This is a genomic window from Lysobacter sp. CFH 32150 (genome assembly GCF_022758295.1).
GTDB lineage: Bacteria > Pseudomonadota > Gammaproteobacteria > Xanthomonadales > Xanthomonadaceae > CFH-32150.
The window spans coordinates 570,040-627,710 of the sequence record NZ_JALDWJ010000001.1 but is presented as its reverse complement, the minus strand read 5'-3'; the positions used below and the strand labels follow the sequence as shown (position 1 = coordinate 627,710).

Genomic DNA, 57,671 nt, shown 5'->3' with positions numbered 1-57,671 from the left:
ACGTCGCTGCGGTCGGACAGCACTTCGGCGATCTTGCCGTCGCGCACCACCACCGTGCGGGCATCGAGCAGCTTGCCGCTGCGCGCGTCGAACAACCAGCCGCAATGCAGTGCGATGGGTTCTGCCGCGAATGTCGGCGAGGCGGCGAGGACAGCGAGCAGGGCGAAGGGCAGGCGCGTCATTGGCGGGCTCCGGCGAGGACGCCCGATCATAACGGTGGGCCGGGACGCGTGTTGCCATTGCTTTGCGACCGCGGCGCAGGACCGCGGTCGCCGCCGCTCAGACGGTTTCGCGACGCAGGAAGTCCCACAGTGCAAATGCGGTCACGACGAGGCAACCGCAGGTGCCAGCCACCAGCACGAAGTCCACGTGTTGGCCTTCGCGGGCGAGCACCTGCACCGGCATCGTCCATGGATAGTACGGACCGAAGCGTGCCGATTGGCCGATCAGGAATCCCATCACGGTCGCCGTCATTCCGGTGGCCACCGCAATGGTGAAGCTGTGCCAGCGAATCGCCACCCAGGTCTGCAGCGCGATCATGAGCAGCGCGGTGGCGAAGATCATCGCGATGCGCGGTAACAGGAACGACCAGGGCGGCGCGCCACCAATGCCGAATCGCGGCTGCAAGTGGCCCAGTACCCAACCACCCAGCGGGATCAGCAGGCACAGCAAGCCCATCGCCAGCGCCACCATCGCGATCACGGCGACCAGTTTGGCCAGGTAATGCACGCTGCGTGGCACTGGCAGTGCCATCAAGTGCTTCCATTGCTGGTTACCGTGTTCGAGCCCGGCCACCAAGGCCGATTCCAGCGTCACGAACAGTGGCAGCATCAACAGCGTCCACAGCGCCAGCACGCTCTGCGCGAACATCATCCAGGCCTCGGCCGGAGGCAACGGTGGGCGCTTGCCGTAGTCGGTGAAGGTCAACTGCAGCACGTACAGCACCACGACCGTCAGCGGTGTGACCAGGCACATCCACAGCGCGAGCGTGCCACGGAGTTTCAGCGACTCGGCCGAGAGCGCACGCAACAGGACATTCATGCGATGGCCTCCCGCTCGCCGCGGGTAACATCGAAGAACAGCGCTTCGAGCGATGGTTGCTCGCGCACCAGGTGTGAAACCGCGACGCCGGATTCGACCAGCAGGCGGTTGAGTTCGGCTTCGGCGCGGCCACGCCGTTGCACGACCAATGTTTCGGCATCGATCTGGTGCGCATCCTCGCCGGCTTCGGAAAGCAGTGCGGCGGCGCGCGATGGATCGTCGCAACGCAGTTGTACCCGGGGCAGGAAGCGCGCGCGCAGTTCGTCGATCGTCCCCTGGAAGCGGAGGCGGCCGTCATGCAGCACGCCGACGTGGCTGGCGACGTGCTCGACTTCGCTCAACTGGTGACTGGAGACGAACACGCTGATGCTGTGTTCCTTGGCAAGACGGCGCAGCAGGCCGCGCATGTCGAGGATGCCGGCGGGATCCAGGCCGTTCCCGGGCTCATCGAGGATCAGCAACTTCGGCTGGCCGAGCAGGGCGAGTGCGATCGCAAGCCGTTGGCGCATGCCGAGCGAGTAGTCACGCACACGCCGGTCGGCGGCATCGACCATGGTGGTAATCGCAAGCACATCGTCGATACGCCATTTCGGGACGGCGAGCAGGCGACGCGTCACTTCGAGGTTTTGGCGACCGCTGAGGTGCGGATACAGCGCGGGCGATTCGACCAGTGCGCCGACCCGGGCCAAGGCCTGGCGACGATCGCGTGCCAGTTCCTCGCCATGCAGGTGGATCGTGCCGCGCTCCGGCCGCAACAGGCCAAGCAGCAGGCGGATGGTAGTGGTCTTGCCGGCGCCGTTCGGGCCCAGGAAGCCGTAGATCGCTCCCGCTGGCACGGTGAGATCGAGATCGCGAACGCCATGATTGCCGGGGAATTGGCGGGTGAGGCCTTGGGTATGGATAGCAAGCATCATGGAAACGATATTCGGGAGGATGCAAGCAGGCTAAGCGTTGCTGCTCGCAGCAGGATGTGGCGAAGGTCGCCCCATCTTTCGTCATCGTCGATGCCGATGCGACGCTGCGGTCACGGCATGACCAGTTCATGCTGCGGTAGGCTTCGCGCATGAAACCGCAGCCACAGCGATTACCCATCCTGCCGTATCGCAAACCCACGCTCGGGCGCGATTACTGGTTGCTGGATGACGCCTTGCTCGACGCCGATGCGCTGCGGGCACGCTGCCTGGCCAAGACCGACTGGATCGAGGGCTATCCCTACAAGCCGGAGAGCTGGCCGGGACTGCGTGCGATGCCGGCGCTGGATGCGTCCGAACTTGCGCGCATCGAGGCCTGGGCGATGCAGGCGACCGGCGCGAAGCGGCTGTGGGTCGGGACTGCTCAGGATGGCGCACACCTGAACCACAACTGCGTGCAGGTGGTCGGCATCGACGAATGCGAGCCGCGGCCGCACACCGACTCGCGTTTGCTGTGCCGCTATGCCGCGGTGCTGTATCTCAACCCAGCCGTTCCCGACGGCTGCGGCACCAGCTTCTATCGCCAACGCCTGCCCGGCGGCCAACGTGGCGGCAACATGGTCATGCCACCGCACAACAACCTGGTCGAGGCGCTCGGTACCCGCTTCGTCGCGCCTGATGCCTTCGTGGAGGATGTCCGCGTTGCGCACCGCTACAACCGCCTGCTGCTCTACCGCGCCAACCTGATCCATAGCGCGACCGGTTACTGGGGCGACACGCTGGAGCAAAAACGCATGGCGGCGGTGTTTTTCTGGATGGCGTAGGGCCTGTTAACACATATGGAACAGGTCGCGTTGCTCCTCAGTGGCTGCCAGGTGGTGTTGCGTGCCGCAGCGCCTTGCTTGCTGCAAGGTCAAGGCGCGCGGCGCCGGCTGGCAGCCACTGAGGAGCAACCCGGAGGGCCGGGCCTGAGGACGCGCGATGCCGCGTCATCGCTCAGTTGCGTATCGACACACGCGCCTTCGCTCTTCCTTGCCTCGCACGCCCTCAGGCCCGGCGCGACCTGCTCCATATGTGTTAGCAGGCCCTCGTATTGGAGAAAGTGCTCGAGGCCTGATTTGGTAAGCTTTCCGGCCGTTTCCTGCCTTAGCGCCCACCGTGTCCGTCGAAACCGCAGAAAAGGGGGTCTACGACCCCAAGACCCTTGAAGCCACCGCCCAGCAGTTCTGGGCCGGGACCCGTGCGTTCGAGGTGCGCGAGGATCAGCCTGACAACGGCGTGGGCAAACCGAAGTTCTACTGCCTGTCGATGCTGCCGTACCCGTCGGGCGCGCTGCATATGGGCCATGTGCGCAACTACACGATCGGCGATGTGATCAGCCGCTACCAGCGCATGACCGGCAAGAACGTACTGCAGCCGATGGGCTGGGACGCCTTCGGCCTGCCTGCCGAGAACGCGGCGATCAAGAACAAGACCGCGCCAGCGAAGTGGACCTACGCCAACATCGACCACATGCGCGAGCAACTCAAGTCGCTCGGCTACGCGATCGACTGGTCGCGCGAGTTCGCGACGTGCCGGCCCGAGTATTACGTGCACGAACAGCGCATGTTCGTGCGATTGCTGAAGAAGGGGCTGGTCTACCGCAAGAATTCGGTGGTGAACTGGGATCCCGTCGACCAGACCGTGCTCGCCAACGAGCAGGTGATCGACGGCCGCGGCTGGCGCTCCGGTGCGGTGGTGGAGAAGCGCGAGATCCCGCAGTGGTTCCTGAAGATCACCGATTACGCGCAGGAACTGCTCGATGGCCTCGACCGTTTGCCGGGCTGGCCGGAATCGGTCAAGACCATGCAGCGCAACTGGATCGGGCGCAGCGAGGGCCTCGAATTCGCTTTCGACATCGCCGACAGCAGCGATCGCCTCAGTGTGTTCACCACGCGTCCGGACACGCTGATGGGCGTGACCTTCGTCAGCATCGCCGCAGAGCATCCGTTGGCGCACAAGGCCGCCGAACACAGTCCGCACCTCGCCGCCTTCATCGCGGATCTCAAGAAGGGGGGCGTGTCGGAAGCGGAACTGGAAACCCAGGCCAAGCGCGGCATGGATACCGGCTTGCGCGCGATCCATCCGATCACCGGCGAGCACCTGCCCGTCTATGTCGCCAACTTCGTGCTGATGGGCTACGGCACCGGCGCGGTGATGGCGGTGCCGGGCCACGACCAGCGCGATTGGGAGTTCGCCAAGCAATACGGCCTCCCGATCAAGATGGTGATCGTGCCGGTGGACGTGGGCGATGCGATCGCGGAGATCGAAAAGCATGTCACCGCGCATGACGATCCGATGCAGAGCGCGCTCGGCAAGTCCGGTGCGATCGATGTCTACGACACCGCCGCGGCAGTGCAGGTGGTCGAAGAGTTCCAGAACCAGATTGCCGAAGCAGGTGCTTATACCGAGCGCGGTTGGCTGGTGAACTCGGGTGAATTCGATGGCCTCGATTACCAGGGCGCGCTCGATGCCCTCGCCGAGCGCTTCGAACGCGAAGGCCGCGGCACGCGTCGTGTGAACTTCCGTCTGCGTGACTGGGGCGTCAGCCGCCAGCGCTATTGGGGTTGCCCGATCCCGGTGATTTATTGCGGCAAGTGCGGCGCGGTCCCAGTGCCGGAAGACCAGTTGCCCGTGGTGTTGCCAGAAGACGTTGCTGACGCGTTTTCGAAAGCCGGCAGCGTGCAGTCGCCGATCAAGGCCGACCCGGAATGGCGCAAGACCACCTGTCCCTCGTGCGGTGGTGCTGCAGAGCGCGAGACCGACACCTTCGACACCTTCATGGAGTCGAGCTGGTACTACGCGCGTTACACCTCGCCGGGCGCGAGCGACATGGTCGATGCGCGCGCCAACCACTGGCTGCCGGTCGACCAGTACATCGGCGGCATCGAGCACGCAATCCTGCATCTGCTGTATTTCCGCTTCTATCACAAGCTGCTGCGCGACGAAGGCCTCGTGCATAGCGACGAGCCGGCGATCAACCTGCTGTGCCAGGGCATGGTGATCGCCGAGACCTTCTATCGCGACGTCGCCGACGGTTCCAAGGACTGGATCAATCCCGCCGACGTCGAGATCGAACGCGATGCACGCGGCCATGTGGTCGGTGCGCGGCTCAAGAGCGATGGCCAGCCGGTGAAGATCGGCGGCACCGAGAAGATGGCGAAGTCGAAGAACAACGGCGTCGATCCGCAGGCGATGGTCGACAAGTTCGGTGCCGATACCGTGCGCCTGTTCTCGATGTTCGCCGCACCGCCGGAACAGTCGCTGGAGTGGAACGAGGCCGGCGTCGAAGGCATGGCGCGCTTCCTGCGCCGCTTCTGGCGCGAACTGCAGGCGCATGTGGCGCAGCCCGATCATCCCGAAGTCGATCCTGTGGCGCTCAACGCCGCGCAGAAAACACTGCGCCGGCAGTTGCACGAGACCATCCAGAAGGTCGGCGACGATTACAGTCGTCGCCACAGCTTCAACACCGCGATCGCGGCGTTGATGGAACTGCTCAACCACGTGTCGAAGTTCGGCGACATGAGCGATCAGGGCCGCGCCGTGAGGCACGAAGCCTTGCAGGCGATGGTGCTGCTGTTGAACCCGGTGACACCACACGTCTGCCACGCGCTTTGGCAGGCATTGGGACATAGCGAGACCTTGCTGGAAGACCAGCCGTTCCCGCGTCCCGATCCCGCTGCGATGGTGCGCGAGGCGTTGACCCTGGCGGTGCAGGTGAATGGCAAGCTGCGAGGCACGATCGAGGTTGCGCCGGATGCGTCGCGCGAACAGGTCGAGGCCGCGGCGTTGGCTGAATCCAACGTTGCCCACTTCCTGGCCAACCTGAGCGTGAAGAAGGTGATCGTGGTGCCGGGCAAGATCGTGAACATCGTCGCCGCATGACCTTGCCGCGCGCCGCGACCTCGTCCAGACTGGCCGCATGACCCAGATCAGCACGATTCAAACCAGCGTGATTCAAACCGGCATGATCCGAATCCTGGTTGCAGCATTGCTGGCCTTGACCCTCTCGGCCTGTGGTTTCCACCTGCGTAACGCGCTGGCCTTGCCGGCCGAGCTCGGCCCGGTGCGGGTGGTATCGAACGATCCCTACAGCCCGCTGGCGGAATCGCTGGCGGAGGCGCTCGGACGTGCTGGTGCCACACCAGCCAGCGATGCCAACGCCGCGAACACCGCAACGCTGGAAGTGCAGTCGGAGCGCTGGGGCAATACGGCGATCAGCATCGACGAGTTCGGTCGCGCCCAGGAATTCAGCCTGCGCTACGCGGTGATCTTCGCGCTGCGCAGGGCCGATGGCTCGTTTGTGATGCCGAGACAGGCGGTGGAACTCGCGCGCGATTACGTCGCCTCGCCGACTGACCTGACCGGCTCCGAAAGCGAACGCGAAATCCTCACGCGCGAGTTGCGGCGCGAAATGAGCGCGGCGATCCTGCGTCGCATCGACGCCGCCTCGCGCGTGTCGGCGACCCCCGCACCCTGAAATGGAACTCACCCCTGCACGGCTGGCCACGCAGCTCGCGGGCGAGCCGCTGCGGTCTGTTTACCTGATTGCAGGTCCCGAGCCGCTGCTGGTGCTTGAGGCCGCCGATGCAGTGCGTGCCGCGGCACGTGCGCAGGGCATTGCGGAGCGCGAGGTATTTGACGCGGACAGCCGCGATTTCGACTGGGACACGCTAGAAGCCACGTTCCGCGCACCGAGCTTGTTCGCCAGCCGTCGATTGGTCGAACTGCGCCTGCCTACAGCCAAGCCGGGCAAGGACGGCAGCGAAGCCATCGTCGGTTTCTGCGCCGATCCACCACCTGACGTCACCCTGTTGATCACTGGCGGCGAGTGGAGCAAGCAACACGCTGGCAAATGGAGCGACGCGGTCGCGCGCGTCGGCCATGTCGTGATTGCATGGGCGATCAAGCCGCACGATTTGCCGGACTGGATCGAGCGACGTTTGCACAGTAAGGGGTTGCGCGCCGAACGCGAGGCGGTGCAGCGTCTTGCCGATCGGATCGAGGGCAACCTGCTCGCCGCGGCGCAGGAGGTCGACAAACTCGTCCTGCTCTGCGATGGGGAAACCATCGACGCCTCGCGCATGGATTCGCTCGTAGCCGATGCGGCGCGCTTCGACGTGTTCCGTCTGGTCGATGCGGCGATGAACGGGCAGGGCGCACAGGTCTCGCGCATGCTCGCCGGCCTGCGCGCCGAGGGTGAAGCGGTGCCGGCACTGCTCGGCATGGTGGTGATGGAGTTGCAGCGTGCCGCCGCACTTGCGCGGGTACAGGCGCGCGGTGGCAACCTCGCCAACGAATTCAAGGCGCAACGGGTCTGGGAATCGAAACAGGCGGTGTTCCGCCGCGCCCTGCAACGCCATGCCGCGCCACGTTGGGAACGTTTCGTCAGCGAAGCGGGCAAGGTCGACCGCATTGCCAAGGGCCGCGCACCCGGCGATGCGTGGCTGGCGCTGGAGCGTCTACTGCTCGCGGTCGCCGAACCGAAAGCGCTGCGTCTGCTCGCTTCGTGAGCGCCATGCCAAGACTCTTCGTGTGCTATGGCGGTACGTTCGACCCGGTGCACAACGGACATCTCGCCATCGCACGCGCCGTGCGCGATGCGCTGGCCACACAGGTCCATTTGTTGCCCGCAGCCGATCCGCCGCACAAGGGTCCGACCCACGCCGATGCCAAACAGCGTGCGGCGATGCTGGAACTCGCAGTCGACGAGGAATCCGGTCTGCACGTGGATCGCCGGGAACTGGACCGCGATGGCCCGTCCTACACGATCGACACCTTGCACGAATTACGCGCCGAACTTGGCCCGGATGCGCCGATCGCGTGGATGATCGGCAGCGATTCGTTGCTCGAACTCGACACCTGGAAACACTGGCGCCAATTATTCGACTACGCGCATATCCTCGCCGTGCAGCGGCCTGGTTCGTTGACCGACGGCGATTCGATTGAGCGCAGGGCACCCGCGGTCTACGCCGAAATCACCCCGCGCCAGTGTCGCGCATCGCAGTTGCATGGCGCCGCGGCGGGCGGATTCGCGGTGTTCCCGCTGGTCGAACAGCGGCAGGAATCCTCCACCGAGCTGCGCCGCCGCATCCGTGCGGGTGAACCGTGGCGGGACTGGGTGCCACCCGCGGTCGCCGACTACATCGACCGCCGCGGCCTATACCGCGACCGGGGCGTTCACGCCCCTCCGTTATAATCCTCAGCGAACCCAGAGAGCCGACAGCCCTTGACCACCGCCGCGCAAGTCATCAAGACCCGCCTGCCAAACCCGCCGCCGCCCATCGACGTCCTGCTGAAGACAGTGCACGCCGCGGTCGAAGAACTCAAAGCCAAGGATGTCGCGCAGATCGACGTGCGTGGGAAGAGCAGCGTCACCGACTACCTGGTGATCGCGTCAGGCACCTCCACCCGCCACGTCAAGTCGATTGCCGATGAAGTCGTGCGCCATGCCAAGAAGCTCGACGTGCAACCGCTCGGCGTCGAAGGCGAGCGCGAAGCGGAATGGGTGCTGGTCGATCTTGGCGACGTCGTCGTCCACGTGATGCTGCCACGCGTGCGCGAGTTCTACGCGCTGGAGCGGTTGTGGACCGTGGGCGACCAGCCGCCCGAGTACGAAAGTGAAACCGACGCCGAACGCCGGCTGTAAAGCGCTGGCGTCGGTGCCATCGGGATGAAAGCCAAGCTCATTGCCGTCGGCGAACACGCTCCACGCTGGGTCGCCGAGGGTTTCGGCGAATACCAGAAACGCCTGTCGCACTGGTTGCCACTGGAATTGATCGAAATCGAACCCGGCCTGCGCGGCAAGGGCCGCGATCCCGTGCGTGCGATGCATGAGGAAGGCCAGCGCGTGCTCGGCGCATTGCCAAAGGCACCGCAGGTGATCGCGCTCGATGGTCGTGGCAAGTCATGGACGTCTGAACAACTCGCGCAACGACTCGAGCATTGGCGCGGGCAGGGCCGTGAACTGGCTTTCCTGATCGGCGGTCCCGAAGGCCATGCACCCGAAGTCATCGCACGCGCCGACGAAACCTGGTCGCTCGGCCCGTTGACCCTGCCGCACATGCTGGTGCGCATGGTGGTCGCCGAGCAGCTTTACCGCGCTGCGGCGCTGCTGGCGAACCATCCCTATCACCGGGCTTGAGGCGGGCGGCTACTGACCGTTCGGATCGTGCGGTGCGTCAATTGCCTCCTTTCCCTTTTCGGGCCAGACTCGCCCAGGTCTGGACCGCAATCACTGGGAAGGGGATTTCTATGGGCGCAATTTTCCAATCGCTGGGCCGCACGATCGTCGCCGGCCTCGTCATTCTTTTCATCATCCTCGGCATCGCCGGCACCTTCGGCAAGATGGGCGAGCAGTTCTACTGGCTGTTCTTCGCGCGCTGGTTGCACGTGCTGTCCGGCGTGTTGTGGATCGGCCTGTTGTGGTACTTCAATTTCGTGCAGATCCCCTCGATGCCCAAGATCCCGGACGAGCACAAGCCGGCGGTCAGCAAGGTGATCGCGCCGGCGGCGCTGTTCTGGTTCCGCTGGGCGGCGCTCGCGACGGTGGTGACCGGCATCGTCCTCGCCAGCATGTCGGGCTATCTCGTGCCGGCACTGAGCATCCAGGATCCCGTCAAGGCAATTGGTATCGGCATGTGGATGGCGCTGCTCATGGCATTCAATGTCTGGTTCATCATCTGGCCGAACCAGAAGAAGGCGCTGGGCATCGTCCAGGTGGAAGCCGATGCCAAAGCCAAGGCCGCGCGCCTCGCGATGCTGACCTCGCGCTTCAACACCATGCTTTCCATCCCGATGCTCTACTTCATGGTGGCGCAGCAGAACGGCGGCCTCTGACGGGTCGATCAACGAATCGCAATTCGCAGCATGCAGGCCCGCCTCTCGGCGGGCTTGCCGTTTCTGGTTTCAGGGACAGCGCTCGCCATCGGTGACGCTGTGTTCACAAAAATTCAGTAGGGTGCTGCTCTTGGCCTGATCCGGACCGGATGGCCGTTGGCCGTGATGACACAGGAGGTGCAGTCATGCGCAGCGAACCCAAGCGTCAGCGTACGAAGCGTGCAAGCAGGGCTGCCCCGCCAAAACCGAAGCCGAAAGCGAAGGGCAAGCCGACAGCTCGCAAGCACGCACCACGCGAGCCCGACTTCGGTCCGCCCAACAAGATCGTTTTCCAGCCGTTGTACGACCGCGCCAAGGTGGTCAAGAACGCGTTGACTGGCGGCCTCGCCAAGTCGCAGACCGCGGTCTACATTCACGGCATCGGCAACCATGCCGCGGAGCAGGTTCTGGTGGTGCGCTGGGACCGCGCCTTGTTCGGTAAGGACATGGGTGAACGCACGCGGATGGCGTACTGGGTCAATCGCGCGCGCTACCCGCAACCGGAAGTATGCGACTGCATCGATCCGAAATGCGCCTGCCACGATCCGCAGGAATCGACCCGGGTGCGCAGCGTACTGGCGGTAGGTGAGCCGCAGCCGGAAGTGGAACTCGAGATTGCAGTGCAGGCGATCACGCAGGATGCCGCCGAGCAGGATTTCCTCCGCGAACTCGGCCTCGAAATGATCGAACGTGCCAAACGCGAAGCTGCGGCGGGCACCAGTGGCGATCGCAAAGGCACCTACGGCCTGCGCAGCAAAGGCATCGGCGATTTCCTGCTGCGCCAGCTGACCGACCTGGTCACCGGCGTCGCACTGCCCGATGTGCAGGATTTCCTGTTCGACCCAAAACACCGCAAGCAGATGGAGGACGTGTTCCTGTCGCGATTGCAGACGGGCGGCGGGCCGTTCGTGGTGGTGGCGCACAGCCAGGGCACGATGATCGCCTACGACGTGCTGCGCCAGCTGAGCAAGGCCGACATCGACGTGCAGTTGTTCGTCACCCTCGGTTCGCCGCTGGGCTTGCCGCCGGTGCGCAGCGTATTCAAGAAGTGGACGGGCAAGCAGCAGTTGCCGTTCCCGCCCTGCGTCAGCCGTTGGTTGAATGTCGCCGCCGTCGGCGACGTGGTGGCTTTCGATCGCAACCTCGGCGACGACATCGCACTGCACCCGAAAGCCGCATTCGCCAATTACATCATTCCGCGCGAAGAGCGCGACGCCAATCCGTTGTTCCGCGAAAGCGCGCATTCCTCGATGGGCTATCTGTCGACCAAGGCCGTGCAGCAACAGGTGTACGCGACGGTCGGCCGGGAATTCGCGCGCAGTCTCGGTCGCCAAGTGGTGACATCCGATCTGGTCGAGCGTTTTGAAACCGAGCCGGACAGCTATCGCCATCCGGTGTTGATCGAAGTCACCGACAAGGTCGATAAGACCCGGCTGACGGTTGCCGAAGGTCGTCGCCGTATCGATGAGCGCCTGCGCCAGCTTGCCGTGGACGGCAATCCCGAGGCGCTGGCGATCATGCACCACGCGCGTTTCGTCTCTGCGCGGCTGCGACGCGCGGAGATCGAAGTGCTGCGCACGGAATTCGAGAACCTGCAGGTGCAGCGCGTGTGGCAGAACGCGAAGAAACGCGCGCTGATCTCGCGCTCGGCGCAGATGGTGCAGGCGACACCCGCGCACCAGGCTTACGGCGCGCATGGGCACAATATCGAATGGGCCGTGCTCGACACCGGCATCCATCACCGTCATCCACATTTCGGCACGCACAAGAACATCGTCAGCTTGTGGGATTGCACCAATCCCATGGCTCGTAGCAGTACGGCCGTGAGCGAGCCCAGCGGTGGTTTCGTCGACTGGTCAGGCGACGAGCCTGTCTGGCCGGTCGGGGCGGAGGAGATGATCGATCGTTTCGGCCACGGCACCCATGTCGCCGGCATCATCGCCGGCGAATACTTCGAACCGCTCGAAGACGATCACGAAAAGATGCGTTTCTCCGGCATGGCGCCGAAGGCGAAGCTGCATTCGTTCAAGGTGCTGGATGACCGCGGCCAGGGCGACGATGCCTGGATTCTGATGGCGCTGGACAAGATCGCCAGCATCAACGAGCAGGCGAGCGGGCTGCGCATCCACGGCGTGAACCTCAGCCTCGGCGGCAACTTCGACCCCAGCGTGTTCGGTTGCGGCCACACGCCGTTGTGCGTCGAGTTGCGGCGGCTGTGGCGGCAGGGCGTGCTGATCACGCTGGCTGCCGGCAACGAAGGCTTTGCGGTACTGCAGACGCTGGATGACGGCCCGTGGCAGGCCAACCTCGATCTGTCGATCGGGGACCCGGCGAACCTGGAGGAAGCGATCGCGGTCGGATCGGTGCACCGCCTCAATCCGCACACATACGGCGTGAGCTATTTCTCCTCGCGCGGTCCGACCGCGGACGGCCGCAACAAGCCGGACCTGGTGGCGCCGGGCGAAAAGATCTTCTCGGCGCGTGCGGATTTCGAAGCGCGCCTGAAGCTGAAGAAGAAAGGCGACCCGATGGCCGCGGAAGACCTCTACGTCGCAGAATCAGGCACCAGCATGGCGACGCCACATGTCTCCGGCATCCTCGCCGCGTTCCTGTCGTTGCGCCGCGAATTCATCGGCTATCCAGACCGGGTCAAGAAGATCCTGATCGAGAACTGCACCGATCTCGGCCGCGATCGCTACGCGCAAGGCGCGGGGTTGCCGAACCTGGTGCAGATGTTGGCGCGGACGTGATCAAAGAAAAGCGGCGGAGGGGTCGCCTCCGCCGCCATGTTTCGCAGGTGTTGGGAATCAATTCTGTAGCTTGAACGCAACCGGCACCAACCCGTAAGCCTGTATTGCGACGCCGTCACGCATCGCCGGTTTGAAGCGCCAGCGCTTGAGCACATGCTTGCGCGCGGTATCGTCGAGCGAGTGATTGCCGCTGCTGGACTGGACCTGCACGTCGAGCGGACGGCCGTCGACATCGACCAGCACCTGCAGCATCACCATCCCTTCGGCGCGCGTGCGTAACGCATCACGCGGGTAGGTCGGAGGCGGGGCGTCGGCGTATTCGAGGCGCACCGCGACAATCGGGCCGCTTGAAGGTTCTACAGCGATCGAATCGGTGATTGGATCGGGGTTCGGGATGACAAACTCGTTTCCCTGATCGACCACGACCTCCTCGGTCACCGGCGCCACGTTCGTCTGCGGCTGGGTGCGGATCGGATTCTGCTGCGTTTGCGGCGGTGTTGGTGTCACGGGGGCGACCGGAATGATCTCGGGTTTCTTCTCTGGACGTATCCAGGTCGGTTCAACGACATCTATCACCGCCACCGGCGGCGGCGCCGACATCGGCATCAGCAACAACAGTAGGGCAATGGCATTGACCGCGATCGCGCCGCTCATGGCGGCGATGCGCGCGGCGTTCGGGCGTTCCTTCAGATACCCGGCCTGCTGACGTGGGGAGTGAGCGAGCGTATGCACCATGACGACCTCCGTGGTTGTTGCCTGCGAAGGAACAACGCGCGGACGGCGCATGCGGGGTTACGTGTCGCTTGCATCCGCTGCCGCGCGGCTTTCAGGGGTTCCTAAGAACGATTCCCATTTGCGATTCCACGCTGCCCTGCTTTTCGAAGTTCGACAAGCCCACGCGGACGGTTGGCACAAAAGAACGGACGAACGGCGTTGGCAAAAAGGCCCGCCGAAGCGGGCCCTGTCGATGACCGTACAAAATCGCAGGTCGTCGTGTTACTTGCCGAGTTCGAACACCACGTCGATGCTCGCTGACAGCGTGTTCTCGCCCGGGGACACCGAGGTCTCTTTCGCCCCCATCGCATCCATGGCCTGCATCCGCATCATCGGGATCGGCGGCTGGAACCCGCCCCCTTCGGAAATGCTGACGATCCGGCGCACGCGCAGGCCCAGGGCCTTGGCATAGGTCTCGGCGCGGGCTTCGGCTTTCTTCAAGGCGGCGAGGCGCGCTTCGTCGTAGCCCTCGTCGGGCTTGTCGACTTCGAAGCTGGGTCCGTTGACCTGGTTCGCACCCTGCGCCACCAGCGTGTCGAGGATCTTGCCGAGCTTGGCGATGTCGCGAACCTTGAGGTTCACGGTATTGCTGGCTTGATAGCCAGTGATCGCGGGCGGCTGGTTCTCGGCGTAGCGGTATTGCGGCTGCACGCTGATGCCGCTGGTCTGTACGTCGCGTTCGGCGATACCAGCGGCGTTGATCGCGGCGACCACCTTGCTCATCTGCTCGGCATTGGCACGCATCGCGGCGTTGGCGTCGGCGGCCTGGGTCACCACGCCGGCGGAGATCGTGGCAACGTCGGGTACGCGCTTGGCTTCGGCCTGGGCCGATACCGACAACAGCGTGCCATCGATGGGAACGGCATAGCCGGGGGCAGTGGCGGTCTGGGCACAGGCGGCAGTCATCGTGGCTCCGAAGGCGAGGGCAGTGGCTAGCAGCAGCGGACGCAAGGGGTGGGGCATGGTGGTCTCCCGGGGAATGGCGGCAAGGGTGGTGGGGGCAGTGTTGCGATGGGGTGAACGGTGGGTGAGCCGCAACGGGGTTAAGGCGACCACGCGCGGGTTCGTATTCATGGCTGCGGGTTAGACTCCCGCGATGCTCCATCTAGCTTCGAAATCCCCCCGCCGATCCGAATTGCTGGCCCGTCTTGGGCTGGAGTTCGGTGTCCTCGACCTCGACGTGCCCGAACACCGCGGGCCTGGCGAACCCGCCGAAGAATACGTGCGCCGGGCGGCGCGCGAGAAGGCGGGCGCCGGCCTGCTGCAGGTCATGGCCGTCCCGAATGCGCTGGTGCTGGGCGCCGATACCGAAGTGGTGCTCGACGACGAAGTCTTTGGGAAGCCGCGCGATGCTGTCGACGCGGCGGGAATGTTGCGTCGCTTGTCCGGCCGCACGCATCTGGTGATCTCGGCGGTATCGCTGGTGTCGGCAGCGCGCGAGGCGCAGGCCGTCTCGGTGTCGGATGTGACCTTTGCTGAACTGAGCGAACCTGACATCGATAGCTACTTGGCAACCGGCGACTGGGAAGGCAAGGCAGGTGCCTACGCAATCCAGGGGCGCGCGCAAACTTTCATCTCGCACTTGTCCGGCAGCTTTTCCGGCGTCATGGGCCTGCCGCTGTACGAGACCACGCAGTTGCTGCGGAAATTCGGAGCGATGCCGTGACCGAGGAGATCCTGGTCAACGTCACCCCGCGTGAGACCCGCGTCGCCGTGGTCGAAAACGGCATGCTGCAGGAACTGCACATCGAGCGCGGCTGGCGTCGTGGCGTGGTCGGCAACATCTACAAGGGTAAGGTGCAGCGGGTGATGCCGGGCATGCAGGCCGCGTTCGTCGAGGTCGGCCTCGAACGCGCCGCCTTCCTGCACGCCAACGACATCGTCAGGCCGGCGCCGGTGCCGAGCGCCGATGGCGAAGAAGCGGCGCTGCCCCCTGCCGTGTCCAAGCCGATCCTGGAACTGGTACGCGAAGGCCAAGACATCATCGTGCAAGTGGTGAAGGATCCCATCGGCGGCAAAGGCGCACGCCTCACCACCCAGCTCAGCATCCCATCGCGTTACCTCGTCCTGTTGCCGCAGTCGCGGGTGATCGGCGTGTCGTCGCGGATCGAGGACGAAGTCGAACGCGCGCGCCTGAAGTCGATCGTGACCGAGTTCGCCGGCAGCAGCGAACAGGGATACATCGTCCGTACCAATGCCGAAGGCCAACCGGCCGAGGCGCTCGCCGAGGATATCGCCTACCTCAGCCGCGCCTGGGCGCTGGTCGAGAGCCAGGTGCAGACCACCAAGCTCGGTGCCTGCGTGTACGAGGACCTCAACCTGCCGCTGCGCGCCGTGCGCGACCTGATCCGCCGCGACGTGGAGAAAGTCAAGGTCGATTCGCGCGAGACTTGCGACAAGCTGCGCACCTTCGCCGCGCAGTACATGCCGGGCCTCGCCGAGAAGATCGAGCACTACAGTGGCGCGCGACCAATCTTCGACTTGTATGGGGTCGAGGACGAAATCCAGCACGCGCTGGAGAAAGAAGTGCCGCTGAAATCCGGTGGCTACCTGGTCATCGACCAGACCGAGGCGATGACCACGGTCGACGTCAACACCGGTTCCTTCCTCGGCCAGCGCAACCTCGAGGAAACGGTGTACCGCACCAACCTCGAAGCGGCGCAGGCGGTCGCGCGGCAACTGCGCCTGCGCAACCTCGGCGGCATCATCATCATCGACTTCATCGACATGGTGGATGCCGAGCACCGCCGCCAGGTCCTGCGCACGCTGGAAAAGTCGCTGGTGAAGGACCATGCCAAGACCACGGTCTACGACTTCTCGCCGCTGGGCCTGGTCGAGATGACGCGCAAGCGCACGGTTGAATCGCTGGAGCGCCAGCTGTGCGAGCCCTGTCACGAGTGCGGCGGGCGGGGCACGTTGAAGACCAGCGAGACCGTAACCTACGAAATCTTCCGCGAGATCACCCGCGCGGTGCGCCAGTTCGAGGCGGCACGCCTGTTGGTGATCGCCTCGCCGAAAGTGGTTGCGCGCATTACCGACGAGGAGTCAGCGGCGGTGGCGGAGCTGGAGGAATTCCTCGGCAAGTCGATCCGTTTCCAGGCCGACGAGCAGTATTTACAGGAGCAGTTCGATGTTGTGCTGCTTTGACCATCGCGGAGCGCGGCGGTGACGACGCCGCTGCGCCGTCGGTTGCGGCACGCGCGCCGTTGGTCGTGGTATTTCGTCGCGATCACGTTGGTCGTGGTGGCTGTGGTCGTCGGCGTCGCCAGCCAGTTGTTGCCATTGGCCGAACGGCACCCGGACCGCATCGCTGCCTGGCTTAGCGACCGCGTTGGCCGCCCGGTCACGTTCGATGCGGTCGACACCGAATGGACCCGGCGCGGTCCTCTGCTGCGCCTCGAAGGACTGCGCGTCGGCACCGGCGCGCAGACACTCGTGATCGGCGATGCGGAAATGCTGGTGTCGCAATATGCCGGACTGCTGCCAGGGCGATCGTTTACCGAATTGCGCCTGCGTGGCCTCGATCTGGCGCTCGAACGTGCCGACGATGGCCGCTGGAGCGTGCGCGGCCTGCCTGGGCAGGAGAAACCCGGTGGAGACCCGTTCGGCGCCCTCGAAGGACTCGGTGAACTGCAAGTGATCGGCGGCAAGTTGCACGTGCTCGCGCCATCGTTGGGAATCGATGCGCAGTTGCCGAAAATCGACCTTCGCCTGCAAGTACATGGCGATCGCGTCCTCGCCGGCTTGCGTGCATGGATACGGCCTGGCGTAGCGCCGCTGCACGCCGTGCTTGATTTCGATCGCAAGCGCGGCGATGGCCGCGCCTATGCCGGCGCCAAGGAAGCCGATCTCGCCGTGTGGGCGCCGTTGCTGCATCTCGCCGGCGTGCAGGCGCTGGCTGGCCGCGGCCGTGCCGAGGCCTGGGGCGAGTTGCGCGCGCACCGCATCGCTGCCGTTACCGTTGATGCCGCACTCACCGGCGTCCGCCTGCGTGGTGCGCAGTTGCGCGATGCGAATGGTGTCGCCACCACGCCTGACAGTGGATTCGATCGGGTCGAAGCACGCGCGCGTTGGCAGGCGGTCGTCGGTGGCTGGCGTTTCGATGCGCCGACGCTGCGCATAGGCAGCGGCCGGCGCGAACAACGCCTTGACGGTCTGGTGTTGGCCGGCGGCAGGCGTTACGCGCTACTCGCCGAACGCGTGGACGTCGGCCCGTTGCTTGAAGTCGCGGCGCTCAGCGATCGCATGGCGCCGGGCCTGCGACGGTGGTTGCTCAGTGCGAAACCCCAGGCGACGCTCGAACGGGTCGAGGTCGCAGGTGTGCGCGACGGAGCGCTGCATGCGCGCGCGCATATCGCCGGACTCGGCTTCCTGCCGGTCGGAAAGTCGCCTGGCGTACAAGGACTGGGTGGCGAACTCGATGGCGATACGGATGGTTTCGCGTTGCGGTTCGATCCGGCCGCGACGGTGCGCTTCGATTGGCCGCGTGGTTTCGGCGTTGTGCACACGATGAAACTGCGCGGCGAAGTCGATGGCTGGCGCGAAGGCCAAGGCTGGCGTGTCGGTACCGCCGCACTGCGCATCGATGGCGACGGTTTCGGTGCCAACGCCCGTGGTGGCCTGTGGTGGCAGGGCGACGGCACGCGGCCGTGGATCGACATCGCCACCGAACTCGATACCACCGCGCTACCAGTCGCCAAGGGTTTCTGGTTGCGCGAAAACATGCCGCCGCCTGCCATTCGCTGGCTCGACACGGCGCTGGTCAGCGGAGAGTTGCAGAGCGGACGCGCGATCGTTTCCGGCGACCTCGATCACTGGCCGTTCCGCGATCGCAACGGTCTCTTCCGCGCGGATGCCCGCATCGCCAACGCGACCTTGAAGTTCCAACCCGACTGGCCCGCTGTCGAAGGCGTGGAGGCGGATGCGAGTTTCATCGCCGACGGCTTCACCGTCGACGGCAAGGCTCGGCTCGGCGGTACCGGTATCCGGCAGTTGCACGCCGGCATCGATCACTACAGCGGCGGCAAGCTGGTGGTGCAGGCGCAGGCTGCGGGCGATGCCGCGTCGTTGCTCGCCACATTGAAGCAAAGTCCGCTGCAAAAAGAACACGCCGAAACCTTCGCCAACATCACCGCCAGTGGCCCGGCCGACGTCGACTTCGATCTTGCGTTGCCAATGGGCAAGGGCGGCAAGCTTGCACTCGGTGGCACGGTCACCCTGAAGAACGCGCAGCTCGCGGATGCGCGCTGGAAACTCAAGTTCGACCAGGTGAATGGCAAGGCAGTTTATTCCCGCGCAGGTTTCAAGGCCGACGACCTGGCTGTCCGCCACGATGGCGAACCTGGCAAGCTGTCGCTGCGCGCCGGTGACGACTATGTGCGCGCGCGCGGCAACGTGTTCGAGGCAGGACTCGAAGCGAGCTTGATCGCCGACGAACTCATCGATCGCGCGCCCGATGTCGCCTGGCTCAAGCCGTACCTGGAAGGAAGGTCGGCGTGGACGGTCGGCATCGCGATTCCAAAATCGGCGCGAGGCCAAGCCGCGTCGACCCAGCTGCAGTTGCGCTCGAACCTGGTCGGCACCGCACTTACGTTGCCAGCGCCGCTGCGCAAAGCCGCGGACACACCGCTCGCCGCGACGGTGGACACGCCGCTCCCGATGGGCAGCGGCGAGATCAAGGTTGCTCTCGGCAACCTGGTCGCGCTGCGCGCGCGCAGCGCCAACCAGCAGACCGGTGTGCGCATCGTGCTCGGCAGCGACAAGGTCGATGAGGCGCCGCCTGCGTCCGGGCTGATCGCGACCGGCCGTGCGGTCACGCTCGACGCCATCGACTGGATCGCAGTGGCCAAGGGCGGCGAGAGGGGTGAAGGCGTGCCGCTGCGGCGGATCGACGTCAATGCCGAACGCCTGTTGCTGCTCGGCGGCAGTTTTCCGAATACGCGGCTGCAAGTCGTGCCAGCCAACGAAGGTGGCAGTGCGGTGACAGTCGCGGGGCAAGCGCTTGCCGGCGCCCTGCTGGTGCCGGAGGCAGAGAATGCGGCCATCGCCGGCCGCTTCGATCGCTTGTACTGGCGCAGCGCGGGCAATGCCGCGAGTGCCGCCGCAACGGATAGTGGAACGGAGTTCGATCCGGCGAAGATTCCGCCTCTGACATTCGAGATCGGCGACCTGCGCTTCAACGACGCGCAACTCGGCAGCGCTAGCGTGCGCACGCGCCCGGTGGCGGCCGGCATGCGACTGGAACAACTCCAGACGCGCGCGCCGAAGCAACGCATCAATCTCAGCGGCGACTGGCTTGGTCGCGGCGCGGCGGCGCGGACGCGGCTGGATCTCGCGATCGACAGCGACGACTTCGGCGCGCTGCTCACGGGGTTCGGCTTCGGCGGCCAGCTCGGTGGTGGCGATGGCACCGCAAAATTCACTGCCAATTGGCCCGGCACGCCCAAGGCCTTCAAGCTGCAGGCCCTCGACGGCAACCTCGCGCTGGACGCGCAAAATGGTCGCCTGCTGGAAGTCGAGCCAGGTGCCGGTCGCGTGTTGGGCTTGCTCAGTATTGCGCAGTTGCCGCGACGGATGATGCTCGACTTCCGCGATCTGTTCTCGAAAGGTTTCGCCTTCAATCGCATCGATGGCCATGTGCGCGTCGACCAGGGCAGCGCGCGCAGCGACGACCTGAAGATCGACGGCCCGGCCGCGCTGATCCGCATCCGTGGCGCCGCCGACCTGCGCGCGCAGACCTTCGACCAGACCATCGAAGTGCGGCCCAAGGCCGGCAACCTGCTGACCGTGGCAGGCGCGATTGCCGGTGGGCCCGTCGGGGCGGCGATCGGTGCCGCGGCGAATGCGATGCTCAACAAGCCGCTGGGCCAGATGGCTGCCAAGACCTATCGCGTGACCGGACCGTGGAAAGATCCCAAGGTCGAAGTGATCAAGCGCGAGCAGTCGCGCGTGAGCGCCGCGCAAGGCGATCCGCCGGGTTGATTCAGCGGCGAGTGCCGCCATCTCCTTCGTCAGGTATGACGATTCTCCATCCCCAGATTCCTGGATTTTCATGACCCTTCCCATCCAGCTCGCCGAAACCCAACTACTGCTTCCCGCCGGGCTCGATGCCGGTGGCCTGGAGCGCGCATTCGGCACGCTGCTCGGGCCGGGCGTGGATTTTGGCGATCTGTATTTCCAGCACGCGCGCCGCGAGAGCTGGACGGTGGAGGACGGCATCGTCAAGGACGGCGCGCATTCGATCGAACAGGGCGTCGGTGTGCGCGCGATCTCCGGCGAAAAAACCGGCTTCGCCTATTCCGACGAGATCGATGCCAGCGCATTGCTGAGCGCCGCAAAATCCGCACGTGCCATCGCCCGCGACGGTGCCGCACATAGCGCACGTGCGCTGGTGCCGGGCACCGGCCGCGCCTTGTATGCAGCGCAGGATCCGATCGATGCACTCGGCAACGAAGCCAAGGTCGAAGCCTTGCGTGGGATCGACAAACTGCTGCGCGCCGCCGATCCGCGCGTGCAACAGGTGATGGTGAGCCTGGCTGGTGGCGTCGACACGATCCTGGTCGCTCGCAGCGACGGTGTGCTCGCTGCCGACGTGCGGCCGCTTGTGCGTTTGAACGTGCAAGTGATCGTCGAACAGAACGGTCGCCGCGAAAGTGGCTACGCCGGTGGTGGCGGACGCTATTCGTATACGGACCTGCTCTCCGGCGGAAAACCCGAAGCCTGGGCGCGTGAAGCCTTGCGGCAGGCGCTGGTGAATCTCGAAGCGGTCGACGCCCCCGCCGGCGTGATGCCGGTGGTGCTCGGCAGCGGCTGGCCCGGTGTGTTGTTGCACGAAGCGGTGGGCCACGGCCTCGAAGGAGACTTCAACCGCAAGGGCACCAGCACTTACGCCGGACGCATGGGCCAGCGGGTCGCTGCACCGGGCGTCACCATCGTCGACGACGGCACGCTGCCGGGACGGCGTGGCTCGCTCAACATCGATGACGAAGGCACGCCGAGCCAGTGCAACACACTGATCGAGGATGGCGTCCTCGTCGGCTACATGCAGGACACGCTCAATGCACGCCTGATGGGCATGAAACCCACCGGCAACGGTCGCCGTGAATCATTCGCGCATCTGCCGATGCCGCGCATGACCAACACCTACATGCTCGCCGGTTCGCACGATCCGGAAGAGATGATCCGTTCGGTGAAGAAGGGCTTGTACGCGGTGAATTTCGGCGGCGGCCAGGTCGACATCACCAGCGGAAAATACGTGTTCTCGGCGACCGAGGCCTACCTGATCGAGGACGGCAGGATCACCGCGCCGGTGAAGGGCGCGACGCTGATCGGCAACGGCCCGGAGACGATGCAACGGGTGAAGATGATCGGCAACGACCTCGCCCTCGACGAAGGCGTCGGCGTCTGCGGCAAGGACGGGCAAAGCGTACCGGTGGGTGTCGGGCAGCCGTCGCTGCTGATCGACCAGCTGACGGTCGGCGGCACGCAGGCCGGTTGAATCAATCGTGGGCTTCTTCCTCGCCTTCGTCGTCGCCGGATTGCACCAGCAATTCGCGCAGCTCACGGAACAATTCGCGGAACGCATGCGGCGGCTTGTTGCGGTTGCGTTCTTCGATCGCATTGCGCACCAGCTGGCGCAGGCGTTGACGATCGGCATCCGGATGTTCGGTCAGCAGTTCGGCCAGCGCGGCGTCGCCGTCATCGAGCAGGCGCTGGCGCCAGGCTTCGACGCGGTGCAGCTCCGCGGCCTCGCGCCGCGCCGCTTCGCCGCCGACGTCGAGCGCATCGCGGATCGCTTCCAGGGTTTCATCGTCCTGCCGCCGCATCTGCTTGGCCAGGAACGCCAGCTGGCGCTTGTGCGCGACATGCGAGGTGATGCGCTGGGTTTCGAGGATATGCGGCATCAGGTCCTCGGGGATCGGCAGCTTCGCCAGCTGCGCCGCGCTCAGCGCGACCAGTTGCGCGCCGAGATCGAGCACTTCCAGGGCCGCGCGCCGTTGTTCGCTGCGGCTGGGGGCCAGGTATTCGCCGGTTTCGGGATCTATGCCGCGCATCGCTCACGCACCTCGTAATCTTCTGGTGCCAAGGATAAGACATTGAACGAACTTGCCCCCTCACACGACAACGGCACCGATGACAGCCGGGCCCGCCTCGAGCGCCTGGCCGGGACCGCACAGCAACTGCTGGACCGCTGCCGTGCTCGTGGTGCGACCCAAGCCGAGGTGTCGTGCTCGGAGGAGCACGGCCTCAACGTCAACGTGCGCATGGGCGCGGTGGAGACGGTGGAGTCCACCCGCGACCGCGGCATCGCCGTCACCGTGTACTTCGGCCAGCGCAAGGGCAGCGCCAGCACCGCCGACCTGCATGACCGCAGTCTCGACGCCACCGTCGAACAGGCCTGCGCGATCGCCCGCCATACCGAAAGCGACCCGGCCGCCGGGCTTGCCGACGCGGAGTTGATGGCGAAGGCGTTGCGCGAATTCGACGTCTGGCATCCGTGGGCGCTGGACGCCGACCGCGCGATCGAACTGGCGCTGGCCTGCGAACAAGCCGGCCGCGACGCCGATCCACGCATCGAGAATTCCGACGGTGCTTCGGTCGGCAGCAGCGATTCGCTGAGCGTGTACGCGAATTCGCACGGTTTTGTCGGCGGCGAGCGCAGTACCCAGCACAGTCTCGGTTGCGCGCTGATCGCCGGTCGTGGCGAGGCGATGCAGCGCGATGGCTGGTACACCGCCGCCGTCGCCGCCGATGACCTCGAGGCCGCGACTGCAGTAGGTCGGCGTGCCGCCGAGCGTGCAGCTTCGCGTTTGCAGCCGCGTTCGTTGCCCACTGGCGAGGTGAAAGTGCTGTTCGCCGCCGAAGTCGCACGCTCGCTGATCGGGCATCTGCTCGGTGCCGTATCCGGCGGGGCGTTGTATCGCAAGGCCAGCTTCCTGCTGGACAGCGTCGGCACGCCGCTGTTCCCGGCGTGGTTCGCGATCGACGAACAGCCATTCCTGCTGCGCGGCTTCCGCTCCGCATCCTTCGATGCCGAGGGCGTGGCCACGCGCGAATCGCCGCTGGTGCAGGGCGGGGTGCTGCAGCGCTACGTCCTGGGTAGTTATTCGGCACGCAAGCTCGGCCTGCAGACCACCGCCAATGCCGGCGGCGTGCACAACCTGCAGATCGTGGCGAACGCCGGCGGCTTTGACGAATTGCTGCGCGGCATGGGTACGGGTCTGCTGGTCACCGAGCTGATGGGGCAGGGCGTCAATCCGGTCACCGGAGATTACTCGCGCGGTGCCGCCGGTTTCTGGGTCGAGAACGGTGCGATTTCGTACGCGGTCGACGGCATCACCATCGCCGGCAACCTCAAGTCGATGTTCCGGGCGATCGATGCCGTCGGCAGCGATATCGATGCCCGCTCGCACATTCGCACTGGTTCGATCCTGGTCGGGCGGATGACCGTTGCTGGCGAGTAGGTCTAAGGTTTACTTGCGTCGCCGCGCGCAAGCCCCATCATTCGCTTACACCGGAGTGTTTCCGGCGGGAGTCGACCATGGACAACGTTGAAACCGCATCCCCGACCTTGAACGAACGCCAGTGGGCCGCCGGGGCACACCTGCTCGCGCTGATCCTCGCGCTGGTGACGAGCTGGGCCGCTGGCATCGCCGGTGCAATCGGTGCATTGGCGGTGTGGATGATCAAGCGTGACGACTCGCCGTTCGCCGCCGAGCACGCCAAGGAAGCGCTGAACTTCAACCTCAGCATGTTCATCTACGCGGTCGTACTGGTGGTATTCGTCGTCATCACGCTGGGCATCGGCGTGATCTTCGCTGCGCCGCTGGGTTTGGCGATCGCGGTGATCTGGCTTTTCTGCACGTTGAAGGCTGCGTTCCGCGCCTACGACGGACAGACGTACCACTATCCGATCACGCTGCGTTTGTTCCGCTGATTCAGTCGAAGGTGCGCGGGCGGCCAGCGAAGGCCGCCCGCTGCATCGTTCAATCACGCAGGGTGTAGGGCTCCAACCCGCCATGGCCGCGGCTGTCGATCCGGTCCAGTCGTTCGTCCAGCGGCGGGTGCGTCTTGTACAACTGGGCCAGGCCAGAAGTCGCGCCACCCAGCGCTGCCATCTTCTGCAGGATCGAGTACAGCGCCAACGGGTTCATGCCGGAGCGCGCGAGGTAGATCTGCGCGGCTTCGTCGGAGCGGTATTCCGCATTGCGATCCAGTCCGGTCAGCATGATCGCGGCGCCGTGCTTGCTGACGTAACTTTTAGCGAGACTGCCGCCGATGCTGCTGCCGGCGTTCACCTGTCCCATCGCCACATCCCCGCCAGCAGCGGCCAATCCCTGCTTGCGGATCACTGCATAGTGATCGCGCTGCACGATGTGGTTGATCTCGTGACCCAGCACGCCGGCGAGTTCGGCGTCGCTGTCGACCAGTTCGTATAGCCCGCGCGTGACCAGCACGTAACCGCCGGGCGCGGCGAAGGCATTGATCTCGGGCGTGTCGACCACGCCGAACGTCCACGGCAGTTCCGGCCGCGTGGTCTGCGAGGCCATCCAGCGCCCGATCAGGTTGATGCGGCGTTGCGCGGCATCGTCGTTCCACAGCGGTCGTGCGCCGAGTACGCGTCCGGCGATCTCCGGTCCCAGCGCCAGCTCCTCTTCGGCCAGCTCCTGTTCGGCCTTTGGAATCGCCTTTTCCGAGACCCCGAGCACCGAGGCCAACGCGCCGCGCCCGAGCGAGCGCAGGATGCCGCGTCCAGCTGAAGACGTGCGCTGGGCATCGGCCTGTTTGACCTGGACAGTTGAAGGCCGCCCTTCGCCGGCGAAGGCGACGCCGGTGGCCAGCCAGCCGTTGATACGTGCCTGTGCCGCGGCGGCTTTCGGCGTGGCCCGGTACATTTCCATCTTCGCCAGTTGCCCGGCATCGAACGCCGCGCTGCGCAGGTCGCTTTCGTCGATGCCGCGTACGCCGGCGGTTTCAGTGATGCGACCCTTGCCGGCCTTGCCGGTGAACAGCACGCGCGCAGTGTCACCCGACGCCGCGGCAGTGGAATGCGCGACGCGCACGTCGTTGACGCGGACGTAGCCGACACCACCGCCAGGCAGCGCCAGCTTGTACCAGAGCCCCTGTTGCGCCGCGATCTGCACTGGAGCGTTGCGGTTGAGCGTCACGACCGTCGGCGCGGCGAAATCGGGCTGGCTGTGCACTTCGACCGAGGGCTTCTGCACAACTGCGGACAGGCCCGCGTTGCCCGCCATCGTCGCGGCGGCGGCGCCCAGCAGCAGCAAGACGATCACGCGCATCGGATTTCCCCCCGCAAAGGCTCAAGCGCCTGTAACAGGAAACGGATTTCGCGCGGAAAGCGGCCGTTCTTCGGCGCTGCGGATCAAGTCGCCAAGGGTGGCCCGCACGCGCGCACGGGTCGTGGAAGCGGATTCGGCATCTGCGGCATGGCTCGTCGCATACGCCACGCGCACGCTGCCATCATCGGGAAGGACCTCGTCGTGCCCCGCCAAATGTGCATGCAAGGCATCGAGCTCGCGTTCGGCGATCGCGGTCACGCTGTCGTGATCGGGCGCGGTCCAGACCAGCACGGTCAGGTCTTCCAGCGATTCCCACAGCCAACTCTTGCGCTCGACGACGCCTTCGATGGCGACCGCATTCGTACCTCCGTGCAGATAGCGGCGCAGGCGGCGCCGGTATTCGCGCAGGCGCCGTTCAAGCGCCTCCGGGTCGAGGCCTGCATCGGGAGCGAAGCGCAGCCGGGCGAGCGCCAGCCAGCGATCCTGCGCTGGATCGAATTCGGCGCGGAAATCCCCGTTGCCGATCGTGCGTCCACGCTGGACACCGGAGTACAGCCGGCACAGTCCGAAACTCAGGCTGACGAAACCGATCGCAGCGAAGATGTCGAAGAACAGGCCGAACGCGGTCAGTCCGATGTATGCAAGCAGCAACAGCAGCAGGTTCGTGGCGACGAAGATCTGATCGATTTCGCTCGCAGGCTCGCCGCGGTAGAACGCGAATGCCGTCAGCAGTACCAGCAGTGCGGCCAACAGATACTTGACCACGGGCGGTGGCATCCAGATCGCGTTGTCGGCGAGCAAGGCTTCGGTCGCTTCGGCCAGTACCTCGGTACCGGCCATCGCCGAGGTGACAGGGGTTGGCTTGGCGTCGTTGAGGCCGGCTGCGGTGTAGCCGACGAGGACTGTGCGGCCGCGCAGCTCCGGCAGCGGCGCGCCAGCTTCGCCGCAGCGGGCTTCGCCATTGGCAAGCAGATCGGCGGCGCTCATCCGTGGCAAACCAGCGCGCGTGCGCCAGTTGATCCGCACCGAATCCGGGAACGCAGAGAGGGCCCGCGGCTCTGGTCCAGCCGCGAGCCGCAGCGGCAACGACGCCAGCGCCCAGTCGCCAGCGCGTTCGCGCAAAGGCACATCGCGCAGGACACCGTCTGCATTGCGGGTGACGTTGACCAGCGCCGCGTTGCGTCGCATTGCTACGCCGTAGGGCAGCAACAGCGCGACAGGTGGATCCTGTTGCGGCGAGGCCGTCAGCGGAAAGCTGGACGGCGCGGCGGAGGCGTGCAGCGATGCGCCGTCGTCGTAATCGGCATGCAGGCGCGAAGCCGCGAATACGAAGCGTCCATCGCCGCCTTCGGCCATCGCTTCGAGGGTGGCATCGGCAGTCGGATCCAACGGCGAAGGATCGGCAAAGAGCACGTCGTAACCGACCGCGCGGACTCCGGCGCGATCAAGCCGGTCGAGCAGGTCGGCATGGCGTTGTCGGCTCCATGGCCAGCCACCTTCGCCACGCGCACGGAAGTATTCGAGCGAACATTCATCGATCTCGACCAATACGACCTGTCCTGAAGGCCGGGGCTCCCACAGCCGCCAGCTGATCACCTGATCGAAGATCGCGTCTTCTGCAGACGCCAGTTGGCGGTCGTGCTGCCAATCCCAGGCCAACCAACCCAAGGCGCCGAGCGCCAGCAAGGGATAGAAGGCGAAGCGCAGGCGCAACGCAATCCGCGCATAGGGCCGGCGATAAAGGCGTTCGAGTGCACCCCAGCGATTGACGAAGGCATGGCCCAGTCGGGCCAGCGCCGCTTCAAATCGCGACAGCCACCTTTGCAGCAATCGTCCCGGCATCCGGTTCCCCTGCGCGAAGATGGAATCGCATTCCATCGCTGCGCCGCCGAGCATCGGCCCGCCGCGACGGCAGTGTCAAGCTGCCCCGAAGCTCAATGCTTGCGTTCGACCGCCATGCGTGCCAGCGCAGCGAGCGCCGCGGCACGTCCGCCGAACGGCGTCAACACGCCATGCATCGTCGTGGCGAGTTCCTGCAGGCGCGCACGCGAGGCGTCCAGCCCGATCAGCGCAGGGAACGTGGCCTTGGCCTGCGCCGCGTCCTTGCCCGCGGTTTTGCCGAGGGTGGTGCTGTCGCCTTCGACATCGAGCAGGTCGTCGCGGATCTGGAAAGCGAGGCCCAGTGCGTCGGCAAAGATGTCGAGGCGTTGCATCGTTTCTGCGTCGACTCCAGCCGCGATCGAGCCAAGCCGCACCGATGCGCGCAACAGTGCGCCGGTCTTGAGGGCATGCAGGCGTTGCAGTTCGTCGGCGCCGATTGCATTGGCATTGCCGGTCGCATCGATATCCAGTGCCTGTCCCCCACACATGCCACGTGTGCCGGCGGCGATGGACAACTCGCGCAGCATCGCGACGCGTGTCTGGGCTGGCAGCGAGGCATCGGCGATCAGTTCGAACGCCAGCGATTGCATGGCGTCGCCGGCCAGGATCGCAGTGGCTTCGTCGAAAGCAACATGCACCGTCGGCTTGCCGCGACGCAGGCTGTCGTCATCCATCGCCGGCAGGTCGTCATGGACCAGCGAATAGGCATGGATCAGCTCGACCGCTGCGGCGGGTGCGTCGAGTGTGGTTGCATCGGCACCGAATGCGGTACCGGTTGCGTATACCAGCAATGGCCGCATGCGCTTGCCGCCGTCGAGTGCGGCATGTCGCATCGCCGAGTGCAGGCGCTGCGGCGACGCGTTGGCAGCGGGCAGGGCATGTTCCAGCGCGGCGTCGACGCGCGCGCGCCACGCCGCGAACGACGACTCAGGCATCGGGTGCGGCGAAAGGCTCGGCGGTGGACGGATCTTCCGGATCGCTGAGCAGGCGCACGCGCAGTTCGGCTTGCTCCAGCGCGGTCTGGCACTTCCGGTACAGGCCGACGCCGCGTTCGTAGGCGGCCAGCGATTCCTCCAGGCTCATCTCGCCGTGTTCCATCTTCTCCACCAGCTGTTCGAGCTGGTCGAGCGAGGTTTCGAAATCGGCGACGGGAGAATCGTCGGTTACGGGTTTGCGGGCCATGGGCGAAGTGTGCGGGGCGGTTCGGGCGTGGTCAATCCGACCAGGCCAGCCGCGCACCGTGCGCGTGGAGCCAGGTATCGAATTCCGCGGAATAGACCAGGTCGCCGGCAGCCATGACGGCGCCCGCCGCGTTCGAAAGGAGCGGCAACCGCTCGCGGACCCAGGGCGGCACGCCGAAATCCTGCAGTACGTGCTTGAGTGCGTGTGAATGCGCGCGTCTGGGCAGGGTGATGCGCTCGCCACCCTGGCGCGCGTGCACGCGCAGCGGCGCGTCGAAACCCGCCGCGCCTTGCAGAGCTAGCGTATCGCCGGTGGGCAAACGCAGCGGCGTCGCGCCATCCCATGCGGCATCCCAGTCGGACGGTAAGGGTCGGCGCTGCCTGCCGGCGTGCAGCAGGTCGCGCCAGAGGCGGACCGTCGCGCCGTGCCAGGCGAATTCGGGTTCGGCATCGACGCGTGCATCGAGCAGCTCGGCTTCGATCCGGGCAACGCCCTCCGCTGGCAGTGGAGGCAGGCCGAGCGTGGCGATCCATAGCCGCAGCACGCGGCCGCGCCGCGCTGGCGGCAGCGCACGCAAGGTGTCGCGCGCGAGCGTATGTGCATCGAGCGTACGCGCGGAAGCGAGTGCGAGCGCATCGCCCTCGGCCAGCAACTCGCTCGTCTCCGCCGACAACGTCGCGCTTTGCGCGAACGCCGCCTCGGCCCCCGGCCAGCGTTCGCGCAGCAGCGGCATTACGCGGTGGCGCAGGAAGTTGCGATCGAGATCGGTGTCGGCATTGCTGGGGTCGTCGATCCAGTGCAATGCGTGCTGTTGGGCGTAAGCCAGCAACTCCGACCGTGGCACGCCGAGTAATGGCCGCCACAGCCAGCCACGGCCGAACCGTCGCCACGCCCGCATCGCGCCGAGGCCATCCGGGCCGGATGCGCGCAAGGCGCGGAGCAGGAAGGTCTCAGCCTGGTCGTCGCGATGGTGGGCCAACGCCAGCACTTCTTCCTCGCGCAACTCGGCCTCGAACGCCGCATGTCGGACCTTGCGCGCCGCAGCTTCGAGGCCTTCGCCGGAATCGCGTTCGACTTCGATGCGAACGATGGCCAGAGGCACGGCGAGCTCATCGCAAACCCGCTGGCAATGCATGGTCCAGGCATCGGCGTCACGGTGCAGGCCATGGTGGACGTGTATTGCGCGCAAGCCGCGTGCGCGAATCTCGTGTGAGGCGGCGAGCACATGCAGCAACGCGATTGAATCGAGGCCGCCACTCAATCCGACAAGGACCCCTCCGCCTGTCGGCGGTGTCAGATCAACGTGGTTCGAGGCGAGTGCGGCCATCCCGGCATGCTAGCCGCAGCGTGCGCTGGGCGCACGATAGAGGTGGTTTCAGATCGAGTGAGTCACGGCGGAAAGCCCGGCATGGCCTGTTTGCGGCGCATGCCGGGCTGGTCGATCACTGCAGATCTAATTCAACTCCGCCCATGAAACCTGCTGCAAGGTTGTACAACCATGCGGAGATGATTCCGCCAATGAATCCCAGCACGCCGTAGAGGATCGGGAACAGGATGATCGCGCCAAAGCCGAATCCCATGCCGAATCCGGACTCTTGCTGGATCGCGCTGCCCATCGAGGAAACCAGCGCGACGAGGATACCTGCAAGCACGCCAACGCCTGCATAGATAACAGCCATGATCTTCGCCAGCGACAACATGCCTACTCGTTTCACAATCATCGTTACGCTCCCCATGTAGCCCGGTGTCGGGCGATTCCAGAAGCTCTACGCATTCACCGCTTCGTAGGCGCCATATCCGCGCAATCGTCGATAGCGGCGTTCCAGCAATTCCGGTGTCGGAATCTGCTCCAGCGCATCCAGTTCGTTGAGCAACACGGCCTTCAACCGCGTCGCCATCTGTTTCGGGTTGCGGTGCGCGCCGCCGATCGGTTCGCGCACGATCTTGTCGATCAGGCCGAGTTCGAGCAGGCGCTTCGCCGTAAGACCCAGCTGTTCGGCGGCGTCCTTGGCTTTCTCTGCAGTCTTCCACAGGATCGAGGCGCAGCCTTCCGGGGTGATCACGGAATAAGTGCTGTATTCGAGCATCAGCGTGCGGTCGCCGACGCCGATGGCGAGGGCGCCGCCGGAGCCGCCTTCGCCGATCACGGTGCAGATGATCGGGGTCTTCAGTTCGGACATTTCCAGCAGGTTGCGCGCGATCGCTTCGGACTGGCCGCGTTCCTCGGCGTCGATGCCCGGCCAGGCGCCGGCGGTATCGATGAAGGTCAGCAGCGGCAACTTGAAGCGTTCGGCCAGCTTCATCAGGCGCAGCGCCTTGCGGTAACCCTCGGGTTTGGGCATGCCGAAGTTGCGGCGGATCTTGGCCTTGGTGTCGCGGCCCTTCTCGTGGCCGATCACCACCACGCTGCGGCCGTCGATGCGGGCGAGACCGCCAACGATGGCCTGGTCGTTGGCGAAGGCGCGGTCACCGGCGAGTTCCTGGAACTCGTCGCAAATCACGCGCAGGTAATCCATCGTGTACGGCCGTGCGGGATGGCGCGCGAGCTGCGACACCTGCCACGGGGTCAGGTCGCGGAAGATATGTGCGGTGCGCTGGCGCAGCTTGTCCTGCAGCGCATGCACCTCGGCATCGATGTTGACCGCCGGGCCGTGGCTGGCGTGGCGCAGTTCCTGGATCTTGGCTTCCAGATCGGCGATGGGCTGCTCGAAATCGAGGTAGTTCGGATTCATCGACAGGCGTCAGGCACGGAAAGGCCGACAGTCTAGCCCAGGCCGCGGGACCATACCGATGGGTCCGGTCAGTTCGCCCAGGGCTTCTGTAGCTGGAGCTTGACGGTGCGCACGCCCGGCAGGCTGCGTAGCAGCCCGGGCAATGCGGCATCGACGCGTATGCCCTGGCCGCCGTTGATGCTGAGCCGGCCAACGGCGTCCGCGGTGATCGCTTCCAGCAGCAGCGGCGTGCTGCCGGGGGTGTAACCATGCAGGGCGCGTTCGAACTGGCTCAGCGCGTCGCGCTGGCGCAGGTCGAGCTTCACGGACAGTCGTTGCGCGTGCTGGCTGCACAACTGCGTGTAGTCCCAGCAGCGGCGCGCGCGTAGCGAGAAACCGCCGCTGAATTCGTCCTCGCGCAGCCCGCCTTCGATGACGAGGATGCGGTCGCGTGTCAGCAGTGGTGCGAATTCGTAGTAACTCTCGGCGAAGAACGCGCATTCGATACGGCCGCGTCCGTCTTCGAGTTGCACGAACGCCTGCGAATCGCCGCGCTTGCGCATGCCGATGACCTGGCCGGCGATGATGACCGTCGCCTCCTGACGCCAGCCACGGCGCTCGTCTTCCGGACGTTCGCTCCATAACCGGTCGAGATCGCCGAGGTCGTGCCCGATGAGCGCACGCAGTTCGTCGCGGTAGGGATCGAGCGGGTGGCCGCTGAGGTAGTGTCCGAGGGTTTCGCGTTCGCCCTGCAGTTTCTGCAGCAGGGGCCAGTCGTCGCTTTCCGGCAGTTCGATGCGCAGTTCCGGTGCGGCAGCGGGGCCGCCGAACAGCGACACCTGTCCGGCATCGCGTTCGCGTGCGAGCTGCTCCGTCGCTTTCAGTACTTCCGGCAACTGCAGCAGCAGCGACGGGCGATTCTTGCCCAGTGCATCCAGCGCGCCGGCATTGACGAGCGCTTCGAGGGCACGGCGATTGAGCTTGGACGAATCGACGCGTTTGCAGAATTCGAGCAGGTCGGCGAAGGCGCCGTGCGTGCGTTCGTCGGCGATGGCTTCGCACGCGCCGCGGCCGACGCCTTTCACCGCGCCGAGGCCGTAGCGGATGGTTTGCGCGCTCCGATTCGCTTGCGAATCGGACCCAGGTGAATCGATCGCCTCGAACATGTAGTTCGATGCGTTGACGTCGGGCGGCAGCACGGTGAGGCCGAGCGCACGCGCCTCGTCGAGGAAGCCGACCACCTTGTCGGTGTTGTCCATGTCGCTCGACAGCACCGCGGCCATGAACTCGGCCGGGTAGTGCACCTTCAGCCACGCGGTCTGGTAGGCGACGAGTGCGTACGCGGCGGAGTGCGACTTGTTGAAGCCGTACTCGGCGAACTTTTCCATCAAATCGAAGATCTGCGAGGCGACGCGCGCGTTGACGCCACGCTCTTCGGCGCCAGACTCGAACTTGACGCGCTCCTTCGCCATCTCCTCGGGCTTCTTCTTGCCCATCGCGCGACGCAGGAGGTCGGCGCCGCCTAGCGAATAGCCGGCCAGCACCTGCGCGATCTGCATCACCTGTTCCTGGTACACGATCACGCCGTAGGTCGGCGAGAGCACGGGTTCCAGCGAGGGATGCGGGTAACTGACCACGGTGTTGCCGTGCTTGCGGTCGACCCACTCGCGATCCATCCCCGAGCCGAGCGGGCCGGGGCGGAACAACGCTGCGAGCGCGATGATGTCTTCGAAGGTGTCAGGTCTGGCGCGCTTGAGCAGTTCGCGCATGCCGCGCGATTCGAACTGGAACACCGCGACAGAATCGCCACGTGCGAACAGTTCGTAGGTCTTCGCATCGTCCAATGGCAATGCTGTGATATCGAGCGGACGGCTCTCATCAGGAGTGCCGCCCTTCGCGCTCCGGCGCACGTTGATCGCCTTTACCGCCCAGTCGATGATCGTCAGCGTGCGCAGGCCGAGGAAGTCGAACTTCACCAGGCCAATCGCTTCGACGTCGTCCTTGTCGAACTGTGTGACCGGATTGCGGCCGAGGCCATGCGCATCGTGTTCGGCGAACAGCGGGCAGAAGTCGCTCAGCGGCGAAGGCGCGATCACCACGCCGCCCGCGTGTTTGCCGGCGTTGCGGGTGAGGTCTTCGAGTTCGCGGGCGAGCGTCAACAGGTCGCGTACGTCTTCTTCGGACTGGTAACGCTGGATCAGTTCGGCGGAGGCGAGCTCCGGGTTCTTCTTCGCCGCATCGGATTCGCCCAGCGCATCGTCCAGCGAGACGCCCAGCGTCAGCGGAATGAGCTTGGCGATGCCGTCGACGAAACCATAGGGGTGGCCGAGCACGCGGCCGGCATCGCGCACCACCGCCTTCGCCGCCATCGTGCCGTAGGTGATGATCTGGCTGACGCGATCGCGACCGTACTTCGCGGCGACGTAGTCGATGACTTCGTCGCGGCGATCCATGCAGAAGTCGATGTCGAAGTCGGGCATCGACACGCGTTCCGGGTTGAGGAAGCGCTCGAACAGCAAGTCGTAGGGGATCGGATCGAGGTCGGTGATGCCCAGCGCCCAGGCGACCAGCGAACCAGCACCGGAACCGCGTCCTGGCCCTACGGGGATGTCGTGGTCCTTCGCCCAGTTGATGAAGTCGGCGACGATCAGGAAGTAGCCCGGGAACCCCATCGTGATGATGACGTCCAGCTCGGTTTCGAGCCGCGCTTCGTAACTCGCAAGATCGTGGCCCGTCGCGAGCGGCTGTTTCTCGAGCCGTTTGCGCAAACCGTCGCGCGCTTCGCTGCGGATCCAGCTGTCAAGGGTGTGTTCGTCCGGCACCGGGAACGCCGGCAGGTAGTAGGTGCCGAGGGAGAGTTCGAGGTTGCAGCGCGTCGCCAGTGCGATCGCGTTGTCGATCGCGTCCGGCGCATCCGCGAACAGCGTGGCCATCTCTTCGGACGACTTCACGTACTGCTCTGCGCTGTATTCGCGCGGCCGCTTGGGATCGTCGAGCACACGACCGCTGGCGATGCAGACGCGTGCCTCATGCGCTTCGAAGCCGTCCTTGTCGAGGAAGCGCGCATCGTTGCTCGCCACGACCGGGATGCCACGCTGCGTCGAGGCATGCAATGCGAAGGCGTTGAACGCATCTTCGCCGTCGCGGCCGGTGCGGGTGAGTTCGAGGTGCAGGCGTTCGCCGGTGTGGCGCTGCCAGTCCGCCAGCCATTGTTCGGCGAGATCGTGCTTGCCCGATGCAGCGAGGCGTCCGGCTTCGCTGTTGCGACCGGCCAGCACGAACAGGCCGTTGTTCGATTCGCGTAGCCACTCCGGACGCAGCACAACGCCGTCGTGTCGATGGCCTTCCATCCAGGCGCGGGTCAGCAATCGCGACAGTGAGAGATAGCCATCGCGGTCGCGACACAGCAGGGTCAGCCGCGTCGGCGACTCGTTGCCGTCGGCGAGCAGCACGTCGGCGCCGGCGATCGGCTTGATGCCGGCGGCCTCGGCGGCCTTGTAGAACTTCACCAGCGCGAACAGGTTGTTCTGGTCGGTGATCGCCACGGCCGGCTGGCCCAGCGCAACGCATCGCCCGACGAGTTCCGCGATGCGGATCGTCGAATCGAGCAGCGAATACTCGCTGTGCAGGTGCAGGTGGGCGAAACGGGCGGACATGCCTTCCCGGAAGGGAGATGGAGCGTGCGGAATCAGCAGGGTAGGCCCCCGGTCCCGCCCGGACAAGGCTTGACATCAGCCATCCCGCCGGGCGCACTCGGAATGGCGTGCGCCCCAGGGAAAACCTGGTTCAGCAGACGCGGAAATGCGCTGGCGGCGGGGTCAGGTAGCTGTCGTTGCCGACCCGACGGGCCAGGCGGTACGACCACGGCGTCGTCGAGGCGGCCCACCTTTGGCATGGTGTCCGCGATCAGGTCGCGGCGGCTGCCGCGAACGTAATCGACCAGGAGCCTGCCCTGGGCGACGACCGCGTCTTCCAGCGTCCAGTCGCGGTCGCTCAGGCCGTCAGCCGCCGATATGGAACGACTGCTCCGAGTGACCGCTATAGGCGTAGTGGCTGTCGTTGACGCGCAGATGGTGTTGCCACAACGCGATCTCGGCCAGGCGGTACGACCACGGCGTCGTCGAGGCGGCCCACCTTTGGCATGGTGTCCGCGATCAGGTCGCGGCGGCTGCCGCGAACGTAATCGACCAGGAGCCTGCCCTGGGCGACGACCGCGTCTTCCAGCGTCCAGTCGCGGTCGCTCAGGCCGTCAGCCGCCGATATGGAACGACTGCTCCGAGTGACCGCTATAGGCGTAGTGGCTGTCGTTGACGCGCAGATGGTGTTGCCACAACGCGATCTCGGCCAGGCGGTCGCGGATCCAGGCTTGGCGTTGTTCATCGCCGTTGCCGTGCGGATGCTCCTCGTTACGGTAGGCGCAGAAATCGCGGTAATCCTCGGCTTCGGTGACGAACGCCGGCCACGCCAGTTCGATCAGCAGCACGTCGTCGAGCAGGCCGAGCAGCGGCTCGCGATCCGGGATCAGGTCGTTGTCCTGGTCGATGTAGGCGAACAGCTTGCGCAGGCGCACGCGAATGGCCTCGTCGGCATCCCAGTCGGCATCCTCGAGCATCGTGCGCAGTTGCTCCATCCGGCGCAGGCGGCGGTCGAGCACGTCGTGTGCGGCCTGCGGCGGCAGCGATGCCAGCCACACGCACAGGTTCTGCACGCGCTCGGGGTCGACGCGCACAGCATCCGGGTTGAGTTCATGCAGCAGTGCGTCGAATTGCGCAACTGCTTCGCCGCGCAACGACAGGCCGATTGGCATGCGTTGCGCCGGAGCGCTCGCTTTGGCGAACGGCAGCGGTTCGTCATTCGGAAGGGTAGCGGAAGGGCGCATGGCACACCTCGCTCGGATCGGCCTGGGCGGGGGTGGGCGCGCATCGGCCGGCATGCGCGCGACCCACATCTCTTTGGATGCATGGCAATGATGCGCCGTTGCATCGGATTTGTCCTTTGGCGGAAGTCAGGGTGCCGTTGGGCCTGCCCGGAGGTTCCACGCGGCGATGTCCGTGTCGCGCCGCAACGTGCGTTTCCCCTGCTAGGCCTCCGGCTCCACTTTTCGGCCGGTGAGGTATGACAGATGCATCCTGCCGCCCACATCGCATACGAATTCGGCGACTTCCACTTCGATCCGGAGGCGGCCAGGTTGAGCCATGGCGGCGAAGTCATCAACCTCGAGCCGAAGGCGATTGCCGTGCTCGGCCAGATGGTGGCGCACCCCGGGCACCTGTGTGAGCGCGACGAACTGCTCGACGCCGTCTGGGGACATCGCCACGTCACCCCCTCGACCTTGAATCGCATCGTCACCCTGCTGCGTAACGCGCTGGGCGACGAACGGACGGCGCCGCGATATATCGAAACCGTGCCGCGGCATGGCTATCGCTTCGTCGCCGAAGTGCGTGAAGTGAGAGATAAGGCGCACTGACCGGTCGCATGAGCCCGGGTTCACCTATCGCGACCTGCCCTGGCGATTGGTGAAGTGATCAGACCAATTCGCGCTGCAGCGTCGCGAACACCGGGGCGAAGCTGCGGCGGTGTTGTGGGCACGGCCCGTGTTCGCGCAGTGCGGCGAGGTGCGCAGGCGTCGAATAACCCTTGTGCTCGTCGAAACCGTACACGGGCCACTGCGCGTGCAGCGTGCGCATGTGTCGATCGCGTGCAACCTTGGCGAGGATCGATGCGGCCATGATCGAGCGATCGCTGGCGTCGCCGCCGATGATGGCTTCGGCACGGCACGGTAACTCTCGCGGGAGCGCGTTGCCGTCGATGCGGGCGAGTTCGGCCACGTGCACGACGCCTTCGAGTGCGCGGCGCATGCCTAGCATCGTGGCTTGGTAGATGTTGAGGCGGTCGATCTCCTCGGCCTCGATGAAGACGATGTGGAAGGCGAGTGCGCGTTCGATGATGCGCGGGTACAGTTCCTCGCGGCGTTCGGCGTTCAACTGTTTGGAATCGGCCAGGCCGTTGATCGGCGTGCGGCCTGGCGGGAACACCACCGCAGCGACCACGACCGGTCCTGCCAGCGGTCCGCGTCCGGCTTCATCGATGCCGGCGATGCGCAGTGACCGGGAATCCGGGGTCGCGAATGGGGAATCGGCCGGCATGTCCTTTTCGTCGCCCCGCGCGGTGAAGTCTGTTTTTGGTTGCGCGGAGCTTGCTATGGGCCAGCCCATTCACGCAAGGCGTTTCTACGGTCGCGCCAGCAATTCCGCAACTGCATCCGCCGCACGTGCCGATGCGTCCTGGCGTAGCTGCAGATGCAGTTCGCGGAAACGGGGCTGCAGGGCCGCAGTGGCATCAGGATCGCGCAGGAAGGCCAAGGTGGCGTCGGCGAGTTTTTCGGGCGTGCAGTCGTGCTGCATCAGTTCCGGCACGACGCGTTCGCCGGCCAGTACGTTCGGGAGCGAGACATTCTCGACTTTCAGCAGGCCGAACAGTTTCACCATGGCATAGGTCAGCGACGCGACCTTGTAGGCGACCACCATCGGCCGCTTCGCCAGCATCGCCTCCAAGGTCGCGGTGCCGGAGGCGAGCAGCACCACGTCGCTGGCGATCATCAGCGTGCGTGCGTGGCCCACGATCTCGCGCAGCGCCGGTGCCAGCGCGTCCGCGTCGGGATGTGTCGTCAACACGCGCTGGAATGCCGCTTGGGCGTGCGTGTTGGCCATCGGCACGACGATCTGCAATCCCGGCGCACTGGCAAGCACGCGCGCCGCAGCGGCGAGGAAGTCGTTGCCGAGGCGTTCGATTTCACCGACGCGCGAACCCGGCAGCAATGCCAACACCGGGCGATCGTGATCCAGGCCAAGTTGCCGGCGTGCGGCGGTGCGGTCTGGCTCCAAGGGCATTTCGTCCGCCAGCGGGTGGCCGACGAAGCGGGCATCGATGTGGTGTTTCGCGTAGATCGGCGGTTCCATCGGGAACAGGCACAACACGCGATCCGCGCTGCGACCGATTTTTTCCGCACGATTCTCGCGCCAGGCCCACACCGAAGGGCTGACGTAATGCACGGTGCGGATATCGCGCTGCTTCAGCCATTTTTCGACGCCGAGATTGAAATCTGGGGCATCGATGCCGATGAATACATCCGGTCGCCAGGCCAGTACGCGTTCGCGTACATCGCGACGCAATCGCAGCAGGCGGGGCAGGTGGTGCAGGACCTCCGCCAAGCCCATGACTGCGAGCTCGGAAGCATCGTGCCAGGCGTCGAGCCCGGCCGCACGCATCGCGTCGCCGCCGACGCCGCCAAATTCGGCTTGCGGGAAACGCTTGCGCAATTCGGCGATGAGGCCGGCGCCGAGCAAATCGCCCGAGGCCTCGCCAGCGACCAGTGCGATCTTCATCCCGACGGCAGTCCGGTCAACGCAGCAGCGGCCGCTCGCCGCGCTCGATGAAGTCCAGGACGGCGCGCACGTCATCGCTGTTCTGCGCGAGCTCCGCGAGCTGCTGCTTCGCTTCGTCGAGCTTGGCGCCGGAAACATACAAAGCGCGGTACGCACGCTTGATCGCACCGATGCGTTCGGCATCGAAGCCACGGCGCTTCAGGCCCTCGGCGTTGATGCCACGAGGCCGGCCGTAGCCTTCCTGCGCGACCATCACGAACGGTGGCACGTCACCATTGACGAACGCACCCATGCCAATGAACGCGTGCGCGCCGATCCGGCAGAACTGGTGCACGCCGACGAATCCGCTGAGGATGACGTGATCGGCGACCTCGACATGGCCCGCGAGCGTCGCGTTGTTGGAAAACACGCAATGGCTGCCGACCTGGCAATCGTGGGCGACATGGGTGTAGGCCAGCAGCCAGTTGTCGTTGCCGATGCGGGTGATGCCGCCGCCGTTGCCGGTGCCGCGGCTGATGGTGACGAATTCGCGGATGCTGTTGCGATCGCCGATCACCAGTTCAGTGCGTTCGCCGGCGAATTTCTTGTCCTGCGGATCGCCGCCGATCGAGGCGTGGCCGTGGATGTGGTTGTCGCGGCCGATCCGGGTGGGGCCGTCGATGGTGCAATGCGGACCGATGATGGTGCCGTCGCCGATTTCGACGTCGGCGCCGATCACGCTGTACGCACCGACGCGGACGTTGGCGCCGAGTTTCGCCGCCGGGTCGATCAATGCGCTTGGATGGATCGCAGGCATCGCTCAGCTCTTGACCTCGGCGCAGAGGATTTCCGCGCAGGCGACTTGCTTGCCGTCGACGCGTGCGATGCCGGAATAAAGCGTCATGTTGCGGATGTTGCGGACGATGGTGACTTCGAGATCGAGCCGGTCTCCCGGCACCACCATCTTGCTGAATTTTGCGCTGTCGATCTTGACCAGGTAGAACAACCGGCCATCGGCGGTCATCTGCGTGGTCAACTGGGTGAGGATGCCGCCGGCCTGCGCCAGCGCTTCGATCACCAGCACGCCTGGCATCACCGGGTGTCCAGGGAAATGGCCTTCGAAGAAGGGTTCGTTGCCGGTGACGTTCTTGTAGCAGAGCACTCGCTGATGGGGCTCGAACTCGACCACGCGATCGACGAGCAGGAACGGGTAGCGATGCGGCAGCAGTTTCTGGATCGCCACCACATCGAGCGGAAGCGAAATGCCTGAAGCAGGTACGTCTGAACTCATTCTTCTTGGTCCTTGTCGGCAGCATGATTGCCTTTTGCTTCGTCGGCCTTGCCGCCGAGGCGCCGCGCGATCCTGTCGAGTTGCTTGAAACGGGCGGCGTTCTTGCGCCAGCTGCGATTGTCCATCAATGGCGTGCCGGAGGAGTATTCGCCGGGTTCGCGGATCGAATGCGTGACCAGTGTCATCGCCGTGATGATGACGCGATCGCACAGTTCCAGGTGCCCGAGCACGCCAGCACTGCCGCCGATCAGGCAGTAGCGGCCGATTTTCGCGCTGCCAGCGACCGCCGAGCAGCCCGCCATCGCCGTATGTGCGCCGATGCGGACGTTGTGGCCGATCTGGATCTGGTTGTCGAGGCGCACATCCTCTTCGAGCACGGTGTCCTCGAGCGCGCCACGATCGATGGTGGTGTTGGCGCCGATTTCGCAATCGTCGCCGACGACAACGCCGCCGAGTTGCGGGACCTTGAGCCAGCGACCACCTTCCATCGCCAGGCCGAATCCGTCTGCGCCGAGCACCGCGCCAGGATGCACGCGTACGCGCTGGCCCAGGCGCACGCGCGTGACCAGGGTGACGCGCGCGATCAGTTCGCTACCCGCGCCGATTTCACAATCGTTGCCGATCACGCAACCCGGGCCGATGACGGCGTCGGCGCCGATGCGGCTGCGCGCACCGATTGCGACATGGGGACCGATATGCGCGCTGGCGTCCACGCTCGCGTCCGGATCGATCGTCGCGCTGGGATGGATGCCGGGTGCATGGACGATGCGCGGCTCGAACAGCGCCGAGATCTTGGCGAAGGTTGCGTACGGATCCTTGGCGATCAATGCCGTGCCCGTGAACTCCGCCGCGTCTTCTTCGCGCATCACCACGATGCCGGCGCGCGTTGCAGCGAGCTGGCTCCGGTATTTGGGGTTGGCAAGGAAGGCCAATTGCTCCGCGCCGGCGCCAGCCAGCGTGCCGACGCCACTGACGCGCGTGCTGCCGTTGCCACGCAAGCCGAGCGCGAAACGCTCGGCGAGTGTGCTGGCGTCGAGCGATGTCGGATGCATGACCGCGATCGCCAGCGTGCCGTGCTCAGAGACCGCCGGTGAAGGTGAACTGCAGGCGCTCGGTCTGATCGAAGTCTTCGCTGCGGATCGGCAGTGCGTAACTGATCGCGATCGGGCCCATGGGCGAGCGCCAGACCAGTGCGACGCCGGCCGAAGCGCGCAATTCGCCCGCATCGAAGTTGTCGATGCCGTCGAACACGTTGCCGAAATCGAGGAACGCGGAGATACGCGCAGCTGGCGAGTCGAACAAGGTTGGGAACACGAATTCGACCGAGCCGACTGTCTTCAGCGAGCCACCGATCGGCTGTGCGAAGCCGAAGAGGCTGCTGGCGCGCGGGCCAAGCGTATTGTCAACGAAGCCGCGCACCCGCCCCGAGGAACTCACGCCGCCAGCGTAGAAATTCTCGAAGAACGGCAGGCCATCGGCGGTAACGGTGCGGATGTAATCCGCGGAGGCGGGCGAGCAATCCGCAGAGGTGGATGTGCACAAATGGCGGACATGCGCATCCCCGTAACTGTCGCCGTAGCCGAGGTCCAGGCTGGTGTGCAGCACCAGCCAGTTGCTGAGCGGGAAGAACTGGGAGTAGTCGTATTCGAGCTTGTAGTATTCAGCGGTCGAGCCCGGCAACGTGCTTTCCAGTCCGATGCGGTGGTAGGCGCCACGCGAGGGCATCAGATAGTCGTTGCGTGTGTCGCGGGCATACCCGAACTGGGTGCGCCACGAGTGGAAGGTGCGATTGCCGATCGCGTCGACGTAATCGACGATCCGCTGCGGCGTGGAGCCCTGCACCGCCAGGATCTCGTTGCTATCGATGCCGAACAGCGCGGATACCGTGTCGTTCTCGGTAATCGGCAACCCAAGGAATGCTTGCGCTGCGCCGCTGTTGGTCGAATAGCGCGCGACGTTGAAGTTGGAGTAGTCGAACTCGCGCCACCACAGGTTGTAGCCGAGCGACATGCCCTCGTCGGTGAAGTAGGGGTTGGTGAACGAAAAGTCGTAGCGTTTCTGGTAACTGCTGCGCTGGAAGGCGACCGACACGCGGTTGCCGCTGCCGAGGAAGTTGTTCTCGGACAGCTGGATCGAAGTCTGGATGCCGCTCAATTGCGAATAACCAACGCCGAGCATGAAGCTGCCGGAGGTGGTTTCCTTGACGTCGAACACCACGTCGACCTGATCGTCGCTGCCAGGTACAGGCTTGTTCTCGACCTCGACCGACTCGAAGAAACCAAGCCGCTGCAGGCGCACCTTGGAGCGGTCGATCGCGGCCTGCGAGTACCACGCGCCTTCGAACTGGCGCATTTCACGGCGCAGCACTTCGTCGGCGGTGCGCGAGTTGCCCTTGAACACGATCTTGCGCACGTTGACGCGCGGCCCGGGCACGACCTGCATGTTGATCGCGACGGTGTCCTTTTCGCTGTCGACGTCCGGGATCGGGTTGACCTGGGCGAACGCGTAGCCGATGTTGCCGAGCGAGGCGGTAATCGCGTCGGAACTGAATTCCAGCAAGCGACGCGAGAAGATCTGGCCCGGTTTCACGAACACCATTTTCTCGACTTCGGCCTGCGGCAGGATCGTGTCGCCGGTGACCTTGACGTCGGAGATCTTGTACTGGTCGCCCTCGGTCAGCCCGGCGGTGATGAACATGTCGCTGCGGTCGGGGCTGATCGCGACCTGGGTCGAATCCAGGCTGAAATCGACGTAGCCGCGATCGAGATAGAAGCTGTTGAGCTTCTCGATGTCGCCGGACAGTTTTTCGCGCGAATACTGGTCGTCGCGCTTGTACCAGGACAGCCAGTTGTGTTCGCGCGATTCCCAGCTGTCGGTGATCGCCTCGTCGTTGTACTTCTCGTTGCCGACCAGGTTGATGTGCCGGATCTTCGCCGCCTTGCCTTCCTTGATCGCGATCGTGACATCGACGCGGTTGCGGTCCAGCCGCGATATGGTTGGGGCGATTTCGACGTTGTATTTGCCGCGGTTGTTGTACTGGCGGGTGAGTTCCTGGGTCACGCGGTCGAGGCTGAGGCGGTCGAAGGTCTCGCCTTCGGATAGTCCGATGTCCTTCAGGCCCTTGGTCAGGTCCTCGGTCTTGATGTCCTTGTTGCCGGTGATCGTCAGCTTGTTGATCGCCGGACGCTCGACCACGGTGACGACGAGGATGCCGTCCTGGCGGTCGAGGCGGACGTCCTCGAAGAAACCGGTCTTATACAGCGCGCGGATCGCTTCGGCAGCGCGGGCGGAATCGATCGTGTCGCCACGTTCGATCGGCAGGTAGGTGAAGACAGTGCCGGCGGAGATGCGCTGCAGCCCGTCGATGCGGATGTCGGTGACGGTGAAGGCATCCGGCGCCGTAGGCGTGAGTGTGAACGCCTGCGCGAACGGATCGGCCGTCTGCGCCCAGGCGGGCGCGGCGAGCGCCGAGGCGAGGGCGAGGGCGAGCAGGCGGCGGTTAAGGGGTCGCGTCATCATCACATCCGGGTAGGGGTCGGAACCTTCGCCGGTGAGGCGAGGGCGGGGTCGCGGGTGCAGGTTGTCCAGGCGTGGTCAGCGCACCAGTTGCAGGATGTCGTTGTAGAACGCCAGGCCCATCAACCCGGCCAGGAGCGCCAGGCCCACGTATTGCCCGGCGGCCATGGCGCGTTCGCTCAACGGACTGCCTTTGACCAACTCGATAAGGTAATACAGCAGGTGCCCGCCGTCCAAGACCGGGATCGGCAGGAGGTTGAGGATCGCTAGACTGAGTGACAACAGGGCCAGGAAGTTCAAGAACCAGGCCGTACCGAGCTGGGCCGAGGCATTGGCGTAGCGGGCGATGGTGATCGGACCGGACACGTTCTCGACCGAGGCGCGGCCGCTGAACATGCGCGCAATCATCCCGATCGAGTCGCCGGCCATCTTGCTGGTTTCCTGAACCGCGGCGGGCAGGGCTGTGATCAAGCCGAAGCGCAAGGTTGCGTCGTAGGGGGGGACTTCGGCCGGAGCTGGGGTGATGCCGAGCGCCCAGTAGCTGCCGCGCTCCGGATCAGTGCGGCGTTGAGGAGCCAGTTCCAGCGCCAGCCGTTTGCCGCCGCGGTCGACTTCGACCATGCCGGTGCCGCCGCGTACGCCGAGTTGCTGCACCAGTGGCCCGATGTCGTCGAAGGCCGCCACCAGCTGCCCGTCGACCGCCGTGACACGATCACCCTCGGCCAGCACACCGTAGGCCGGTGTACCTTCGCCGATGTCGCCAACGACAGGTGGCAGCAGCCGATGCCGCGGGGTGAAGCCCATGACCTGCACGGCGTGTGGCTCATCGAATTCGGCCGGCAGTTGCGATAGCGACAACTGGCGGGTGGCGAGGCTGTCGTTGGCAGTGCGCACATCCACAGGCACCGTGCCGCGATCCAGCGCGGCGGTGGTCAGCGCCAGCGCCGCTTCGCTCCAGGTCGGAGTCGCACGCTCACCGACTTTCAGCACCGTATCACCGCTGCGGAAACCCGCCTGCGCGGCGATACCGTCAACGCGGCCGAGGACCGGCGCGAAATCCGGTCGGCCGATCACGAACATCGCCCACAGCAGGGCTACGCACAGCAGCAGGTTGGCGACCGGGCCGGCGGCGACGATTGCGATCCGCTTCCATACCGTCTGCCGGTTGAACGCCTGCGCGACATCGCTTGCCGGGACATCGCCTTCGCGCTCGTCGAGCATCTTGACGTAGCCGCCGAGTGGGATCGCCGCGATCACGAACTCGGTGCCGTGGCGGTCATGGCGTGACCACAGCGCCTTGCCGAAGCCGACCGAGAACCGCAGCACCTTGACCCCGCTGCGACGCGCGACCCAGTAATGGCCGAACTCGTGGAAAGTCACCAGCACGCCGAGGCTGACGATCATCCACCACACGGAGCCCAGGAAGTTACTCATTGAAGCCGCACCCATTTGAAGCCTCAGCCATGACTCGTCATCCGTGCGATTGCCTGTTCGACGTGCCGACGTGCCTGCGCATCTGCTGCGCGCAGCACATCCAGCGTGTCCGCCGGGGTGGGTGGGAGCGCGGCGAGGCTATCCTCGACCAGCGCAGGGATGTCTAGGAAAGCGACCCGGCCCTGAAGAAAGGCTGAAACCGCGACTTCATTGGCTGCGTTCAACACGGCCGGTGCGGTCCCGCCGGCCTCCAGCGCCTGGTAGGCCAGTCGCAGGCAAGGGAAGGCATCCAGGTCCGGCGTCTCGAAATCGAGCCGGCCGTGCTGCAGCAAATCAAGGCCCCTGACGCCGGACGCGATCCGCTCCGGCCAGGCGAAGCCGACCGCGAGCGCGGTGCGCATGTCCGGCAAGCCAAGCTGGGCCAAGGTGGATCCGTCCACGAATTCGACCAGTGAATGCACCAGACTCTGCGGATGCACCAGCACGCTGATCCGCGCCGCGGGCAGGCCGAAAAGATGGTGCGCCTCGATCACTTCGAGGCCTTTGTTCATCAGCGTGGCCGAGTCGACCGAGATCTTCGGCCCCATCGACCACTTCGGGTGCGCCACGGCCTGGGCTGGGGTCACGTCTACCAATTCATCGCGGCGCTTGCCGCGGAATGGCCCACCGGACGCGGTCAGGAAGATGCGCTGCAAGCCATCGCGCGCGTGCGCCGACGGCAGGCATTGGAAGATCGCGTTGTGTTCGCTGTCGATGGGCACGATCTCCGCACCGGCGTCGTGCGCGGTTGCGGTAAGCAACTCCCCGGCCAGAACGAGCGATTCCTTGTTCGCCAGCAGCAGGCGCTTGCCTGCGCATGCCGCGGCAAGCGTCGACGACAAACCAGCCGCGCCGACGATTGCGGCGACGACCGTGTCGCAGGCATCGCCCGCGACCATCGCATCGAGCGCGGCAGCGCCGGCATGTGCCTCGGTATCGAGACCGGCTGCGCGCAGGCCATCGCGCAAGGCGGCGAAACCGGATTCTTCGGCAATCACTGCATGCCGCGGCCGATGCATGCCGCACAGTGCGATCAAGGCATCGACATTGCTGCCTGCGGCCAGCACATTCGCGCGGAGCCGATCCGGATGGCGCGCGATGACATCGAGCGCGGAAGTGCCGATCGAACCCGTAGCGCCAAGGACAGCAACCTGCTTCATCGCGTTCGCATCAGAAGCCGAACCAGCTCTTGCCCAGCGCGAACACCGGCAGCGCGGCGAGCACGCTGTCGATGCGGTCGAGGATGCCGCCGTGTCCGGGGATCAGGTCGCCGGAATCCTTCGCGCCAACATGTCGCTTGAGCAGGCTTTCGAACAGGTCGCCCACCACCGAGAAGCCGACGGTGACCACCACCACCAGCGCAACCCATGGCAATTGCGCGAGTGTGGCCCCGGCCAGTGGCGCACCCACCAGGGCGACCAACAGCGAAGCCACGACACCGCCAATCAAGCCTTCGATGGTTTTGTTCGGGCTGATGCGTGGACTGAGCTTGTGCTTGCCGAAGTAACGGCCGGCGAAATACGCACCGGTGTCGGCGGCCCAGATCACCAGCAGCGCCAATAACAGCCAGCGATGGCCATTCGGCTCGCTGGCATGGATCAGCGCCAGCGCAGCCCAGGCCGGGATGACGCTGAGCGTGCCGGCAGCGAGTTTGAATGCGCGCGCGTGGGTGTCGTGGTCGGAGGCGAAGGCGTAATGCTGCAGCCACAGCAGCGCCAGCAGCCACCAGATCACGCCGATCACCACGGCAATCTGGAACAACACGTAGCTATAACCGCTGCTGGAACGGGAGGCCCACACGATCGCGACCATCATTGCCAGGTTGGCGACCAGCAGCACGGTACGGTGCAGGGTGTCGTCGATCTCCGCCAGGCGAAGCCATTCCCACAGGCCGGCGAGGAAGAGGACGGCCGCGAGGGCGACCAGCCACGGCGTCGGCAACAGCAGGACCGCCGCAATCGCGATTGGCGTCATGAATAGCGCAGCCAGGAGTCGCGTACGGGTCATTCAGTAAGTCCGTTTGAAGGCGTGCCGGTTGTGGGCATGCCGTTGGAAGGCTGGGCGATTTGTGCGCCAGTGAGGCCGAATCGGCGCTCGCGGGCAGCGTAGTCGTCGACGGCGCGTTGCAGTGTCACCGCATCCATGTCCGGCCACAACGTTTCCGTGAACCACAATTCGGTATAGGCGAGTTGCCACAACAGGAAATTGCTGATGCGGGTGTCGCCGCCGGTACGGATGAACAAGTCGGGGGGCGGCAGGTCGGCGAGTGCGGTGCGCGCGCCGAGCGCGGCCTCGTCGATGTCTTCGACACGCAGGCGCCCGGCAGCGACATCCGCCGCAAGGCTGCGCGCCGCGTTGGCGATATCCCAACGCCCGCCGTAACTGGCGGCAACGCTCAAATGCAGCCGGGTATTGGCGGCGGTTTGCGTTTCCGCGGCATCCATGCGCGCCCGGATCGCTTCGTTGAAGCGGCCGCGTTCGCCGATGAAGCGCACGCGCACGCCGCGGCGGTCGAGTTCGTCGACTTCGCGCTCGAGTGCGTTGAGGAAGAGTTTCATCAACGCGCCGACTTCGTCCTCCGGCCTGCCCCAGTTCTCACTGGAGAAGGCGAACAGGGTCAGCGCCTCGATGCCCGTGTCGATGCAGAAATCGATGCAGACGTTGACTGCGCGTGCGCCGGCGCGATGACCGACTGCACGCGGACGACGGCGACGTTCGGCCCAGCGGCCGTTGCCGTCCATGATGACGGCGAGGTGGCGCGGGATGCCTGGTTGCGGTGAGGACATGCGGACGGAGCTTGCTCGTTCCGGCGGTCAGACGGCCATCAATTCCTGTTCTTTGGCCTTGACCACGTCGTCGACGTCCTTGATGGCTGCGTCCGTCACCTTCTGGATCTCGGTTTCGCTGCGGCTGGCCTCGTCCTCGGTGATCTTCTTGTCCTTCAGCAGTTCCTTGACCTGGTGGTTGGCGTCGCGGCGGATGTTGCGGATCGCGACCTTGGCATCCTCGCCACCGGCGTGCACGTGCTTGGACAGTTCCTTGCGGCGCTCTTCGGTCAGCGCGGGCAGGTTGAGGCGGATGACGGTGCCGGCGGTGTTCGGGGTCAGGCCGAGGTCCGAGGCGAGGATCGCCTTTTCGACCGCACCGACGATCTGCTTTTCCCATGGCGTGATCGTGAGCGAACGCGAATCGGTGACGGCGACGCTCGCGACCTGCGACAGCGGCATGTCGGAGCCGTAGTAATTGACCTTGATATGGTCGACCAGTGCGGTACTGGCGCGGCCGGTGCGCAGCTTCACCAGTTCGTGGCGGAGAGCATCGACGCTCTTGGCCATGCGCGTCTGGGCGTCTTTCTTGATCTCATTGAGCATCGCGGGCTCCAGGCCTGTGTCCGTAGCCGCGGGATTATAGCGAGATGAAGCCCCTCTCCCATCGGGAGAGGGGTTGGGGTGAGGGGTGGCGAAGCGATGATGTCGCACTTGCTTGCGTTATCACGGGTGCCGGATTCCGCTGGAATCTGGCGCTACATCGCTTCGCCGCCCCTCATCCGCCCTTCGGGCACCTCGCTCCGCGCCCCAGCCCTTGCGCATCGCGCAAGGGCGTTCAAGCGTACGCGAGCCAGTGGCTCGCAAGCAGTACGCTTTCACCCCGGAGGGAGAAGGAACACGTGCCTAGTGATGCGGCGCACGATCATGCCGATCGTGCTCACATGCGGTTCCGCGTTCGATCTGCAGGGTCGGGTGGTTGATGCCGAAGCGGTGGTCGAGGTCGTGCGTGAGGCGGTCGATGAAGCCGTCATGGTCGCCATCGTCGGCTCGCACCAGATGCGCGGTCATGGCGATTTCGCCTGCGCCCAGGGACCAGATATGCAGGTGGTGCACCGCGCTCACGCCGGCCTGCCCGGCGAGAAAATCCTGGACCTGCCCCTGGTCGATGCCGCGCGGCACCGCGTCCATCGCCGCGTTGAAGCTCTCGCGCAGCAGCCCGAATGCGCCGACAGCGACCACGACACCGATCAGCAATGCGATCGCAGGATCGAGCCAGACCCAGCCCAGCCACCAGATCCCGAGGCCGGCCACCACCGCGGCCAGCGAGACCGCGGCGTCGGCGATCAAGTGCAGGAAGGCGCCGCGGCGGTTCAGATCCTCGGCGTGGCCCTCGCGCATCATCCATGCGCCGAACAGGTTGACCACGATGCCGATCGTGGCCACGGCCATGACCGGCAAGCCCGGCACTTCCGGCGGTGCAGTGAAGCGGCGGATCGCCTCCCAGCCTAGCGCGCCGGAAAACGCCACCAGCAGCAGCGCGTTCGCCAGCGGCGACAACAATGTGGCGCGACGCCACCCGTAGGTGTGGCGCGCGGTCGGCGGTCGTCGTGCGATCACCGCCGCGCCCCAGGCCAGTGCGAGGCCCAACACGTCGCCCAGGTTGTGCACGGCGTCCGACAGCAACGCCAGCGAGTTGGTCATGAAGCCGTAGCCGGCTTCCAGCGCCGTGTAGCCGAGGTTGACCAGGGTGACGACCGCGAACGCGCGTGTCGTCGAAGTGCCGTGGCTATGGCTGTGGCCGGCACCCACGGTCAGGGCCTGTTAACGCCGACAGAGTAGGTCGCGTTGCTCATCAGTGGCCGCCAGGTGGTGTTGCGACGATGCGCCTTGCTGGCTGCAAGGTCGAGGCGCGCGGCGCCGCATGGTGGCCACTGAGGAGCAACCCTCCGGGCCGGGCCTGAAGCCATGCGATGCCGCGTCATCGCTCGGTCATGTATCGACATACATTCCCTCTCTTTTCCTTGCCTCGCATGGCTTCAGGCCCGGCGCGACCTATTCTGTCGGCGTTAACAGGCCCTACTAGCTCCGGCCTTGGACCAGCGTGCCGATGGGCTCGCCCTGCAGGATGCTCAACAGGACGCCGGGATGGCTCATGTCGAAGATGCGCAGCGGCAGGTCGCTGTCGCGGCACAGCGCGAACGCGGCGGTATCCATCACCTGCAGGTTGCGGGCGATGACCTCGTCGTAGCTCAGTTTCTCGAAACGCACCGCATTCTTGTGCTTCTTCGGATCCTTGTCGTACACGCCGTCGACCTTGGTCGCTTTCAGCAGCAGGTCGGCCCCGATCTCGATCGCGCGCAGCGCGGCGCCGGAATCGGTGGTGAAGAACGGATTGCCGGTGCCGGCGGCGAAGATCGCGATGCGGCCTTTTTCGAGGTGGCGGATGGCGCGGCGGCGGATGTAGTCCTCGCACACGTCGTTGATCTTGATCGCGCTCATCACCCGGCACTTCGCGCCGAGCTTCTCCAGTGCGTCCTGCATCGCCAGCGCGTTGATCACCGTCGCCAGCATGCCCATCTGGTCGCCGGTGACCCGGTCCATGCCGCCGGCCGCAAGTCCCGCGCCGCGGAAGATGTTGCCGCCGCCGATCACCAGCGCGATCTCGGCCCCGGCTTCGCGCGCTTCGATCACCTCGCGCGCCAGCCGCCCGATCACCTTCGGGTCGATGCCGTAGTCCTCGTCTCCCATCAACGCCTCGCCGGACAACTTCAACAGGACACGGCGATAGGCGAGTTGCGACATGACAGGCTCCAGGCGGGCGACGATGCTGGTAAAAGCGCCGAGGATTCTAGCCGATGGCTAGAGCGTCATGCCGATTCGGTGACGCTTCTGCTCAAACAGATTCGGCGGTTTCCGTGTCCGTGCTCTGCTCTTCGCGCCTGGTTATGGCAGCCCGCTGCGTCTTGGCGTGGGAGATCGCCACGGCGACCTCTGCGGGCACGTCGCCGACCAACTCGCTGGAGCATTTGGCATCCGGGCAGAGCAATTGCATGTAATCCGCGTCGAAGTTGAGCCGCTCGACCATGAAATCCACGAACGCGCGTACCTTCGGCGACTGCACGCGTCCACGCGGGAACACCGCGTTGAGCTCGTACTCCGGTCCGCTCCAGCCGGCCAATACGCGACGGACGAAACCTCGCTCGGCATACGGCTTGACCATGATGTCGCTGGCCAGCATCAGGCCTTCGCCGCACAGCAGGGCGCCCCGCAGTGCAGCGGGATCGTTGGCGACGAACACCGGGTCGACGCGGTAATCGACGCTGCGTTCGCCATCGCTCAGTGGCCACAGGAAACCACCGTTGTGGCGTTGCTTGTGCATGGCCAGTGCGCGGTGATGCTGCAGGTCGTCGGGGTGGAGCGGTTCGCCGTGACGTTCGATGTACTCTGCGCTCGCGTAGATCTGGGTGCGGAATACCGTGAGCCGCCGGGCGACCAGGTTGGAGTCGGGCAGGTTGCCGACGCGCAGCGCGACGTCGATCTCCTTGTCGATCAGGTCCAACGGCTCGTTGGTCAGGACCATCTCGACCCGCACTTCCGGGTGACGTGCATGGAACTCGCCGAGCAGCGGCGCGATGCGCTCGATTCCCATCGAATATGGTGCGGTGATCCGCAACCACCCGCGTGGACCGCCCTGAAGCTGTCCGACGGCGCTTTCCGCCTCATCGAGTTCGCGCGCGATCCGTGAGCAATGCTCGAAATAGATGTTGCCCGCTTCGGTGAGGCCGAGCTTGCGGGTGGTGCGATGCAGGAGTTGCGCACCCAGGCGCGTCTCCAGGTCCTGCACCTTGCGGCTGACCGTGGTCTTGGGCAGGCGCAATGCGCGGGCTGCGGAAATGAAGCTGCCGTGCTCGACCACCTTGACGAAGACCAGGGTGTCGTTGAGATCGCGGGACATGGGGGACTCCGGCGGGGGACGGGCGATTGGCCCGATTTCGGGACAATTATTCCCTGAATTGGCGGCTAATCAAGTGCCACGTGCGCCTCTACTCTTTGCACCAGTTCCCCCGAGTGCTGCTGTCATGTTGACCACCCGCCGCGGCTTCGCCGCCTTCGTCCTGTTACTGCTTCCGCCCATCGCCGTTTTGGTGTGGCTGGCCGCAATCCTGCTGCAACAAGCATTTGCAGAGGGCCTGCTGGAAGGGCTGATCACGGCCTGGGTGCTCGGATTCGTGGTGTTGCTTCCGGTTGCGATGGTGCTGGTGCCCGTGGGCAACTGGTTGTGGACGCGACTCCGTAGCTGGCTGACCGTCCCACATGCGGGAGAAAACATCCCGGTGGCGGGACAATGAAAGCCGCTGTTCTTGTCGTCGGTGCGACCGGGATCATCGGCCAGGGCGTGGTCCGGGCGGTGATCGAATCCGGTCGTCCCTTGATTGCAGTCGCCCGCGACCCTGACGAACTCACACAGCTGCAAGCGGCGTATCCGCACAGCGACATCGTGCTGTTGCCGGGTTCCATTGCCACCGATGGCGAGAGCGAGCAACTGGCATTGGCGCTGCGCGACCTCCGCCGGCCGATTGCGGGCGTCGTCGTGGCGATCTCCAACCACGCCGGCCGTGGCCGTCTGCTCGACCAGGCGACCGAGGTGATGCGCCTCAAGCTCGACGAGAACCTGCTGCCACATCTGTCGGCGGCTCGGCATCTTTTGCCGTTGCTCGCCGAGACCGGCCGCGGCGGCAGTTACGTGCTCGTCGGCGGCCCTGGAAGCCAGAAGCCTTGGGCGGGCTACGCCCATCGTTCGGTCGCGGCTGCCGCGTTGCGCATGCTCGCGTGGGCGTTGCATGACGAGGCGCGCGCGCTGGGCGTCCGATTGCAGTTGCTGTCGGTCGACGCACCGGCATGCGGAGAACACAACCGATTGCATGCCTGCTCGCACTGGCCGAGCGTGGAGGCGATCGGCCGACGCGCCATCGAACTGGTCGAACGCGGCGACGCCGCCGAACCGACACGCGCAGTGGTGCCTTTCGTCGTCCCCTCGCGTCCAGTTGCTCCAACTCCCACGCCTGCTGCCGCGCCAGCGCAGGAAACGAATCGCGACGTACCTCTGCTGACAGAACGCTGGCTACAGGACGCGCGCACGCTACTTCAAGCCATGACCCCTTCAAACCCCAACGAGGTATCCCCCAATGACTCCCCGTAAAGCCCTCGCCCGATCCGGTACTGGAATACCCGTCCTCGCGCTGGCTGCGAGCATGCTGGTCGCATTGGCCATGGTCGGCTGCGGCAGCAAGGCGGCCGACAACGCCGAGGGTGCGGGCATGCCGCCGCCCCCCGAGGTGAGCGTGGCCACGGTGCTGTCGAAGGAAGTCCGCCAGTGGGATGAGTTCACCGGCCGCGTCGTCGCCGTCGAAACCGTCGAACTGCGTCCGCGCGTCAGCGGCTACGTCGAACGCGTTGCCTTCAAGGAAGGACAGGAAGTCCGCAAGGGCGACCTGTTGTTCGCGATCGACCAGCGCCCGTACCAGGCCGCGCTCGACCGCGCACTGGCCGATCTCGAACGCGCGCGCAGCGAAGCGCGACTGGCGCAGACGCAGGATGCGCGCGCGCAGGCGCTGATCGAAGTCAAGGCGATCTCGCGCGAGGAATTCGAAACGCGCAAGGCCGCTACGGCGCAGGGCAATGCCGGCGTCCACGCCGCCGAGGCTGCGGTCGCCAGCGCCCGACTCGACCTGCAGTTCACCCAGGTGCGTTCGCCGATCGATGGCCGCGCCGGTCGCGCGATGGTCACCACCGGCAACCTCGCTCAGGCCGACGCCACGCTGCTCACCACCGTCGTGTCGCTGGACCCGGTGCACGTCTACTTCGAAGGCGATGAGCAAAGCTACCTGCGCTACAACGAACTGGCGCGCAAGGGCGAGCGCGACGATTCGCGCAATCCGGTCCGCGTCGGCCTGGCCAACGAGGAAGGTTATCCACATGCAGGCACCGTCGACTTCGTCGACAACCAGGTCGATCCGCGGACCGGCACGATCCGCGCACGCGCGGTGCTCGCCAATCCCGATCGCGTGTTCACGCCCGGCCTGTTCGCACGCGTCCAGCTGCAGGGCAGTGGCCAGTTCAAGGCGTTGCTGATCGATGACAAGGCAGTGCTCACCGACCAGGACCGCAAGTACGTGTATGTGCTTGGCCCGCATAACGCGGCGGTGCGCAAGGACGTCGTGCTCGGACGCATGATCGATGGATTGCGTGTCGTCGAATCCGGCTTGACGGCGAAAGACAAGGTGATCGTGCACGGCGTGCAGAAAGTGTTCTTCCCCGGCATGCCGGTCGCGCCGAAGCAGATCGCGATGGGCGCGCCGGCACCCGCCCCGCAAGTGGCTGGTGCGGCAGGTGCGAAGTGAGGCTCCCCCCTCCTCGAACTGAGCGTGTCGCAATGGCCTGAGTGCCTGCCGATCCTCCCCCGCGTTCCCTCCCCCTTCGCGGGGGAGGGTCGGCAAGGCCCTCGTTTTATGCAAGCACCCTTCCGCACACACGGAGGGTTGAGGAATTAATGCGGCCGAAGGTCGCACAAGGACCCCACCATGGATTTTTCAAGATTCTTCATCGACCGACCGATCTTCGCCGCGGTGCTGTCGATCGTGATCTTCGCCGCCGGCCTGATCGCGATTCCGATATTGCCGATCAGCGAATACCCGGAAGTAGTGCCGCCTTCGGTGGTCGTGCGCGCGGTGTATCCCGGCGCCAACCCGAAAGTGATCGCCGAAACCGTGGCCACGCCGCTTGAGGAAGCGATCAACGGCGTAGAAAACATGATGTACCTCAAGTCGGTCGCGGGCTCCGACGGCGTGCTGCAGATGACGGTCACCTTCCGTCCCGGCACCGATGCCGACGACGCGGCGGTGCGCGTGCAGAATCGCGTTGCCCAGTCGCTGGCGCGATTGCCTGAAGACGTGCGACGGCAGGGCGTGACCACGCAGAAGCAGTCGCCGACCTTCCTCATGGTGGTGCACCTGACGTCGCCGGACGGCAAGTACGACACGCTGTACCTGCGCAACTACGCGCGCCTGCACGTGAAGGATGCGCTGGCCCGCCTGCCTGGCGTCGGCGATGCGCAGATCTTCGGCGGTGGCGACTACGCGATGCGCGCCTGGTTGGATCCGGACAAGATCGCATCACGCGGACTGACTGCCGGCGACGTGCTGCGCGCAATGCGCGAGCAGAACGTGCAGGTCTCGGCCGGCCAGATCGGCGCGGAGCCGATGCCCAACAGCGATTTCCTGACCCTGATCAATGCCCAGGGCCGCCTCAACACCGTGGAGGAGTTCGGCAACATCGTGCTCAAGAGCGGCGAGGGCGGCGAGATCGTGCGCCTGTCCGACGTCGCCCGTCTGGAGCTCGGCGCCGGCGATTACACGCTGCGCTCGCAACTCGACGGCAAGAACGCAGTCGCCATCGGCATCTTCCAGGCGCCGGGCGCCAACGCGCTCGACATCCAGGAAAAAGTGATCGCCAACATGGAAGAGGTGTCCAAGCGCTTCCCGGCGGGCATCAAGTACGAGGCGGTCTACGACACGACCATCTTCGTGCGCGATTCGATCAAGGCGGTGGTGACCACGCTGCTGGAAGCGGTGCTGCTGGTCGTGCTGGTGGTGATCCTGTTCCTGCAGACCTGGCGAGCCTCGATCATCCCGCTGATCGCCGTGCCGATCTCGATCGTCGGCACTTTCGCCGCGTTGTACCTGCTCGGGTTCTCGATCAACACCTTGACCTTGTTCGGCCTGGTGCTGGCGATCGGCATCGTGGTCGACGACGCGATCGTGGTAGTGGAAAACGTCGAGCGCAACATCGAGGAAGGCCTGAGCCCGATGGCTGCGGCGCACCAGGCGATGAAGGAAGTCTCCGGACCGATCATCGCGATCGCGTTGGTGCTGTGCGCGGTATTCGTGCCGATGGCGTTCCTGTCGGGCGTGACCGGCGCGTTCTACAAGCAGTTCGCGGTGACCATCGCGATCTCGACGGTGATCTCGGCGATCAACTCGCTGACCTTGTCGCCCGCGTTGGCCGCGCGGCTGCTCAAGCCGCACGACGCCGCGAAAGATGGGCCGACGCGCCTGATCGATCGCCTGTTCGGCTGGGTGTTCCGTCCGTTCAACCGTTTCTTCAAGACCAGTTCGGACAAATACCAAGGCGCGGTCTCGCGCACGCTGGGCAAGCGCGGCGCGGTGTTCGTGGTCTACGCGGTGCTGCTCGTAGCAACCGGCCTGATGTTCAAGCTGGTGCCTGCCGGCTTCATTCCGATCCAGGACAAGCTGTACCTCATTGCAGGCGTGAAGCTGCCTGAAGGTTCCTCGCTCTCGCGCACCGACGCGTTGCTGGGCAAGGTGAGCGAAATCGCGATGAACACGGAAGGCGTCGCGCACTCGGTCGCATTCCCCGGCTTGAACGCGTTGCAATTCACCAATACGCCCAACACCGGGGTGGTGTTTTTCCCGCTCAAGCCGTTCAGTGAGCGCAGCCGTAGTGCGGCGGAGATCAACGCCGAGATCAACCAGAAGATCGCCGGCCTGCAGGAAGGCTTCACCTTCTCCTTCATGCCACCGCCGATCCTCGGCCTCGGCAACGGTTCGGGCTACCAGCTGTTCATCGAAGACCGCGGCAACCTCGGTTATGGCGCGTTGCAGAACGCAGTGAGTGCGATGCAGGGCGCGGTCGCACAGACGCCGGGCATGGGCTTCCCGATCAGCAGCTACCAGGCCAACGTGCCGCAACTCGACGCCGAAGTCGATCGCGTCAAGGCGAAGGCGCAGGGCGTGCCGCTGACCGAGCTGTTCGACACGCTGCAGACCTACCTGGGTTCGGCATACGTCAACGACTTCAACCAGTTCGGCCGCACCTGGCAGGTCATCGCGCAGGCCGACGGCTCGTACCGCGACAGCGTCGAGGACATCGCCAACCTGCGGACCCGCAACGACCGGGGCGAGATGGTGCCGATCGGTTCGATGGTGAAGATCAAGCAGACCTACGGCCCGGATCCGGTACTGCGCTACAACGGTTATCCGGCCGCCGACCTGGCGGGCGAAGCCGATCCGCGCATGCTGTCCTCCGCGCAGGCGATGGCCACGCTCACCGACCTGTCGTCGAAGGTGTTGCCCAACGGCATGAACATCGAGTGGACGGACCTGAGCTTCCAGCAGGCCACGCAAGGCAACGCGGCGCTGGTCGTGTTCCCGCTGGCGATCCTGCTCGCCTTCCTCGTGCTCGCCGCGTTGTACGAAAGCTGGACGTTGCCACTGGCGGTGATCCTGATCGTGCCGATGTGCATGCTCTCGGCATTGGGCGGCGTCTGGCTCACCGGCGGCGACAACAACGTGTTCGTGCAGGTCGGCCTGGTGGTGCTGATGGGCCTGGCGTGCAAGAACGCGATCCTGATTGTCGAGTTCGCACGCGAACTGGAAATGCAGGGCAAGGGCATCGTGGAAGCAGCACTGGAAGCCTGCCGCCTGCGTCTGCGTCCGATCGTGATGACCTCGATCGCCTTCATCGCCGGCACGGTGCCGCTGGTGCTGTCGCATGGCGCCGGCGCGGAAGTCCGCTCGGTCACCGGCATTACCGTGTTCGCCGGCATGCTCGGCGTGACCCTGTTCGGCCTGTTCCTCACGCCCGTGTTCTACGTCGCGCTGCGCAAGCTGGTGACGCGTCGTGAACGCGATGCCGTCGAGGGCAACCTGGAGACCATCAATGCATAAGCTGAAACTGCCGGTGGTAACCGTGCTGTCGCTCGCGCTCGCCGCGT

At 65.4% G+C, this 57,671-nt stretch carries 49 protein-coding genes and 1 pseudogene (2 of these 50 only partly in view); 21 read left to right on the top strand and 29 right to left on the bottom strand.

All coding sequences use genetic code 11. The features are described 5' to 3' along the window. The 3 genes from MO486_RS02820 to MO486_RS02810 all read right to left on the bottom strand — a co-directional run. Nucleotides 1–182: the 5' end (the start) of an amidohydrolase family protein gene (locus MO486_RS02820; protein WP_242904389.1), read on the bottom strand. 1,108 nt of this gene lie to the left of the window's left edge; only the first 182 of its 1,290 coding nucleotides appear in the window; it begins with the start codon at nucleotides 180–182; the stop codon falls past the left edge of the window. Nucleotides 183–279: 97 nt separating this feature from the next. After that, on the bottom strand, nucleotides 280–1,041 hold the full coding sequence (locus MO486_RS02815; RefSeq protein WP_242904387.1) for an ABC transporter permease: 762 nt from the start codon (nucleotides 1,039–1,041) through the stop codon (nucleotides 280–282). After that, nucleotides 1,038–1,955 (bottom strand): ATP-binding cassette domain-containing protein, encoded by a 918-nt coding sequence (locus MO486_RS02810; protein ID WP_242904385.1) that lies wholly within the window; start codon nucleotides 1,953–1,955, stop codon nucleotides 1,038–1,040. The genes MO486_RS02815 and MO486_RS02810 overlap by 4 nt, the downstream gene beginning before the upstream one ends. A 149-nt stretch (nucleotides 1,956–2,104) precedes the next feature. Between MO486_RS02810 and MO486_RS02805 the strand changes: the two genes are divergently transcribed. From MO486_RS02805 to MO486_RS02765, 9 genes are all read left to right on the top strand, one after another. After that, nucleotides 2,105–2,776 (top strand): DUF6445 family protein, encoded by a 672-nt coding sequence (locus tag MO486_RS02805; protein WP_242904383.1) that lies wholly within the window; start codon nucleotides 2,105–2,107, stop codon nucleotides 2,774–2,776. 334 nt (nucleotides 2,777–3,110) lie between these two features. Continuing rightward, nucleotides 3,111–5,876, top strand: a complete 2,766-nt coding sequence (gene leuS / locus MO486_RS02800) for a leucine--tRNA ligase (RefSeq protein WP_242904381.1) — start codon at nucleotides 3,111–3,113, stop codon at nucleotides 5,874–5,876. Between the two features lie 37 nt (nucleotides 5,877–5,913). Further along, nucleotides 5,914–6,471 carry an LPS assembly lipoprotein LptE gene (gene lptE, locus MO486_RS02795; RefSeq protein WP_242904379.1) on the top strand — a complete coding sequence of 186 codons (558 nt, stop codon included), beginning with the start codon at nucleotides 5,914–5,916 and terminating at the stop codon, nucleotides 6,469–6,471. A gap of 1 nt (nucleotide 6,472) precedes the next feature. Beyond that, nucleotides 6,473–7,504 carry a DNA polymerase III subunit delta gene (holA, locus tag MO486_RS02790; RefSeq protein WP_242904377.1) on the top strand — a complete coding sequence of 344 codons (1,032 nt, stop codon included), beginning with the start codon at nucleotides 6,473–6,475 and terminating at the stop codon, nucleotides 7,502–7,504. Nucleotides 7,505–7,509: 5 nt separating this feature from the next. After that, nucleotides 7,510–8,190 (top strand): nicotinate-nucleotide adenylyltransferase, encoded by a 681-nt coding sequence (gene nadD, locus MO486_RS02785; RefSeq protein ID WP_242904375.1) that lies wholly within the window; start codon nucleotides 7,510–7,512, stop codon nucleotides 8,188–8,190. 30 nt (nucleotides 8,191–8,220) lie between these two features. Beyond that, nucleotides 8,221–8,640 (top strand): ribosome silencing factor, encoded by a 420-nt coding sequence (gene rsfS, locus MO486_RS02780; RefSeq protein WP_242904373.1) that lies wholly within the window; start codon nucleotides 8,221–8,223, stop codon nucleotides 8,638–8,640. A 24-nt stretch (nucleotides 8,641–8,664) separates the two neighbouring features. Further along, the gene (gene rlmH / locus MO486_RS02775; RefSeq protein ID WP_242904371.1) at nucleotides 8,665–9,135 is read left to right on the top strand and encodes a 23S rRNA (pseudouridine(1915)-N(3))-methyltransferase RlmH; all 471 of its coding nucleotides are present in this window, start codon (nucleotides 8,665–8,667) and stop codon (nucleotides 9,133–9,135) included. Between the two features lie 110 nt (nucleotides 9,136–9,245). Further along, nucleotides 9,246–9,830, top strand: coding sequence for a urate hydroxylase PuuD (locus MO486_RS02770; RefSeq protein ID WP_242904369.1), 585 nt, complete (start codon nucleotides 9,246–9,248; stop codon nucleotides 9,828–9,830). Between the two features lie 185 nt (nucleotides 9,831–10,015). Beyond that, nucleotides 10,016–12,619: a S8 family peptidase gene (locus MO486_RS02765; RefSeq protein WP_242904367.1), complete on the top strand. Its 2,604-nt coding sequence runs from the start codon at nucleotides 10,016–10,018 to the stop codon at nucleotides 12,617–12,619. Nucleotides 12,620–12,676: 57 nt separating this feature from the next. Here MO486_RS02765 and MO486_RS02760 read toward each other — a convergent pair whose 3' ends face one another. Both MO486_RS02760 and MO486_RS02755 read right to left on the bottom strand, forming a co-directional pair. Beyond that, nucleotides 12,677–13,354 (bottom strand): energy transducer TonB, encoded by a 678-nt coding sequence (locus MO486_RS02760; RefSeq protein ID WP_242904365.1) that lies wholly within the window; start codon nucleotides 13,352–13,354, stop codon nucleotides 12,677–12,679. 261 nt (nucleotides 13,355–13,615) lie between these two features. Next, complete coding sequence (locus MO486_RS02755) at nucleotides 13,616–14,356, bottom strand: SIMPL domain-containing protein (protein ID WP_242904363.1); 741 nt, start codon at nucleotides 14,354–14,356, stop codon at nucleotides 13,616–13,618. 133 nt (nucleotides 14,357–14,489) lie between these two features. Here MO486_RS02755 and MO486_RS02750 point away from each other — a divergent pair, with 133 nt between their 5' ends. The 4 genes from MO486_RS02750 (at nucleotide 14,490) to tldD (ending at nucleotide 21,890) form a co-directional block, all read left to right on the top strand. Further along, nucleotides 14,490–15,059, top strand: a complete 570-nt coding sequence (locus MO486_RS02750; RefSeq protein ID WP_242904362.1) for a Maf family nucleotide pyrophosphatase — start codon at nucleotides 14,490–14,492, stop codon at nucleotides 15,057–15,059. After that, entirely contained in the window at nucleotides 15,056–16,540 is a 1,485-nt protein-coding gene (gene rng, locus MO486_RS02745) for a ribonuclease G (protein ID WP_242904360.1), read from the top strand. Before MO486_RS02750 ends, rng begins: the two co-directional genes overlap by 4 nt. An 18-nt stretch (nucleotides 16,541–16,558) precedes the next feature. Further along, nucleotides 16,559–20,374 (top strand): YhdP family protein, encoded by a 3,816-nt coding sequence (locus MO486_RS02740; protein WP_242904358.1) that lies wholly within the window; start codon nucleotides 16,559–16,561, stop codon nucleotides 20,372–20,374. A gap of 70 nt (nucleotides 20,375–20,444) precedes the next feature. Next, complete coding sequence (tldD, locus tag MO486_RS02735) at nucleotides 20,445–21,890, top strand: metalloprotease TldD (RefSeq protein WP_242904356.1); 1,446 nt, start codon at nucleotides 20,445–20,447, stop codon at nucleotides 21,888–21,890. Between the two features lies 1 nt (nucleotide 21,891). Here the strand turns inward: tldD and yjgA are convergent, their stop codons facing one another. Continuing rightward, nucleotides 21,892–22,446: a ribosome biogenesis factor YjgA gene (gene yjgA, locus MO486_RS02730; protein ID WP_242904354.1), complete on the bottom strand. Its 555-nt coding sequence runs from the start codon at nucleotides 22,444–22,446 to the stop codon at nucleotides 21,892–21,894. A gap of 42 nt (nucleotides 22,447–22,488) precedes the next feature. On the opposite strand from yjgA, the gene pmbA reads away from it, so the two are divergent. Together pmbA and MO486_RS02720 are read left to right on the top strand one after the other, a co-directional pair. Beyond that, complete coding sequence (gene pmbA / locus MO486_RS02725; protein ID WP_242904352.1) at nucleotides 22,489–23,856, top strand: metalloprotease PmbA; 1,368 nt, start codon at nucleotides 22,489–22,491, stop codon at nucleotides 23,854–23,856. A gap of 77 nt (nucleotides 23,857–23,933) precedes the next feature. Further along, the gene (locus MO486_RS02720) at nucleotides 23,934–24,329 is read left to right on the top strand and encodes a DUF4870 domain-containing protein (RefSeq protein WP_242904350.1); all 396 of its coding nucleotides are present in this window, start codon (nucleotides 23,934–23,936) and stop codon (nucleotides 24,327–24,329) included. 49 nt (nucleotides 24,330–24,378) lie between these two features. On the opposite strand, the gene MO486_RS02715 is transcribed toward MO486_RS02720, so the two are convergent. From MO486_RS02715 to MO486_RS02675, 9 genes are all read right to left on the bottom strand, one after another. Further along, a complete protein-coding gene (locus tag MO486_RS02715) occupies nucleotides 24,379–25,692 on the bottom strand; it encodes a M48 family metalloprotease (RefSeq protein ID WP_242904348.1) in 1,314 nt (437 codons plus the stop codon). Between the two features lie 21 nt (nucleotides 25,693–25,713). Next, complete coding sequence (locus MO486_RS02710) at nucleotides 25,714–27,570, bottom strand: CHASE2 domain-containing protein (RefSeq protein WP_242904346.1); 1,857 nt, start codon at nucleotides 27,568–27,570, stop codon at nucleotides 25,714–25,716. Nucleotides 27,571–27,626: 56 nt separating this feature from the next. Continuing rightward, nucleotides 27,627–28,508: a farnesyl diphosphate synthase gene (locus MO486_RS02705; protein WP_242904344.1), complete on the bottom strand. Its 882-nt coding sequence runs from the start codon at nucleotides 28,506–28,508 to the stop codon at nucleotides 27,627–27,629. Then, entirely contained in the window at nucleotides 28,501–28,755 is a 255-nt protein-coding gene (locus MO486_RS02700; protein WP_242904342.1) for an exodeoxyribonuclease VII small subunit, read from the bottom strand. The genes MO486_RS02705 and MO486_RS02700 overlap by 8 nt, the downstream gene beginning before the upstream one ends. A gap of 31 nt (nucleotides 28,756–28,786) precedes the next feature. Next, nucleotides 28,787–30,082 carry a tRNA lysidine(34) synthetase TilS gene (tilS, locus tag MO486_RS02695; protein WP_242904340.1) on the bottom strand — a complete coding sequence of 432 codons (1,296 nt, stop codon included), beginning with the start codon at nucleotides 30,080–30,082 and terminating at the stop codon, nucleotides 28,787–28,789. 115 nt (nucleotides 30,083–30,197) lie between these two features. Further along, a complete protein-coding gene (locus tag MO486_RS02690; protein ID WP_242904338.1) occupies nucleotides 30,198–30,455 on the bottom strand; it encodes a hypothetical protein in 258 nt (85 codons plus the stop codon). A 66-nt stretch (nucleotides 30,456–30,521) separates the two neighbouring features. Further along, nucleotides 30,522–31,487: an acetyl-CoA carboxylase carboxyltransferase subunit alpha gene (locus tag MO486_RS02685; RefSeq protein WP_242904337.1), complete on the bottom strand. Its 966-nt coding sequence runs from the start codon at nucleotides 31,485–31,487 to the stop codon at nucleotides 30,522–30,524. Between the two features lie 68 nt (nucleotides 31,488–31,555). Beyond that, entirely contained in the window at nucleotides 31,556–35,122 is a 3,567-nt protein-coding gene (dnaE, locus tag MO486_RS02680; RefSeq protein ID WP_242904336.1) for a DNA polymerase III subunit alpha, read from the bottom strand. Nucleotides 35,123–35,715: 593 nt separating this feature from the next. Next, nucleotides 35,716–36,345 (bottom strand): hypothetical protein, encoded by a 630-nt coding sequence (locus MO486_RS02675; RefSeq protein ID WP_242904335.1) that lies wholly within the window; start codon nucleotides 36,343–36,345, stop codon nucleotides 35,716–35,718. A 243-nt stretch (nucleotides 36,346–36,588) separates the two neighbouring features. Here MO486_RS02675 and MO486_RS02670 point away from each other — a divergent pair, with 243 nt between their 5' ends. Then, nucleotides 36,589–36,933, top strand: coding sequence for a transcriptional regulator (locus tag MO486_RS02670; RefSeq protein ID WP_242904334.1), 345 nt, complete (start codon nucleotides 36,589–36,591; stop codon nucleotides 36,931–36,933). 58 nt (nucleotides 36,934–36,991) lie between these two features. Here the strand turns inward: MO486_RS02670 and MO486_RS02665 are convergent, their stop codons facing one another. The 14 genes and pseudogenes from MO486_RS02665 to MO486_RS02600 form a co-directional block, all read right to left on the bottom strand. Next, nucleotides 36,992–37,612, bottom strand: a complete 621-nt coding sequence (locus MO486_RS02665; protein ID WP_242904333.1) for a ribonuclease HII — start codon at nucleotides 37,610–37,612, stop codon at nucleotides 36,992–36,994. 84 nt (nucleotides 37,613–37,696) lie between these two features. Then, nucleotides 37,697–38,851: a lipid-A-disaccharide synthase gene (gene lpxB, locus MO486_RS02660; protein WP_242904332.1), complete on the bottom strand. Its 1,155-nt coding sequence runs from the start codon at nucleotides 38,849–38,851 to the stop codon at nucleotides 37,697–37,699. Nucleotides 38,852–38,867: 16 nt separating this feature from the next. After that, the gene (gene lpxA, locus MO486_RS02655) at nucleotides 38,868–39,647 is read right to left on the bottom strand and encodes an acyl-ACP--UDP-N-acetylglucosamine O-acyltransferase (RefSeq protein WP_242904329.1); all 780 of its coding nucleotides are present in this window, start codon (nucleotides 39,645–39,647) and stop codon (nucleotides 38,868–38,870) included. A 3-nt stretch (nucleotides 39,648–39,650) separates the two neighbouring features. Continuing rightward, nucleotides 39,651–40,121: a 3-hydroxyacyl-ACP dehydratase FabZ gene (gene fabZ / locus MO486_RS02650; protein WP_242904327.1), complete on the bottom strand. Its 471-nt coding sequence runs from the start codon at nucleotides 40,119–40,121 to the stop codon at nucleotides 39,651–39,653. After that, entirely contained in the window at nucleotides 40,118–41,173 is a 1,056-nt protein-coding gene (gene lpxD / locus MO486_RS02645; protein ID WP_242904325.1) for a UDP-3-O-(3-hydroxymyristoyl)glucosamine N-acyltransferase, read from the bottom strand. Before lpxD ends, fabZ begins: the two co-directional genes overlap by 4 nt. 25 nt (nucleotides 41,174–41,198) lie before the next feature. Further along, the gene (gene bamA, locus MO486_RS02640; protein ID WP_242904323.1) at nucleotides 41,199–43,637 is read right to left on the bottom strand and encodes an outer membrane protein assembly factor BamA; all 2,439 of its coding nucleotides are present in this window, start codon (nucleotides 43,635–43,637) and stop codon (nucleotides 41,199–41,201) included. A 78-nt stretch (nucleotides 43,638–43,715) separates the two neighbouring features. After that, nucleotides 43,716–45,071 carry an RIP metalloprotease RseP gene (gene rseP, locus MO486_RS02635; RefSeq protein ID WP_242904321.1) on the bottom strand — a complete coding sequence of 452 codons (1,356 nt, stop codon included), beginning with the start codon at nucleotides 45,069–45,071 and terminating at the stop codon, nucleotides 43,716–43,718. A gap of 23 nt (nucleotides 45,072–45,094) precedes the next feature. Then, complete coding sequence (locus MO486_RS02630; protein WP_242904319.1) at nucleotides 45,095–46,270, bottom strand: 1-deoxy-D-xylulose-5-phosphate reductoisomerase; 1,176 nt, start codon at nucleotides 46,268–46,270, stop codon at nucleotides 45,095–45,097. Nucleotides 46,271–46,280: 10 nt separating this feature from the next. Continuing rightward, entirely contained in the window at nucleotides 46,281–47,117 is an 837-nt protein-coding gene (locus MO486_RS02625) for a phosphatidate cytidylyltransferase (RefSeq protein WP_242904317.1), read from the bottom strand. Continuing rightward, nucleotides 47,114–47,896 (bottom strand): polyprenyl diphosphate synthase, encoded by a 783-nt coding sequence (gene uppS / locus MO486_RS02620; protein WP_242904315.1) that lies wholly within the window; start codon nucleotides 47,894–47,896, stop codon nucleotides 47,114–47,116. Before uppS ends, MO486_RS02625 begins: the two co-directional genes overlap by 4 nt. A 27-nt stretch (nucleotides 47,897–47,923) precedes the next feature. Next, a complete protein-coding gene (frr, locus tag MO486_RS02615; protein WP_242904313.1) occupies nucleotides 47,924–48,481 on the bottom strand; it encodes a ribosome recycling factor in 558 nt (185 codons plus the stop codon). Between the two features lie 300 nt (nucleotides 48,482–48,781). Further along, nucleotides 48,782–49,687 (bottom strand): cation diffusion facilitator family transporter, encoded by a 906-nt coding sequence (locus tag MO486_RS02610; protein ID WP_242904312.1) that lies wholly within the window; start codon nucleotides 49,685–49,687, stop codon nucleotides 48,782–48,784. Between the two features lie 270 nt (nucleotides 49,688–49,957). Next, on the bottom strand, nucleotides 49,958–50,680 hold the full coding sequence (gene pyrH / locus MO486_RS02605) for a UMP kinase (RefSeq protein WP_242904311.1): 723 nt from the start codon (nucleotides 50,678–50,680) through the stop codon (nucleotides 49,958–49,960). 247 nt (nucleotides 50,681–50,927) lie between these two features. Beyond that, nucleotides 50,928–51,833 (bottom strand): annotated as a pseudogene (locus MO486_RS02600) (LysR substrate-binding domain-containing protein); the annotation flags it as partial. A gap of 124 nt (nucleotides 51,834–51,957) precedes the next feature. Between MO486_RS02600 and MO486_RS02595 the strand changes: the two are divergent. The 5 genes from MO486_RS02595 to MO486_RS02575 all read left to right on the top strand — a co-directional run. Further along, a complete protein-coding gene (locus MO486_RS02595; protein WP_242904310.1) occupies nucleotides 51,958–52,227 on the top strand; it encodes a hypothetical protein in 270 nt (89 codons plus the stop codon). Continuing rightward, nucleotides 52,224–53,078, top strand: a complete 855-nt coding sequence (locus MO486_RS02590; protein WP_242904309.1) for an SDR family NAD(P)-dependent oxidoreductase — start codon at nucleotides 52,224–52,226, stop codon at nucleotides 53,076–53,078. The genes MO486_RS02595 and MO486_RS02590 overlap by 4 nt, the downstream gene beginning before the upstream one ends. A 52-nt stretch (nucleotides 53,079–53,130) precedes the next feature. Beyond that, complete coding sequence (locus tag MO486_RS02585) at nucleotides 53,131–54,279, top strand: efflux RND transporter periplasmic adaptor subunit (RefSeq protein ID WP_242904600.1); 1,149 nt, start codon at nucleotides 53,131–53,133, stop codon at nucleotides 54,277–54,279. 180 nt (nucleotides 54,280–54,459) lie between these two features. Further along, complete coding sequence (locus MO486_RS02580) at nucleotides 54,460–57,624, top strand: multidrug efflux RND transporter permease subunit (RefSeq protein ID WP_242904308.1); 3,165 nt, start codon at nucleotides 54,460–54,462, stop codon at nucleotides 57,622–57,624. Continuing rightward, nucleotides 57,617–57,671, top strand: the 5' end (the start) of a protein-coding gene (locus MO486_RS02575; RefSeq protein ID WP_242904307.1) for an efflux transporter outer membrane subunit. The gene runs 1,388 nt beyond the window's last position; 55 of the gene's 1,443 nt are visible here — the first part of the coding sequence; it begins with the start codon at nucleotides 57,617–57,619; its stop codon lies beyond the right edge, outside the window. Before MO486_RS02580 ends, MO486_RS02575 begins: the two co-directional genes overlap by 8 nt.

Bases quoted from the DNA above. Each gene is read 5' to 3' on its own strand.
- MO486_RS02815 (WP_242904387.1), bottom strand. From the start codon at position 1,041: ATGAATGTCCTGTTGCGTGCGCTCTCGGCCGAGTCGCTGAAACTCCGT.
- MO486_RS02810 (WP_242904385.1), bottom strand. From the start codon at position 1,955: ATGATGCTTGCTATCCATACCCAAGGCCTCACCCGCCAATTCCCCGGC.
- MO486_RS02805 (WP_242904383.1), top strand. From the start codon at position 2,105: ATGAAACCGCAGCCACAGCGATTACCCATCCTGCCGTATCGCAAACCC.
- lptE (WP_242904379.1), top strand. From the start codon at position 5,914: ATGACCCAGATCAGCACGATTCAAACCAGCGTGATTCAAACCGGCATG.
- holA (WP_242904377.1), top strand. From the start codon at position 6,473: ATGGAACTCACCCCTGCACGGCTGGCCACGCAGCTCGCGGGCGAGCCG.
- nadD (WP_242904375.1), top strand. From the start codon at position 7,510: ATGCCAAGACTCTTCGTGTGCTATGGCGGTACGTTCGACCCGGTGCAC.
- rlmH (WP_242904371.1), top strand. From the start codon at position 8,665: ATGAAAGCCAAGCTCATTGCCGTCGGCGAACACGCTCCACGCTGGGTC.
- MO486_RS02770 (WP_242904369.1), top strand. From the start codon at position 9,246: ATGGGCGCAATTTTCCAATCGCTGGGCCGCACGATCGTCGCCGGCCTC.
- MO486_RS02765 (WP_242904367.1), top strand. From the start codon at position 10,016: ATGCGCAGCGAACCCAAGCGTCAGCGTACGAAGCGTGCAAGCAGGGCT.
- MO486_RS02760 (WP_242904365.1), bottom strand. From the start codon at position 13,354: ATGGTGCATACGCTCGCTCACTCCCCACGTCAGCAGGCCGGGTATCTG.
- MO486_RS02755 (WP_242904363.1), bottom strand. From the start codon at position 14,356: ATGCCCCACCCCTTGCGTCCGCTGCTGCTAGCCACTGCCCTCGCCTTC.
- MO486_RS02750 (WP_242904362.1), top strand. From the start codon at position 14,490: ATGCTCCATCTAGCTTCGAAATCCCCCCGCCGATCCGAATTGCTGGCC.
- tldD (WP_242904356.1), top strand. From the start codon at position 20,445: ATGACCCTTCCCATCCAGCTCGCCGAAACCCAACTACTGCTTCCCGCC.
- yjgA (WP_242904354.1), bottom strand. From the start codon at position 22,446: ATGCGCGGCATAGATCCCGAAACCGGCGAATACCTGGCCCCCAGCCGC.
- MO486_RS02720 (WP_242904350.1), top strand. From the start codon at position 23,934: ATGGACAACGTTGAAACCGCATCCCCGACCTTGAACGAACGCCAGTGG.
- MO486_RS02715 (WP_242904348.1), bottom strand. From the start codon at position 25,692: ATGCGCGTGATCGTCTTGCTGCTGCTGGGCGCCGCCGCCGCGACGATG.
- MO486_RS02710 (WP_242904346.1), bottom strand. From the start codon at position 27,570: ATGGAATGCGATTCCATCTTCGCGCAGGGGAACCGGATGCCGGGACGA.
- MO486_RS02705 (WP_242904344.1), bottom strand. From the start codon at position 28,508: ATGCCTGAGTCGTCGTTCGCGGCGTGGCGCGCGCGCGTCGACGCCGCG.
- MO486_RS02700 (WP_242904342.1), bottom strand. From the start codon at position 28,755: ATGGCCCGCAAACCCGTAACCGACGATTCTCCCGTCGCCGATTTCGAA.
- tilS (WP_242904340.1), bottom strand. From the start codon at position 30,082: ATGGCCGCACTCGCCTCGAACCACGTTGATCTGACACCGCCGACAGGC.
- MO486_RS02690 (WP_242904338.1), bottom strand. From the start codon at position 30,455: ATGTTGTCGCTGGCGAAGATCATGGCTGTTATCTATGCAGGCGTTGGC.
- MO486_RS02685 (WP_242904337.1), bottom strand. From the start codon at position 31,487: ATGAATCCGAACTACCTCGATTTCGAGCAGCCCATCGCCGATCTGGAA.
- dnaE (WP_242904336.1), bottom strand. From the start codon at position 35,122: ATGTCCGCCCGTTTCGCCCACCTGCACCTGCACAGCGAGTATTCGCTG.
- MO486_RS02675 (WP_242904335.1), bottom strand. From the start codon at position 36,345: ATGCGCCCTTCCGCTACCCTTCCGAATGACGAACCGCTGCCGTTCGCC.
- MO486_RS02670 (WP_242904334.1), top strand. From the start codon at position 36,589: ATGCATCCTGCCGCCCACATCGCATACGAATTCGGCGACTTCCACTTC.
- MO486_RS02665 (WP_242904333.1), bottom strand. From the start codon at position 37,612: ATGCCGGCCGATTCCCCATTCGCGACCCCGGATTCCCGGTCACTGCGC.
- lpxB (WP_242904332.1), bottom strand. From the start codon at position 38,851: ATGAAGATCGCACTGGTCGCTGGCGAGGCCTCGGGCGATTTGCTCGGC.
- lpxA (WP_242904329.1), bottom strand. From the start codon at position 39,647: ATGCCTGCGATCCATCCAAGCGCATTGATCGACCCGGCGGCGAAACTC.
- fabZ (WP_242904327.1), bottom strand. From the start codon at position 40,121: ATGAGTTCAGACGTACCTGCTTCAGGCATTTCGCTTCCGCTCGATGTG.
- lpxD (WP_242904325.1), bottom strand. From the start codon at position 41,173: ATGCATCCGACATCGCTCGACGCCAGCACACTCGCCGAGCGTTTCGCG.
- bamA (WP_242904323.1), bottom strand. From the start codon at position 43,637: ATGACGCGACCCCTTAACCGCCGCCTGCTCGCCCTCGCCCTCGCCTCG.
- rseP (WP_242904321.1), bottom strand. From the start codon at position 45,071: ATGAGTAACTTCCTGGGCTCCGTGTGGTGGATGATCGTCAGCCTCGGC.
- MO486_RS02630 (WP_242904319.1), bottom strand. From the start codon at position 46,270: ATGAAGCAGGTTGCTGTCCTTGGCGCTACGGGTTCGATCGGCACTTCC.
- MO486_RS02625 (WP_242904317.1), bottom strand. From the start codon at position 47,117: ATGACCCGTACGCGACTCCTGGCTGCGCTATTCATGACGCCAATCGCG.
- uppS (WP_242904315.1), bottom strand. From the start codon at position 47,896: ATGTCCTCACCGCAACCAGGCATCCCGCGCCACCTCGCCGTCATCATG.
- frr (WP_242904313.1), bottom strand. From the start codon at position 48,481: ATGCTCAATGAGATCAAGAAAGACGCCCAGACGCGCATGGCCAAGAGC.
- pyrH (WP_242904311.1), bottom strand. From the start codon at position 50,680: ATGTCGCAACTCGCCTATCGCCGTGTCCTGTTGAAGTTGTCCGGCGAG.
- MO486_RS02595 (WP_242904310.1), top strand. From the start codon at position 51,958: ATGTTGACCACCCGCCGCGGCTTCGCCGCCTTCGTCCTGTTACTGCTT.
- MO486_RS02590 (WP_242904309.1), top strand. From the start codon at position 52,224: ATGAAAGCCGCTGTTCTTGTCGTCGGTGCGACCGGGATCATCGGCCAG.
- MO486_RS02585 (WP_242904600.1), top strand. From the start codon at position 53,131: ATGCTGGTCGCATTGGCCATGGTCGGCTGCGGCAGCAAGGCGGCCGAC.
- MO486_RS02580 (WP_242904308.1), top strand. From the start codon at position 54,460: ATGGATTTTTCAAGATTCTTCATCGACCGACCGATCTTCGCCGCGGTG.